We start from the raw sequence: 57671 nt of genomic DNA, 5'->3' as shown, positions 1-57671 counted from the left end.
CTGCAGCCTGCGCGGCGCAACGCGGCCGTCCACATCGATGAAGCCGCGGCTGGAAATGGTGAACCGGCCGCCCTCGCGCGCATAGGTGCCGGGACGTTCGCCGGCGCCGTCGTCGCGGTACGACGCGGCATCGAGTTCGGTTTTCAGCGTCTGCGCATCCATCGCCAGGCCCGGCGCGACCTGCAACGGACGTGCGTAGACGCGGGTGGGGATCTGCCAGCGGAGTTCACCGAAACGCTCGGTGACCTGATGGTTCAGGTACAGCGTGTAAGGGATCAGGAATCCCAGGCCCAGGCCTACCGCGGCCAGGCCCCACGTCAGCAGCCGTTGCCGCCAGCCGGGACCGTCGCCGTCGTCGATGTCGTCTTCGTCCAGTGCTTCGTCGTCGTAGTCGTTGCGGGCCACAGGGGATGCGACAATGGGAATTCGGGCGAGTCTAGCGCAGCCGCCAAGGGTGCGCCCGGCCCGTTTCCCCCTCGCTCAGCTGGAGTTGCAACGGAATGTCGATGTCGTGGGCTGAAATGCGCTTTGTGCTGGAGCGCGCTCGTGGCATGGTCAGGCGGGGCCTAGCCAGCCTTCGCACGCGTGGACTGGGACCCACCTTGGCCCGGGTGCGCAAACAGCTGGCGCACGCGCCGCTGCCTGCGTCAGCGCCACTCTATTTTCCGGCAACCGGACACTTCGTCCCTTTCGAGGTACCAACAAGCGCAACGCCAATTGCCAGCATCGTGATCCCGGTCTACAACCAGGCGGCATATACGCTCGCGTGCCTGCGCGCGCTCGCGGAACATCCGCCGGCAGTGGAGTGCGAGATCATCGTGGTTGACGATGGTTCTACCGATGAAACCTGCGGCTGGATGCTGCAGATCGCTGGCCTGCGCTACCACCGTCGCATCGTAAACGGTGGTTTCATCGCGGCCTGCAACGATGGCGCGGCGCTGGCGAAGGGCCGTCACTTGGTATTCCTCAACAACGACACAATTCCTCAACCTGGCTGGCTCGATGCGCTGCTGACCACGTTCGAGCATCAGCCACGGGTGGGCTTGGCAGGAGCTCAGCTGCTTTATCCGGATGGTCGTTTGCAGGAAGCCGGGGGCGTGGTATTCAACGATGGCTCTGCCTGGAACTACGGCCGTTTCGGATCCCCTGACGACCCACCTTTCGCTTTCCTGCGTGACGCGGACTATTGCTCAGGAGCCGCTATCGCGGTATCGAAAGAGATCTTCCACGCCGCGGGAGGCTTCGACACCCGTTATGCGCCAGCATATTACGAAGACACCGACCTAGGATTCGCCGTGCGCGCGCTGGGCTACAGAGTGATCTACCAACCAGCCTCGCGCGTGGTTCATTTAGAGGGCGTTACATCCGGAACAGACGTTGGCAGTGGAGCAAAGGCCTACCAAGCACGGAATCGACGGATTTTCCACGAAAAATGGGAGCGCGAACTCGCATCGCACCCCAGCCCGAAGACCCTGCCAGCAGCCACCAACGTGGCAAAGCATTTACGACACGTACTTGTCATCGATGCGCTCACGCCCGAGCCTGACAAGGATTCGGGCTCATTGAGAATGGTCAATCTCATCAGATTACTCCAGACCGAAGGGAACCATGTCGTCTTTATGCCCGCAAACTCCATGCACGCCGGCGGCTATACGCTCGACTTGCAGCGGTCCGGCGTTGAAGCTTGGCATGCCCCGCACCTAACCTCCATTCCAGCTTGGCTGCGCGAACACGGCCCCCGCTTCGACGTGGTGCTGCTGTCGCGACACTACGTTGCCGCCGAGTTCCTCCCGCTGGTCCGCCGTTTCGCGCCGCGGGCGCGTGTGGTTTTCGATACGGTCGATCTGCACTTCTTACGTGAGATGCGCGGCGCCGAGCTATCTGGTGACGCCAGCCTGCGCCGCGCCGCCGAACGCACCCGAGATCGCGAGCTTGCATTGATTCAACAGGCGGATACCGCGCTGGTGGTGAGCCCGTTGGAGCGAGACATGCTGGCGACACTGCTACCGGATGCCCGCGTGGAGGTCCTGTCGAACTTGCATGAAGTCGCCACCACGGGCCTTCCGTTCGAAGAGCGGCACGACCTGGTGTTCGTCGGCGGTTTCCGCCATCCACCCAATGTGGACGCGGTGCGCTGGTTCGGCAGCGAGGTCTTCCCACTGATCCGCGCGCGGCAGCCCGGCATCCGTTTCCACTGCATCGGGATGGCGCCGCCCGCCGAGGTGCTGGCGCTGCAGTCGCAGCCGGGCATCGTCGTGCACGGGCACGTCGCGGACCTGGACCCGTACATGGATGGCGCGCGCATCGCCCTGGCGCCGCTGCGATTCGGTGCCGGCGTGAAGGGCAAGGTCAACCTGAGCATGGCGCACGGTCAGCCGGTGGTGGCCACGACGTGCGCCGTGGAGGGCATGCACCTGAGCGACGGACACGACGTCCTGGTCGCCGATGATGCCGCCGCCTTCGCCGAGGCGGTGCTGCGGCTGTATGGCGATGCGGCGCTGTGGCAGCGGCTCTCCGACAACGGCCTGGCGAACATCGCGCGCCACTTCTCGATGGATGCCGCACGCGACACGGTCCGCCGCGTCTTCCTGCGCTAGGGCGCCGAGGCCGCTTGCGCCACGCGGACACGCGACGCGAAATCGTCCAGCCCGGTCACCGTGCCATCCAACCGCCGCGCTTCCTGCAAGGCCTGTGCGGCGAATCCGAGGTCGCCCGCGCCCAGCCGCTCCGTTCCCACCGCGATCCATTTTTCCGCCAGCCGCCGCCGCGCATCCTGCAGCGCGGGGTCGCGCGGCTGCAGGGTCTGCCACGCCTGCTGGCAGGCCTGCGCACGGCGGATGCGGTTCGCGCGCAGTTCGTCTTCGTAGCAGTTGCGGACGGCAGGCAGCAGGCGGGTCGCAGCCTGTCTCACCGCCACGCTGTCGGGCGAGAGCGCCTGCGCTGCGCGGAGCGTGTCGTAGGCGCTCTCGCCCGGCGGCGTCAGCCACTGGCCCTGCGCCTCGGCTTGCGCCATCCGTGCAAGCAGCACGCCGACGCGCCGGTCGCGCTCGCGGGCGGTCATGGACGGCGTCGCGTCCTGGCGCACTTGCGCCTGGCGCGCCCGCGAGACCGCCTGTTCGGCCTGTAGCACGCCCGCGGACTGCGCCGCCAGCTCACGCGCCTGTTCCAACGCCTGTTGCGCCTGCGCGAAGTTGAAATCACCGGCCTCATGCTCGGCCTGCCGCGCGTACGCGATACCCACCTGCTCCAGACCCTGCCGTGCTGCGGCGTCGTCGGGCAAGGCCGACACGACCGCTTCATAGGCCGATCGCGCGGCGGCCAACCGGCCTCGCGCCAGGTCACGCGCGCCCATGCGACGCCGCGCATCCACCGTGGCCGCCAGCGCGGCCTCCGCCTGCGGAAGATCGACGTGGCCGGCGTCGAACGTGCGTGCGGCCGTGATCCGGGCCGCCGCCTCGCCGAGTTCGCCGCGACGCAGCCGCTGTGTGGCGTCCTGCAGCAGGTCGGACAACGCATCTTCCCTGCCTTCCAGCGCTTCGATGCGCGTCGGCTGCAGTGCCAGTACGCGCCGGTACAAGGGAAGTGCCGTGTCCTCGCCGCCCCACAGGCGTTCGTCCGCGTGCGCCCGCGCCGCCGCCGCCAGCAGGCCGTCGATACCCGCATGCTCGGCCTCGCGTGCCCGCAGGCGCGCCGCCAGCGCATCGGCCTGCGGCCGCGGCACCTGCAGGTCGCGCGCGAGCGCGAGCCGCGTGCGTGCATCGTCGAATCTGTTCTGTTCCAGCGCGATGCCTGCCGACCGCAATGCAGCCTGCGCCACGCGGCGCAACCCGTCGGCGGCCTCGGTGCGGTCGTTGTCCAGCGCTTGTGCCGCTTCGTACAGCTGGCGCGCGCCGCTGCCGTCGGCGGCATCCAACCGTCCTGCCTGCAGGGCCTCGTCGGCCTGGCCGAGCAGCGACTGGATGCGGGTCTGCGGCCACAGCATGTCCGCCAAAGGCCCGCGCAGGACCACGAGCAACAGGACGAAGGCGATGCCGGCCGCCAGCACCCAACGCCAGCGGGGCCGGTCTCGCCATCCGAGAACCCGGGGGTGGCGCGCGCCGACCTCCGTCGCGGTGGCGCGCGTCCAGTCGATGCGCGGTTCGATGCGTCGGCCCCGTCCGGCGTCGTGGTGGTCTTCGCGGGTCACGCCCGCAGCATAACCAGTCAGCCTGAACGTCGTGCGTCTTCGACCCCGGGCAGCGCATCGAGCTTGCCCAGCAGCGTCGACAGCTGGCCGAAGTCGGCCACCTTCAGGCGCAGGCGCAGGTGCACGCGGCCGCTGGCGCGGTTGCTCTGGCTGTTGATGTCCAGCACGTTGGCTTCTTCCTGCGCGATCAGGGTGGTGATGTCCTTGAGCAGCCACTTGCGGTCGAGCGCGGTGACCTGCACGTCCACCTCGTAGCCACCGCCAGCCTGCCCCCACTCCACTGGCAGTACGCGTTGCGGGCTGGTGGCGGCCAGCCGTGCGAACGCCACGCAGTCGGTGCGGTGCACGGTCACGCCGCGCACCCGCGTCAGGTAGCCGGCGATGGGCTCGCCCGGCACCGGCTGGCAGCAGCGGGCGAGCTGCACCAGCAGGTTGCCCACGCCCTGCACGGTGAACTTCGATTTGCCCGGCTTGGCGACCTTGCGTGGCGGACGCCGCACCGGCAGCGTCGATGCCTCCGGCTCCGCCGCCGCGCGCTGCTCTTCGTGCAGCGCGCGCCCCACCTGGTGCGGCCCCACGTCGCCCAAGGCGACCTGGATGTACAGCTCGTCCACGTTGTCGGCATGGAACTTCTTCGCCGCGCCCGTCAGGTCGGCGTGATGCAACCCCAGCCGCTTCAGCTCCTTTTCCAGCAGCTCGCGTCCGGCCTGCAGGTTGCGTGCGCGGTCCAGCTTGTGGAACCACGCGCGCACCTTGTCGCGCGAGCGGCCGCTGGCGAGGAAGCCATTGGCCTGCAGCAACCAGTCGCGGCGCGGCTCCGGCTCCTTCGACGTCATGATCTCGACGCGGTCGCCGCTGCGCAGCACGTGGTTCAGCGGCACGATGCGGCCGTTGACCTTCGCGCCGCGCGTCCGATGCCCCACCATGGTGTGCACGTGGTAGGCGAAGTCGAGCACCGTGCCACCCCGCGGCAGGTCGACCACTTCGCCCTTCGGCGTCAGCGCGTAGACCCGGTCCTCGACCAGTTCCGCATCCAGTTCGCCGGCCAGCGCGCCATCGCCGCCGGTTCCGTCGGAGGTACCGTCCAGCAATCGGCGCATCCAGGCGATCTTGCGGTCGAAGGCATCGCCGCCCGCCTTGCCTTCCTTGTACTTCCAGTGCGCGGCCACGCCCAGCTCGGCCTGCGCATGCATTTCGTGCGTGCGGATCTGCACCTCCAGCGTGCGGCCTTCCGGACCCACCACGGCGGTATGCAGCGAGCGATAGTCGTTGGCCTTCGGGCGCGCGATGTAGTCGTCGAACTCGCTGGGGATCGGTACCCACAGCGCATGCACGATGCCCAGTGCGGCGTAGCAGACGGCGACGTCGTCCACCGCGATGCGTACCGCACGCAGGTCGTACAGTTCGTCGAAGCCGACCTGCTTGCGCTGCATCTTCCGCCAGATGCTGTAGATATGTTTCGGCCGCCCGCTGACCTCGGCCGGGATGCCGTTTTCGGCGAGTGCCGCACGCAGGGCGTCGGTGACGGCGCCAATGTAGCGCTCGCGGCCGATGCGCTTCTCGTCCAGCTGCGTGGCGATCTGCTTGTAGACCTGAGGCTGCAGATAACGGAACGCCAGGTCCTCCAGCTCCCATTTCAGTTGCCAGATGCCCAGCCGGTTCGCCAGCGGCGCATGGATGTCGCGGGTGAGCCGCGCCAATGCCTGGCGCTCGGACTCGGGCAGGACGCCCGCGGCGCGCATGCGGGCAAGCTGTCGGGCCAGCAGGATGGTGACCACGCGCAGGTCGCGCACGATCGCCAGCAACAACCGGCGCAGACCTTCCGTATTGACGCCGCGCGCCTGCTCGGCATGCAGCGCCCAGACCTGGGCCGCGGCTACCTGGCCTTCCAGCAGGTCGGCCAGACCGGGCACCTGCCGGCCGGCCGCGGCAGCTAAGGCCGGCTGCAGCGCCGGCAATCCATGCAGGACGGCGGCGAGGACGACGTCGCCATCCGCACCGAGGGTCGCCAGCGTATCGAGCGTGTCGGCCAGCACATCGACGGCGTCGGGCATGCCCTCCTGCGCCCCCGCCGCCGTCGCCGCATCGGCCAGCGTACGGCGCAGCGGTGCCGGCAGCGCCTGCAGGGCGGGCCGTTGCAGCAGCGTGGCGATGTCGTGGACGGGGGAAACCATGGGCCGTGCGGGTGGGCGACCAACGGTCGCCGGAATGACTACACTACCGGCCAGTCGACCGCAGGAACAACCATGAAGATGAGCCGCTTGTTTCTATCCATCGCCTTGTCGGTCGCATCCACGTGCGCCTTCGCGCAGGAACGCCCGCTCGAGCCGCTGCGCGATGCGATGAGCGAAGGCGAATTCAAGGCCGCTGGCCTGGACAAGCTGAGCCCGGCCGAACTGGCCGCGCTGGATGCGTGGCTGCAGAAGCGCGTCGGCCAGCAGACCGCGCAGGCGGTGGCGCAGGCCAAGCAGGAAGGCCGCAAGGAAGTCGAACAGGAAACCCGCGGATTCTTCGATTTCGGCACGTCCGAACCGATCGCGAGCACCATCGTCGGCGCATTCAACGGATTCGCCAAGGGACGCCAGTACACGCTCGCCAACGGCCAAGTGTGGGAACAGGTCGAGCCCGCATCGCTCGCGGGCGTGCGCCGCACGGATCCCGCGGTGAAGATCACGCCATCCCGCTTCGGCAATACCTGGTTCATGAAGATCGACGGTTACAACACCGCCGCGCCCGTCCGCCGCATCAAGTGACGTCATCCCGAGGATACCCATGCGCCTGAAGATCCACCTTCTGCTGCTTGCCCTGCTGTCGGCGAGCGCATTCCCCCTCCAAGCCGCCGACTACGTCGCAATCGAGAAGCGACTGTCCGCCGAGCAGATGAAAGCCACCGGCCTTGACCAACTGAGCAGCGAACAGCTCGCCCTGCTCAACAGCCTGCTCAACGAAGACCAGCAGGCGATAGTAAAGGCCACGCGCGAAGACAGCGCCACCAAGGTACGCGGCGCTTCATTCAAGGGCGATGGCGTCAATGCTATCGCCAGCACACTGGTCGGCGACCTGCGCGGCTGGTCGCGCGGCACCGAGATCACCCTGGCCAACGGCCAGCGCTGGCGCGTCACCGAAGGCGAGTACACCTCGATGAAGCGGATATCCAATGCCAACGTGGTGATCACGCCGGGGCTCGTGGGCGCTTGGTACCTGAGCGTCGAGGGCCACATCCCGAAGCCCAAGGTCACCCGGGTCGAGTGACGGATCGCCTCACCCGCGCAGCGCCTGCAGGCGCTGCGCGAGCTTCTTCGGCGACACGCCGCTCTTCGCGCCCAGTTCCTGCGCGAACACCGAGACCCTCAGTTCTTCCAGGTCCCAGCGCAGCGCCTGCCAGTCCGGCGCCTGCGCAATGCCATCCTCGTTCGCCTGCGCCAGCGCGTCGGCGAACGGCTTGAGTTCCAGCATGCGGGCCTGGTCCTTGGCCGGGTCGCGCTTGGCGCGCTCGGCGCGCAGGGTCATCGCCTTCAGGTAGCGCGGCAGCTGCGCCAGCGCATCGGCCGGCGTGTCGCGCAGGAACCCGGGATGCACCAGCGCCGCCAGCTGCGCGCGCAGGTCGTCGAGGTTGCCGCGCGCCCACCCCATCAGCGGCGCCTCCAGTTGCGGCTTCAACTCCGCGACCGCCGACAGGATGGCCTCGGCCAGCTTCAGCCGCTCCATCGCTTCACCGAACAGCCGCTTGCCGGCATCGTCCCGCCGCTGCTCGAACGCCGCACGGTCGCGGATCGCGTCCAGCCCGTCGGCCAGCACCGCATTCATCGCCGCATCGATGATGTCGCCGCGCAGCCGCTCCTGCGATTCGATCGCCGCGTAGAGCAGGCCCGTCTTCGGCGATACCGGCAGCTGCTTGCGCGCCTGCTTCACCTTGTCGGCGAGCGCGATCTCCAGCAGGCGGCGTACGCCGCCCGGATGTGCGGCAGCAGCTTCCGAACGGTCGGCGAATACCTGCAACGCCACAGTCTCGCCGTCATCGCGCAGCGCGGGATACGCGGGCACGCCGGCTTCGCCGGGCACCTCGCGCGGAATCGGCTGCGCGGGGAAGTCGCGCAGCCCGGTCGCCGCCATCGCACGACCGGCGCGCGCGGCGAACGCCTGTCCCGCCTTCGCGCCGAAACGGGCGCGCAGTTCGTCGAGGTCGCGCGACTCGGCCAGCACCTTGCCTTCTCCCGCGCCACGCGGGTCTTCACGCAGCCGCAGGTTCATCCGCAAGTGCGGCTCCAGCGCAGCTTCGTCGAAGTCGAGCGCACTGACCGTTACGCCGGTGGCACGCGACAGGAAGCGTGCCAGTTCGCCACGGATGTCGTCGGCGGTCGGTTTGGCGAACGCTTCGAAGAACGCACGGCCGAAATCCGGCGCCGGCACGTAGTTGCGCCGCATCGCCTTGGGCAGGCTGCGGATCAGCCCGGCCGCCTTGTCGGCGACGAAGCCGGGGGCCAGCCATGACAGCCGCGCGGGGTCGAGCGCATTGAGCAGGTGCAGCGGCACCTCCAGCGTCACGCCGTCGTCGGAAGCGCCCGGTTCGAACTTGTAGTGCAGCGGCAATCGCGCATCGCCCAGCGCGAAGTACTTCGGGTACCGGTCTTCCTCGCTGCTTTCACCCGGCAGCAGGTCGGCCAGCGACCAGTGCAGCGCGCGGCGCTTGTCGGCCGGCAGGCCTTTCCACCACGCATCCAGCCCGGCAGCGGAATGGAGGTCGGCCGGCACGCGGTCCAGGTACCAGCGCGCCTGCCAGTCCTCGTCGGCGACCAGGCCGGCGCGACGCAGCTTGGCTTCTTCTTCGCGCGCCTGTTCCAGCGTCTTGAGGTTGTCGGCGACGAACGACGCGCGCGTGTTGATCTCGCCGGTCACCAGGCCCTGGCGGACGAAGAAGTCGTGCGCTTCCGCCGGCGCGATGCGGCCGTAATGCACCGGCTTCTTCGGCGCCAGTACCAGCCCGAACAGGCTGATCTGCTCCGACGCCAGCACCTGGCCCTGCGCGCGCGACCAGTGCGGATCGAAATGCTTGCGCAGCAGCAGGTGCGGCAGTTCGGCGATCACCCAGTCCGGCTCGATCGCGGCCAGCGTCATGCCCCACACCTTCTGCGTGTCGAGCAGGTTGGCGACCAGCAGCCACGGCGGCGGGCGCTTGGACAGCGGTGAGCCCGGGAACGGCAGGAAGCGGCGCTGCCGTGGCGCCTGGAAATCGCCCTTGTCGGTGCGGTGGCCGATCTGCGTCGGCAGTCCGGCAACCAGCGCGCGATGAAGCGTCTGGTAGGCGCTGGCGCGCACGCGCTCGCTGAAGCCACCGGCGGCCGACACCTGCTCCTTGTGCGTGCTGGCCGCGACCGGCGCAGGTGCGGCGTTGGCCTTGCCCTCGCGGGCCAGCCGCGCGGCGCGATGCAGTTGGCCTCGCGTCGCCTTGACGGCCGCGGCGTCATCGCGCGCGGGAGGTAGTGCGCTGCTGCCGGCCAGCAATGGCGCCATCGACGCCTCGTGGGCTTCTTCCTTCCAGCCCAGCTCCTCGCACAGCAGGCGCAACTGGCGATGCAGTTCGCGCCATTCGCGCATGCGGAGGAAGCCGAGGAAATGGCGGCCGCACCAGTCGCGCAACTTCGATTGGGTCAGGTCTTCGTGGGCTTGGCGATAGGCATCCCACAGGCGCAGCACGCCGACGAACTCGGAGCGCCCGTCGGCGAACTGCGCGTGCGCCGTGTCGGCCGCGCCGCGCGCGTCGGCAGGACGTTCGCGCGGATCCTGGATGCCGAGGAACGAGGCGATCACCAGCATCGGTCGCAGGCAGCCGACGGCCTGCGCGGCCACCAGCATGCGCGCCAGCTTCACGTCGACCGGCAGCCGCGCCATCTGTCGGCCGATGGCGGTCATGCGCCGCGCGTTGTCGACCGCGCCCAGTTCGGCCAGTTGATGCCAGCCATCGGCCACGGCGCGTTCATCCGGCGCCTCCAGGAACGGGAAGTCCTCGATGCGACCCAGGCCCAGCTGCAGCATGCGCAGGATCACCCCGGCTAGGCTGGAACGGCGGATCTCCGGATCGGTGAACTCCGCGCGCGCCTGGAAATCGGCTTCCGCGTACAGGCGGTAGCAGATGCCTTCGGCGATGCGGCCGCAGCGGCCCTTGCGCTGGTTGGCGCTGGCCTGCGAGATCGGTTCGATATGCAGGCGATCCAGCTTGTTGCGCGGGCTGTAGCGTTTGACGCGGGCGAAGCCGGGGTCGACCACGTACCGGATGCGCGGCACCGTCAGCGACGTCTCGGCGACATTGGTAGCCAGCACGATGCGCCGGTTCGCGCCGGGATTGAACACTCGGTCCTGATCCTGGTTGGACAGGCGCGCGTACAGCGGCAACACCTCGGTATTGCGGTACTTGCGGCGCTCCAGCGCCAGGTGCGCGTCGCGGATCTCGCGCTCGCCCGGCAGGAAGACCAGCACGTCGCCGCGCGCGTCCTGCCGGGTGATCTCGTCCACCGCCGCTACGATGCCGTCGTTGACCGTGCGTTCGCCTTCCTGCTCGCCCTCGCCTTCCAGCGCGCGGTAGCGCACCTCGACGGGATAGGTGCGGCCCTCCACGCTGATCACCGGCGCGTCGTCGAAGTGCTTGGCGAAGCGTCCGGTGTCGATGGTCGCCGAGGTGACGATGACCTTCAGGTCGCGGCGCTTTCGCAACAATTGCTTCAGGTAGCCGAGCAGGAAGTCGATGTTGAGGCTGCGCTCGTGCGCCTCGTCGACGATGATCGTGTCGTAGGCCGACAGCCAGCGGTCGCTGGCGATCTCCGCCAGCAGGATGCCGTCGGTCATGAACTTGATGTGGGTGTCTTCGCCGACCTGGTCGTTGAAGCGCACCTGGAAGCCGACGCCACGGCCAAGCTCGGTCTTCAGTTCCTCGGCCACGCGGCGCGCCACCGCGCGCGCGGCGATGCGGCGCGGCTGGGTGCAGCCGATCATGCCGGCCACGCCCCGGCCGGCGGCCAGACACAGCTTGGGCAGCTGGGTGGTCTTGCCGGAGCCGGTCTCACCGGCGATCACCACTACCTGGTGCTGGCGGATCAGCTCGACGATACGCTCGCCCTCGCGGGCGATCGGCAGGGATTCGTCCAGCGTCACCGCGGGCACGGCCGATAGACGGCGCTCGCGGGTGGCGATCGACACCGCCAATGCCTGCTCGAAGGCCTGGCGCGCGCCGGCATCGGCGGGCTTGCCCTGCCAGCGCGACCACAGCCCGTGCAGCCGGCCGCGGTCCCGGCTCAGGGCACGGTCGAGCGCACCCCGCCCCTGGTCCAGGGCGGTGCGGTCGGGGGCGGCATGGGAGGGGTCACGAGGGGTTTTCATTCTTCAGCACGACGTTGAAACTTTTCGCTCACGCCACATGTTCTAGTGTGTCCATTGTGCCGCCTCAACCCACCTACAGGAGAATCCGCATGGCCAAGCCGAAGACCAAGCTCGCCAAGACCAAGGCCACCTCGGTAGCCGCCCCGCTCGCGGCGGCCCCGTCGGCACCGAACATCGATATCGGCATCAGCACGGGCGAACGCAAGAAGATCGCCGACGGTCTGTCGCGCTTCCTGGCCGACAGCTACACCCTCTACCTGAAGACCCACAACTTCCACTGGAACATCACCGGCGCGATGTTCAATTCGCTGCATACGATGTTCGAAACCCAGTACACGGAGCAGTGGACCGCGCTGGACGAGATCGCCGAGCGCATCCGCGCGCTGGGCTTCAATGCGCCCGGCTCGTACCGGGAGTTCGTCAGCCTGACCTCGATTCCCGAGGAGCCCGGCCTGACCGACAGCGCCGACTGGCGCGAAATGGTCCGCCAGCTGGTGGTCGGCAACGAGGCCGTCTGCCGTACGGCCCGCAAGGTGCTGGACATCGCCGACGACGCCGACGATGCGCCGACCGAGGACCTGCTGACCCAGCGGCTGCAGACGCACGAGAAGTACGCCTGGATGCTGCGCTCGCTGCTGCAGTAAGCGCGCCGCGCCCGCGTTACCTGGACGCCCGGCCTTGGCCGGGCGTCCCGTTTTCCAGCCAGTGTCGGATTTCCCCCACCCTTCTCCGGGGCGTCAGCCCAGGGAGCGGATCGACCCTCGGGTTATCCTGTGCCCATGTCGTCCCCCGCACTCGAAACCCTCCAGCGCGTCTTCGGTTACAGCGCCTTCCGCGGCCACCAGCAGGCCATCGTCGAACATCTCGCCGCCGGCCATGACGCCCTCGTCCTCATGCCGACCGGCGCCGGCAAATCCCTCTGCTACCAGGTGCCCGCGCTGCTGCGCGACGGTACCGGCATCGTCGTCTCGCCGCTGATCGCGCTGATGCAGGACCAGGTCGACGCGCTGCGCCAGCTGGGCGTGCGCGCGGCCTTCCTGAATTCCTCGCTGGCGGCGGACGAGGCCAACCAGGTCGAGCAGGCGCTGCTGGCCGGCGAACTCGACCTGTTGTACGTCGCGCCCGAGCGGCTGCTGACCGGGCGCTTCCTGTCCTTGCTGGACCGAAGCCGGATCGCGCTGTTCGCCATCGACGAAGCGCACTGCGTCTCGGCGTGGGGCCATGACTTCCGCCGCGAGTACCTGGAACTGACCCTGCTGCACGAGCGCTGGCCGGAGGTACCGCGCATCGCGCTGACCGCCACCGCCGACCCGCCGACGCAGCGCGAGATCGCCGAGCGGCTGAACCTGGTCGACGCGGAGAAGTTCGTCAGCTCGTTCGACCGCCCGAACATCCGCTACACCGTCGTGCAGAAGGACAACGCGCGCCACCAGTTGCGCGACATGCTGCGCAAGCACCAGGGCGAGGCCGGCATCGTCTACTGCCTGTCGCGCAAGCGGGTGGAGCAGTTCGCCGACTACCTCGCCGAGCAGGGCTTCAACGCCCTGCCGTACCACGCCGGGCTCGATGCGAGCGTACGCGCGCACCACCAGCGGCGCTTCCTGCGGGAGGACGGCATCGTCATGGTGGCGACCATCGCCTTCGGCATGGGCATCGACAAGCCGGACGTGCGCTTCGTGGCGCATGTGGACCTGCCCAAGTCGATGGAAGGCTATTACCAGGAAACCGGCCGTGCCGGCCGCGACGGCGACGCGGCCGAGGCGTGGCTCTGCTATGGACTGGGCGACGTGGTGCTGCTGAAGCAGATGATCGAACAGGGCGAGGCCGGCGAGGAACGCAAGCGGCTGGAGCGACGGAAGCTGGACCAGTTGCTGGGCTACTGCGAATCCACCCAATGCCGGCGGCAGGTGTTGCTGGCGGGTTTCGGCGAGATCTACCCGCACGACTGCGGCAACTGCGACAACTGCCTGAGTCCGGCCGAGACCTGGGACGCCACCGAGGCCGCACAGAAGGCGCTGAGCTGCGTGTACCGCAGCGGCCAGCGTTTCGGCGTGAATCACGTGATCGACGTCCTGCGTGGCAGCGAGAGCGAGCGGATCCGCCAGTGCGGACACGACCACCTGACCACCTATGGCATCGGCAAGGACCTGGACGCCACCGCGTGGCGCAGCGTGTTCCGGCAACTGGTCGCCTGCGGCCTGCTGGAAGTCGAGGCCGAGTTCGGCAGCCTGCGCCTGACCGAGGGCAGCCGCGCGGTGTTGCGGGGCGAGCGCCGCCTGCAGCTGCGCAAGGAACAGCGCGAGCGGCGCGAACGCGACCGCGGTGCGCGCAGCGGCGTGCCGGTGCAGCCCGCCGATCTGCCGCGCTTCCAGGTGCTGCGCGACCTGCGCGCGCAACTGGCGCGCGAACAGAATGTTCCCGCCTACGTCATCTTCCACGACAGCACGCTGCGCAACATCGCCGAACAGCAGCCGGCGACGCTGGCCGACCTGGCGAGGGTCGGCGGCATCGGTGGCGCCAAGCTCGAGCGCTACGGGCAGCGCGTACTGGATGTGCTCGGCGCGGCGGGATGAAGTTCCGCGGCCACGGGGCTCCGCATCAGCGGGCATTCAATCCCCGGCTGTTAGCTTGCCTTCAGGCCTGCCGTCCGGTGGGCCGCCGCCCCGGGATTCCCATGAAGACCCTGCCCGTCGCCCTGCTGGTCCTGTTGATTGCCCGCCCCGCCTGGGCGCAGTCCGATGCCGAAGCGCTCGACCTCAGCCTGCCGCCGTCGGCTGCGTACGCCAAGGATCCTCCGGGCACCTGGTACGGCGACACGCGACCGGCACGTCCCAGGAAGGACGCCACACCGGCCGCTGCGGTCGATCCTTGTGTCTACTACGGCGACGATGACGGGGACGGCGTGTCGGGCAGCGTCACCACGGGCATCGGCTACAGCAAGGGCCATGGCCGCAGTACCTACAACGCGGCCAACCTCAATCTCTGCAAGACCACGTACGACGACGAAGGCAAGCCGCGCACGTTCAATCTCAACATCAACGTGGACCGTTACGACGGCCCCGGCGTGTACTACGGCCCGTATGGCGGGTATCCCGCTGGCCCGGTGATGCGCGGCGCTCCGCGCCCGTGAGTGATCAGTCGCGCGTGGCGACGCGCGCGACCGCCGCCACCGCGACCAGCAGCGCGACCAGCAAGCCCAGCGCCGCCGCCAGCGAGGTGAGCTTGGCGATGAAGCCCAGCGCCGCCGGACCCAGCAGCACGCCCGCATAACCCATCGTCGTGACCGCCGCGACGGCCAGATGCGTGGGCACGGCACGCTGGCGACCCGCCGCGGAAAACATCACCGGCACCACGTTGGCAGCGCCGGCCCCGACCAGGGCGAAACCTGCCAACCCGGCCAGCGGCGACGGCACCAGGATCGCCAGCAGGAAGCCGGCGGCCGCGATCAACGCGCCGCAGACCACGACACGGAATGCACCCAGTGCCTGCACGATGCGGTCGCCAGTCAGGCGGCCGATCGTCATCGTCACTGCGAAGGCGACGTAACCGAAACCTGCCGTGGCCGGATCGGCATTGCGCACCGACGTGAGGAAGACCGCGCTCCAGTCCAGCACCGCGCCTTCGGACAGGAACATCGCGAAGCACACCGCGCCGACCAGCAGCACACGCCCGCGCGGCAGTACGAACGCGGGATGGTCGCCCTCGCCGCCTTCGACCAGCAGACCGCGACGGGATGACGCCAACAGCAACGCGGCGACGATCGCCATGCCGCCGATCGCCAGCAACGGCGACGCCCCAAGCGCCAGTGCGCCCGCGACGCCGCCCGCGCCGGCGATGCCGCCGACGCTGTACATGCCGTGGAAGCCGGACATCATCGCGCGCCCGCTGTCGCGCTCGACGATCACCGCCTGCACGTTCATTACCACGTCGAGCACGCCCATGCTGGCGCCGAAGATGGCCAATACCAGCGCGAGCACCGGGATACTCGGCGCCAGCATCAGGGCCGGCATGCACAGGCAGATCACCGTCCCCGCCGCGAGGATCACGCGACGGCAGCCGAAGCGTGCGGCCAGCCCGCCGGCCAGCGGCATCATCAGCACCGAGCCTACGCCCAGGCAAAGCAACAGCAGTCCGAGCTGACCGTCGTCCAGCGCGAGCTTGCGCTTGGCGAAGGGAATCAGCGGCGCCCACGCCGAGATCGCGAATCCCCCGATGAAGAACGCGATACGGGTGGCGACGCGCTCGCGCGCGCCCAGGACCGGCGTCGCCGCTTCACCCGCGGCCATGCCGTTCAGGGCGCCAGCAGTTCGAACGGCACCGCGTCGCCGACGGCGCTGGACGGCGCGACCCACAGGTCGAACAGGCCGGGTTCGGCGATCGGGCGGTTGTCGACGCCGTGGAACTCGAGATCGGCGCGCGTCAGCGTGAACACGACCTCCTGCGACTCGCCGGCGGCCAGCGCGACCTTGCGGAAGCGCTTCAGTTCACGCACGGGGCGCACGCGGCTGGCGACACGGTCGCGCAGGTACAGCTGCACCACTTCTTCGCCGCCGCAAGCGCCGGTGTTGCTGATGCGCGTGCGGATGGTCAGCGTGTCGTCCCAGCCGAGCGTCTGCGTGTCGAGCTGCGGCACGCCGTAATCGAAGCGCGTGTAGGTCAGCCCATGGCCGAACGGATACAGCGCGGCATGCGTGACCTCGCGCCAGCGCGTCTGGAAGAAGCGCGGCGTGCCCGGCACGTTGGGACGGCCGGTGGCGGGATGGTTGTAGAAGTACGGCTGCTGCCCGGCATCCTGCGGGAAGCTCACCGGCAGGCGCGCGGACGGGTTGTAGTCGCCGAACACGACGTCGGCGATGGCCGGACCGGTCTGCGTGCCGAGGAACCAGCCCACCAGGATCGCCTGTGCCTCGCGCACCGCGCCTTCGAGCGCCAGCGCGCGGCCGTTGCGCAACACCACGACGATGGGCGTCCCGGTCGCGGCGACCGCCTCGGCCAGCGCCTGCTGCGCGGCGGGCAGCACGATCTGCGTGCGCGACTGCGCCTCGCCGGAGAACTCGTGCGGTTCGCCGACGGCCAGCAGCACGACGTCGGCGTCGCGCGCGGCGGCGACGGCGGCGTCGATGCCACCGTCGATCGCGTCCTCGATGCCGCTGCCCGGCACGACGACCAGCGCGGACGGGGCGTCCAGCGCGGCCCGCACGCCGGTTTCCACGTCCACCATGCGCGCGGCGTCGCCGAAGATGTTCCAGCAGCCGCCGAGGTTGGCGGTGTCCTGCGCGAACGGACCGATCAGCGCGATGCGCTGGCCGGCCTTCTTCAGCGGCAGCAGGTCGGCCTCGTTCTTCAGCAGCACGATGGAACGGCGTGCGCAGTCGCGCGCCAATGCGTCGTGCGCGGCGATGTGCGACTGGTCGGCTTCGCGTCCGGCGTCGAGACAGCGGTAGGGATCGTCGAACAGGCCGATCGCGGCCTTGACGTACAGCACGCGACGCACGGCTTCGTCGACCTCGTCCATCGTCAGCCGGCCTTCCGCGACCAGTGTGGCGACATGGCCGGCATACAGGCCGCTCTGCAGGCTCATGTCCAGGCCGGCCGACAGCGCCTTCTGCGCCGCGTCGGCTTCGTCGCTGGCGTAGCCGTGCGCGATCAGCTCCAGGTCGGACGTGTAGTCGGAAACGACGAAGCCGTCGAACTTCCATTCGCCGCGCAGGATGTCGGTCAGCAGCTCGCGGTTGGCCGAGGCCGGCACGCCGTTGATGTCGTTGAACGAACTCATCAGCGTCAGCGCGCCCGCGTCGATCGCGGCCTTGAACGGCGGCAGGTGCACGTCGCGCAGCGTCTGCGGCGCCATGTCGACGAAGTTGTAGTCCAGGCCGGCGGAGATCGCGCCATAGGCGGCGAAGTGCTTCGGCGTGGTCAGCAGCGAATCGGCGGCGGTCAGGTCGTCGCCTTGGAAGCCGCGCACGCGGGCAGCGGCGAATTCGCAGGACAGGTACACGTCCTCGCCCGAGGTTTCCGCCACGCGGCCCCAGCGCTGGTCGCGGGCGACATCGACCATCGGCGCGAAAGTCCAGTGGATGCCTGCGGCGGTGGCTTCCTTCGCGGTCGCGCGCGCGGTGCGCTCGGCCAGGTCGGGTTCGAAGCTGGCCGCTTCGCCCAGCGGAATCGGGAACACCGTGCGCATGCCGTGGATGACGTCGGCGCCCAGCAGCAGCGGAATGCCCAAGCGACTCTCCTCCACCGCGATGCGCTGCGCCTCGCGGCCTTCCGCCGCGCCCACACCGTTGAACAGCGCGCCGACGCGACCGCTGCGGATCTGCTCGCGCACCTGCTCGGCATCGCGCGCGAAGGTCTCCGGATTGACATCGAAGGCGAACGGCCGCAGCGCGTCGGCGAAGGCGCCGAGCTGGCCGATCTTCTCCCCCAGCGTCATCTCGGCGATCAGGCCTTCGATCCTTCGCTGATGCGGCATGTACGCGGTCCTCCCGGGAACGCCGGTGTTACGGGGAAGCCATTATGAAAACGTTTACAGACAGGGTCAAACCCTCTGGAAACGGCTTCCGCCGGGCGATTTCCGGATACATCGCGACGACGGTCATCCGGCCATGCCGGAATGACGCAGCAGTGCATCGATCCTGGGCGCGCGGCCGCGGAAGGCCCGGAAGTTCTCCGCCGCCGGCCGGCTCCCGCCGCGCGCCAGCACCTCGCGGCGGAAGCGCGCGCCGGTATCCGCGACCTGCGCAGGCGCCTCCTCGAACGCGGCGTAGGCGTCGGCGCTGAGCACTTCGGCCCACTTGTAGCTGTAGTATCCCGCCCCGTAACCGCCGGCGAAGATGTGGCTGAACTGATGCGGGAAGCGATTCCACGCGGGCGGAATGTTCACCGCCACTTCGTCGCGCACCCGGTCCAGCAGGGCCAGCACACTGTCTGCGGCGGCATCGAAGCCACTGTGCAGCTGCATGTCGAACAGGCCGAACTCCAGCTGCCGCACCGTCGCCATGCCGCTCTGGTAGTTCTTCGCCGCGACCATCCTGTCGAACAGCGCGCGCGGCAGCGGCTCGCCGGTGTCGACGTGCGCGGTCATCGCCTGCACGCGCTCCCATTCCCAGCAGAAGTTCTCCATGAACTGGCTGGGCAGCTCCACCGCGTCCCACTCCACGCCATTGATGCCGGCCACGCCCAGCTCGCCGACCTGCGTCAGCAACTGGTGCAGACCATGGCCCATCTCGTGGAACAGGGTGATCACGTCGTGGTGGCTGAAGGTCGCCGGCTTGCCGTCCATCCCCTTGCCGAAGTTGCACACCAGGTAGACCAGGGGCGTCTGCACGCCACGCGCCGTCTCGCGACGGTTGCGGCAGTCGTCCATCCAGGCCCCACCGCGCTTGCCTTCGCGGGCATACAGGTCGAGGTAGAACTGGCCTGCAAGCACGCCATCGCTATCCACCAGCCGATAGAAGCGCACATCCGGATGCCAGGTCGGTGCCGTGTCCTGTTCGACGCGCAGGCCGTAGAGATCACCGATCACGCCGAAGAGGCCTTTCAGCACCGCCGGCTCGGTGAAGTACTGCTTCACTTCCTGCGCGGAGAAGCTGTAGCGCGCCTGCTTGAGCTTTTCGCTGGCGTAGGCCAGGTCCCAGGCTTCGAGCGTCTCCAGGCCGAGGTGCTCGCGGGCGAAGGCTTCCAGTTCCGTGCGGTCGCGCTGCGCATGCGGCTTCGCGCGCGCGGCGAGATCGCGCAGGAACGTCAGGACCTCGTCCGGCGTGTCGGCCATCTTGGTCGCCAGCGAATACTCGGCGTAGCTGGCGAATCCGAGCAATCCGGCGAGTTCGGCGCGCAATGCGAGGATGCGGTCGATCAACGCGGAGTTGTCCAGCGCCTCGTTGTCGGCGAGTTCGGACGCGCGCACCGCGTTGGCGTGATACAGCGTCTCGCGCAGTGCGCGATCGTCCGCGTACGCCTGCACCGGCAGATAGCACGGCATCTGCAGGGTGAACTTCCAGCCCGGCTCGTCATCGGCCTTGGCCGCCGCACGCGCCGCCGCAACCACGTCGGGCGGCAGGCCGCCCAGATGCTGCTTGTCCTTGATCCAGAATTCGTACTCGTCGGTCGCGTCCAGCACGTTCTGCGAGAACTTGGCCGACAGGCTGGCGAGTTCCTCCTTCACCGCCGCGAAGCGCGCCTTCTGTTCGTCCGGCAACTCGGCGCCACCGAGGCGGAAGTCGCGCAGCGCATTGTCCAGCACCTTGCGGCGCGCCTCGTCGTACTCAGCCGCTTCCGGCGCGTCGGCCAGGGCGCGGTACTGGCGGTACAGCGCCAGGTTCTGGCCGAGCGCGCTCCAGAACCGCGTCACTTTCGGCAGCTGCGCGTTGTAGGCGCCGCGCAACGCCGGGGTGTTCACCACGGCTTCCAGATGCGTCACCTGGTTCCAGCCGCGCGCCAGATGCTCGGTGGCATCGTCCAGCGGCACGATGAAGGCATCCCAGGTCACGGGTGTCACGGCTTCCGCCGCTTTCACGGCGGCCTCGGCCTCGGCCAGCAACTGGTCGATCGCGGGCGCGATGTGCTCGGGGCGGATCGCGTCGAACTGCGGCAGGCCGGAGAAGTCGAGCAGGGGATTGGTCATGGGAGCACCTGGAGGAGAAGTCGTTCGTGGCAGAGGACGCAGGAGCGCGTCGCGGCGTGCGCCAGCATGCGCATGAAAAGAGATATGGGGGTGCCGGCAACACCCGCAAAGCCCGCTGCTGATTTTACCGGGGCGATCGAGGCTCGGGCCGACGGCACGTGTTCCTCCCCCCTCGTGCCGCGGATCTGGCGTATAACCGGCTTCCGGTACTCCGCCGTCAGGCCACGAGGCATCATGGAGATCGCACGCGCAACCTCTTCCGACCTGGTCCAGGCCGTGGATCGGCTGACCCATGCCTTCGCCAGGGATCCGATTACGTGCTTCCTGCTTCAGGACGGCCCGGCGTACCGGGAACGCCTCACACGATTCTTTTCGCTGTTGATACGCGCGCGTCTCGCGCTCGGGATGCCCGTCCTGGTGACGCGCGACGGCGACGAGATCCACGGCATCGTGATGGGCAACACCCCCTCGCCTCCCGCATGGCCCTCCGACATTGCCCAGGAGTGGGAGGACTTCGAGAGGGCAGTCCCCGGCATGGTCGATCGGCTGGCGATCTACGAAGGGCTCGCGGCGCAGTTCGCGCCCACCGTGCCGCACTACTATCTTGGCGTCATCGGCGTCGATCCTGCCCTGCATGGCCAAGGCATCGGCATGCGCCTGATGTCATCGTTCTGCGATCTGTCCACCGCCGATGGCCTCTCCCATGGTGTGTACCTGGAGACCGGAGAACCGTCGAACGTGCGGTTCTACGAACGCGCAGGCTTCGTCGAGACCGGTCGCGGAACGATGGGAGACGCAACGCTGTGGTGCATGTACCGACCGCACGAACGCGACAGCGATTGAATCGCCGCGAGCGCTGTTCGTCAGTGACGGAAGTTTGGTGGGCCGTGAAGGATTCGAACCTTCGACCAAAAGATTAAAAGTCTTCTGCTCTACCGACTGAGCTAACGGCCCGGAAACGCATCCCGGCGTTGCGCCGGGACGCGCATTCTAGCGCATCGTCCGCGACGGGGCGAAATCCGCCCGGTTCACGCGTAGTGCGTGGGGTCCGGCACGCCCGCATCGGCGAAGCCGGCGGCGCGCAGGCGGCAGGCATCGCAGTGCCCGCAGGCACGGCCCTGCGCATCGGCCTGGTAGCAGGAAACCGTCTGGGCGAAATCGACGCCCAGGCGCACGCCCTCGCGCACGATGTCGGCCTTGCTCATGCGCAGTAGCGGTGCCTGGATACGCAGCCCCGCGCCTTCGACGCCGGCCTTGGTCGCCACATTGGCGAGCTTCTCGAACGCCTCGATGAACTCGGGACGGCAATCCGGATAGCCCGAATAGTCCACTGCGTTGACGCCGCAGAAGATGTCGCTGGCGCCGAGCACTTCGGCCCAACCCAGCGCGACCGACAGCATGATGGTGTTGCGCGCCGGCACATAGGTCACCGGGATGCCCGGGCCGCCGGCTTCGGGCACGTCGATATCGTCGGTCAGCGCCGAGCCGCCGATGCTGCGCAGGTCCACGTGCACGGTCTTGTGCGCGGCAGCGCCAAGCGTCGTGGCGACACGGGCAGCCGCGTCGAGTTCAGAGGTGTGCCGCTGGCCGTAGCGCACGCTCAACGCGTGCACGGCGAAGCCCTGTTCGCGGGCGATGGCGACGACGACGGCGGAGTCCATGCCTCCGGACAGGAGGACGACGGCATTCTTCATGGGGCGTTGATGTATGGGGTAAGGGGTAGGCTACCGCAGGCGCGGGATCAGCGCCCCGGCTCGTCGTTCCACAGCAGCTTGTGCAGCTGCATCTGGAAGCGCACCGGCAGGCGGTCCTCGACGATCCAGTCCGCCAGGTCGCGCGGCGACAGTTCGGACTTGCTGGGCGAGAACAGCACGTCGCAGCGCTCGGCCAGCCGGTGCTCGGCGAGCATGCCGCGCGCCCACTCGTAGTCGGCGCGCCCGCACAGCACGAACTTGACTTGGTCGCGCGCGGTGAGCAGCGGAAGGTTCTCCAGCCTGTTGCGCGCCATCTCCTTTGAGCCGGGCGTCTTCAGGTCGACCACGCGCGACACGCGCGGGTCGACGTCGGCAACATCGAGCGCGCCCGAGGTTTCCAGCGATACGTCGAAACCGGCGTCGCAGAGCTTCCTCAGCAGCAGCAGGCAGCGCTTCTGCGACAGCGGTTCACCACCGGTGACGCAGACGTGCCGCACGCCGTACCCCCCCACGTCCGCCACGATGTCGTCGATCTCGCGCCATTCGCCGCCATGGAAGGCATAGGCGGTGTCGCAGTACTGGCAGCGCAGCGGGCAGCCGGTCAAGCGAACGAAGACGGTGGGCCAGCCGACCGCATTCGCCTCGCCCTGCAGGGACAGGAAGATCTCGGTGATCTTGAGGCGTTCCAGCGGGGACTGGACGATCTCGCTGGGGCGGGCGGCGTCATTCATGGGGTGCGCATGATACGCCCTGGCGGCCCGTCATCCGGCTCCGAGGGCCGGACGATCGCGGCTCAGCGGAGACGGCCGAGCTGGATGGCGCGCAGGCGGTCGTCGGCGGTGCGCGCGACGTCGGTGCCCGGGTACTTGGCGATGACCTCGCCAAGGGTGCGCTCGGCCTCGGGCAGCTTGCCCAGCCCGTAGTCGCACAGGCCGATCTTCAGCAGGGCGCCGGACGCCTTGTCGTGGGTCGGGTACTGCGCCAGCAGCGCGCGGAACTGCTCCGCGGCCAGCGCGTAGTTCTGGGTGACGTAGTAGCTCTCGCCCAGCCAGTACAGCGCGTTGGGGGCGTAGACCCCACTGGGGTAAAGCTGCAGGAAACTGGTGAACAGCTGCGCGGCGTCGGCGTATTCGCCAGCCTTGAGACGATCGAAGGCGACGTTGTAGGCCGTCCGTTCGTCGCCGGTCGCGGACAGCGCCCCCATGTCACCGTGGACACTGGGTGGACGCTCGGACGTCGCCGCTACAACGGGCGCCGGCACGGTGGCCGGCGCGGCGACAGGGGCGTTGCCAAGGGGCGGCGCGGCGGCGGCCGGAGCCGGAGTGCCACCGCCTTCCAGACGGTTGAGGCGACCGTCCAAATCGAGGTACTGGTCGCGGCTGCGCTGCTTGAGCTGCTCGTTCTCGTTCTGCAGCTGCTCCAGTTGGGCGCGCAACTCGCGCAGCTCCTGCTCCTGTTGGGTGACCCTGTTGAGGAGGTCCAGGTTCTGCTGCGGATTGTTGGCCTTCGCTTCCAGCGCGGCCACGCGGTCGGCCAGGCTGACCCGCTGCGCGTGCGCGGGAGCGGCGGCCACGAGGGCCGCCGCCAGGACCAGCAGGTACGTCTTCTTCGCGATCATCGTGACGATGACGGCTTACTTCGCCGTGTAGACGATCTCGACGCGGCGGTTCTGCGACCAGCAGGACTCGCTCGAATCGGTGCAGACCGGACGCTCTTCGCCGTAGCTGACCACGGTCAGCTGGCTGGCCGAACCGCCATTCGCCTGCAGGGCCGAATTCACGGCGTTGCCGCGGCGCTCGCCCAGGCCCAGGTTGTACTCGCGGCTGCCGCGCTCGTCGGCGTGGCCTTCCAGCGTGATGCGCGAGGACGGACGGTCGCGCAGGTACTTGGCGTGGCAACCCATGATGGCCTGGAATTCCGGCTTCAGGGCGTCCTGGTCGAGGTCGAAGTACACCACGCGCTGACGCAGGCAGCTGTCACGATCCAGATCGTCCGGACCGAAGGCGCCGGTGGTGGTCGGACCGGTCGGCGTGGTGGGTACCGTCGAAGTGTCGGTCGGGGCTTCCGGCTTGGTGCTCTTGGTCTTGCAACCAGCCAGCACGGCGACGGACATCATGGACAGCAGCAGAACACGGGTGGTCTTGTTCATGGTCATTCCTTGCGTCGTTTGAACGGGGGAGATCGGTTACACCGGGGCACATTGTAGACAGAAAATTAACGCTGAGTGCGGTAGGGCGACCAGGCCGGCTCGCGCACATCCGCATTGGCCACGACCAGACGCTGGCGTACGCGCGCGTCGGCGGAGACCGCATACAGCACGCCCCGCCCGCCTTCGCGCGCGGCGTACAGCACCATGCTGGCGTTAGGGGCGAAGCTCGGGGATTCGTCCAGCGACCCGGGCGACAGCGACGTCCAGCGGGCACCGCCCAGACTGGTGTCCATCAGAGCGATCCGGTAGTTGTTGCCGCTACCCTGCACCACGGCGATCTTCTTGCCGTCGAAGCCGATACTGGCGGTGGCGTTGTAGTTGCCTTCGAACGTCACCCGGCTGGCGCTGCCGCCGACGGCCGGCACGCGGTAGATCTGCGGGCGACCACCCCGGTCGGAAGTGAAGTAGATGCTGCCGCCATCCGGGCTCCAGACCGGCTCGGTGTCGATCGCGGCAGTAGTGGTGAGCTGGCGCAGCGAACGGCTGCCCAGGTCCATCACGTAGATCTCGGGATTGCCGCTGCGCGACAGCGTCAGCGCGAGTTGGCGGCCATCCGGCGAGAACGACGGCGCGCCGTTGATGCCGCGGAAGCTGGCGATCTTCTCGCGTGCGCCGGTGGAGATGTCCTGGATGTAGATGGCCGAATTGCCGCTCTCGAAGCTGACGTAGGCCAGCTTGCGCCCATCCGGGCTCCACGACGGCGACAGCAGCGGCTCGGCCGAGCGCACCACGGTCTGCGGATTGAAACCGTCGGAGTCGGCGACCATCAGCGCGTAGCGCGTCGCCTTGCCGGTCCCGGCGGCCGTGATATAGGCGATGCGGGTCCAGAAGGCGCCGCGCACGCCGAGGATCTTCTCGTAGATCGCGTCGGCCATCTGGTGGGCGACATCGCGCAGGGCGTTCGCGCGTGCGGTCTTGACCTCGCCAAGCAGCCGCTCCTGCTTGGCCACGTCGAACAGTTCGTACTCCACGCGGTAGCTGCCGTCACCGGCATCGGCGACGCGGCCGACCACCAAATAGTCCTGCCTCAACGCGCGCCAGGTCGGATACTGGACCTCGCTGCCGCGGGTCGGACGCTCGGTGATGCGGGCCTCGGGGAGGGTGCGGAACGCGCCCGAGCGCTCCAGATCGGCCCGGACCACGGCCGACACGTCGGTCGGCGGTGCGGCGCCGCCCTGGTAGGGCATCGGCACCACGGCGATCGGCAGGGCGGAGGCGTTGCCGCCGATGATGTCGATCTCGAGCCCCTGCTGCTGGGCGGACGCCAGTGCCGGGACGAAAGCGAACAGGAACAGGGCAAACCAGCGCAGCGGTTTCTTCATGGGCAACGACTCTGCGGTTGAACGGGGCGGCAAAGGGATACCAGCCCACGCGTGAACGTTTTAACAATTGTGAACGGAGTGCGGCGAAACGCCGCGTGAAGTCAGCGATCCCGGGCTTCGAAGTTCAGGGTCAACGTCCGGGCGAACACCGATTCGTAGCCGCGATACGGCAGCGGCTGGGCCTTCAGCACGGCGCGCTCGACCGAATCCTGACCCGCCGCGTCCATCGCACAGCCCGGCTGGACCTCGGCGCTGACCACCTCGCCACCCGGCAGCTGGCGGATCACGACCTTGCAGCGCGTCCCCACCGGAATGGATTCGGGCCGGGTCCACTGGCGCAACACCGCCTCCTGGATGGCAGCGGCGTAGCGGCCGCGCAGATCCTCATCGGTACCGCCGTTGCCGGCCGGGCCCGCGGCCGGCGCCGCCGTGGACGCCGCCGTGCTGGCGGCCTGCCGCGCACGGGCATCCGCCAGCTGGCGAAGCTTCTGTTCGGCCAGTTGCTGCTCGCGCTGGGCCTGCGCCCGCTGGCGACGGATTTCTTCCAGCCGTTTCTTGTCGGCCTCGGCCTTCTGCGCCGCCTCGGCGGCGATGCGCTTCTGCCGGTCCTCTTCCTGCTGCGCGGCCAAGCGGCGCTGCTGTTCCGCCTGCTCCTGGCGATTGCGCTCGGTCAGGTCGATCTGTTCCTGGCGGCGCTTGGCCTCCTGCTCCTGGCGCGCCTTCTCCTGCGAGATCGCATCATGGCTCGCTTCGTCCTGGTCCACGTCGTCAGGCACCGGGATGCGTTCCTGCGCCTGCGCCTGGCGCTGGACCGGCGCGTCCTGTGGCGCCGGCTCGGGGATCGGCTGCGGCGGCGGGATGGTGTCCTCCGGCGCCGGGTCCTGCACGGGCTCGGGCAGCGGCACCGGCTGGAAGTCGAGCGCGCGCTCGACCGCGCGCTGGTCGGCGGCGGACACGTCGAGCGTGGCTTCCATCGATTGCGAGCCCGCCGCGTTCAGCCGCTCACGGTCCCACTTGAAGTAAGGCGACAGCACCAGCAGCGCGAGCAGCAGCAGGTGCAGGCCGACGGCCCACGCCACCGACCGGCCCAGCCCCTCGTCCTGCGGGGGGCGCTGGCGCTGGAGCACCTCAGCGTGCATTGCCACCCGCGTTGGTCATCAGGCTGACATTGCCGACCTTGGCCCGCCGCAGCACGTCCATGGCGTCCAGCACCTTCTGATACGGCGCCGAACCCTCGGCCGCCACCATGATGCGCAACTCATCGCCCTGCTCGGCGCGGATCGCGGCCACCCTGGCCTCGAGCGTCGTCGCGTCGAGTACTTCGGGCTGTTTGGCTTCCGGCAGCTTCAGGCCGAAACGGCCATCCGGATACGCGACCACGATGACCGGTTCGTTGCGCGTTTCCACCGCCTTGGCGTTGGACGACGGCAACTTCACGTCCACGCTCAGCGTGAGCAGCGGCGCGGTCACCATAAAGATGATCAGCAGCACCAGCATCACGTCGATGTAGGGCACGACGTTGATCTCGGACTTCAGCTTGCGCCGCTTGCGATGGAAGATGCTTCCGGCCATGGCGTGCCCCGCTTACTCGCCCGAGCTCTGGCGCTGGAGGATCGAACTGAATTCTTCGGCGAAGCTCTCGTAGCGCACCGCCAGCCGCTCGACGCGGGTGGTGAAGCGGTTGTAGGCCCACACGGCGGGGATCGCGACGAACAGGCCGATGGCGGTGGCGAACAAGGCTTCCGAGATGCCCGGCGCGACGGCGGCGATGCCCGCCTGCTCGCCGCTGTTGAGCATGTCGTGCATCGTCACCATGATGCCGAACACGGTGCCGACCAGGCCCACGTAAGGCGCGGTGGAACCGATGTTCGCCAGCAGTTCCAGGTTGCGCTCCAACTGGTCGACTTCGCGCGTATAGGTCACGCGCATGGCGCGTTGCGCGCCCTCGAGCTGGGCGCGCCCATCCAGGCCGCGCTTGTCGCGCAGGCGGGTGAACTCGCGGAAGCCCGCTTCGAAGATCGCCTCCAGGCCGGTGACCACGCGGTTGCGGTCGGCGGCGCCGGCATACAGCTTGTGCAGTTCGGCACCGGACCAGAAGCGGCCTTCGAATTCGTCGGCGTCGCGGTTGGCGGTCTTGAACACGCGACCCTTGCGGAAAATGATCACCCAGCTGATCACCGAGCCGACCAGCAGCAGCAGCACGATCAGCTGCACCGGCAGGCTCGCCTTGAGCATCAGGTCGATGTAGTTGATCCCGCTGTGCGTGGTGGCGGCGGCCGCCCCGGCCGCAGCCGCCGTCGCTTCGGGCGGCAGCGCCTCGGTCACGACTTCCTGGAAAGCCAGCAGCGTTGCGATCATCCGTCGTTCCTCGTGTCTCGGTTCGTGTTGCGTATCGGGTTACTACAGCGGCCGGCCCGGAGTCTCGAGCCGGCGGAATGCGTCGTACAACGCTTCAGGCAGCGCGACGGGTCTGAACCCGGACGCGCTGAGCGCAGCGACCTTCACCTCGGCCGTGAGTAGTACCTCGCCGTCCCGTTCGATGGACTGGGCGAAGACCACACTGGCCCGCCTGCACTGGTGGATGCGCGCACTGACCTGCAGCAGATCGTCGAGCCGGGCGGGGCGCAGGAAATCCAGACGCATCGCGCGGACGGCGAACACCAGGTCGTGGGTCTGGCGCAGTCGTTCCTGGGCGTAACCGCGGGCCCGCAACCATTCGGTACGGGTCCGTTCCAGGAAAGCGACATATTGCGCGTGGTACACCACGCCACCGGCGTCGGTATCTTCCCAATAGACGCGTGTCGGAAAGATGAACGGAGCCGTATCCCCGGCGATCATCGTCGAATCAGTCGTCAATGCCTGCGCTCCCGCACGATGTGGTGCATACCAACCTGTAACCAGTGACGCTCAGAACAGCTCGCCCGACGCGTCGCCCGACTCCGGCACCCTGCCCTTCGGGGTCAGGCCCAGATGCAGGTAGGCCTTGCGGGTCGCCATGCGGCCACGCGCGGTGCGGATCAGGAAACCCTGCTGGATGAGGTAGGGCTCGATGACATCCTCCAGCGTGCCGCGCTCTTCGCTGAGCGCCGCGGCCAGCGACTCCACGCCGACCGGACCACCATCGAAACTGTCGATGATGGTGCGCAGCATGCGGCGGTCGAGTTCGTCGAAGCCTTCGGGATCCACCTTCAGCATCTGCATCGCGGCGCGCGCGACGTCCACGTCGATATGCCCGTTTGCCTTGACCTGCGCGTAATCGCGCACGCGGCGCAGCAGCCGATTGGCGATGCGCGGCGTACCTCGCGCGCGGCGGGCGACTTCGGCGGCGCCTTCCGGCACGCAGTCCATGCCGAGGATGCGCGCCGAGCGCTGCACGATGCGGGTGAGTTCCTCGGGCGAGTAGAACTCCAGCCGCTGCACGATGCCGAAGCGGTCGCGCAGCGGCGCGGTCAGCAGGCCAGCGCGCGTGGTGGCGCCGATCAGGGTGAACGGCGGCAGGTCCAGCTTGATCGAGCGCGCAGCCGGGCCTTCGCCGATCATGATGTCGATCTGGAAGTCCTCCATCGCCGGATACAGCACTTCCTCGACCACCGGCGACAGGCGGTGGATCTCGTCGACGAACAGCACGTCGTGCGGCTGCAGGTTGGTCAGCAACGCGGCCAGGTCCCCGGCTTTCTCGATCACCGGACCGGAGGTCACGCGCAGGTTCACGCCCAGTTCGTTGGCGATGACATGGCTCAGCGTGGTCTTGCCCAGGCCGGGCGGCCCGAAGATCAGCACGTGGTCCAGCGCCTCGCCACGCCCCTTCGCCGCCCGGATATAGATGTCCAGCTGCTCGCGGACGGGCTTCTGGCCCAGGTACTCGTCCAGACGCTTGGGGCGGATGCTGGCCTCGATGGCGTCGTCTTCGCGCGTGGCGGTGGAATCGATGATGCGGTCGGCGGTCATGGCGGGATTATGGCCGAAATGCCGGCCGGTTCCCCGTCAGATCTCCACTTGCGCGCCCAGTTCCACCAGCCGGTTGCCGGGGATGCGGAAGAAGCCGGTCGCCGGCGCGGCGTTGCGGTGCATGACCGCGAACAGCTTGTCGCGCCAAATCGGCATGCCGCGGCGGCGGATCGCCACCACGCTCTCGCGGCTGGCGAAGTAAGTGGTGTCCATCGGATCGAAGTAGATGCCGCCCTTGTCGCACGAGCGCATCAGTGCGGCCGGTACGTCCGGCGTCTCCATGAAACCGTAGCGCACGATCACGCGATAGAAGTCGTCGCCGATCGACTCGATCTTCAGTTTCTTCGCCGACGGCGCATAGGGCACCGTCAGCGTCTCCACGGTCAGGAACACGTTGCGCTCGTGCAGCACCTTGTTGTGCTTGAGGTTGTGCAGCAGGGCGTGGGGCACCATGCCGGTCTGCGCGGTCAGGAACACCGCCGTGCCCGGCACGCGCACCGGCGGCGCCAGCATCAGGCCCGGCAGGAAGGTATCGAGCTGGATGCCGTCCTTGCGGATCTCGGCAGTCAGCAGTTCGCGGCCGCGCCGCCACGTCCGCAGCAGGGTGAACAGGATCGTGCCCAGCACGACCGGGAACCAGCCGCCCTGCAGGATCTTCGCGCCGTTGGCGATGACGAAGGCGATATCGGCGACTAGGAACACCACGCACAGCGGCAGCACCCAGCGGCGCCACTTCGGCCACAGCGCGCGCGCCACGATGGCCAGCAGCAGCGTGTCGATCAGCATGGTGGCCGACACCGAGATGCCGTACGCCGTGGCCAGCGCCGACGAACTGCGGAACGCCAGCACCAGCCCGATGACGATGATCATCATCATCCAGTTGATGCCGGGGATGTAGATCTGGCCGATGGTGTCGTGCGAGGTGTGCTTGATGTGCATGCGCGGGATGTAGCCCAGCTGCATGGCCTGTCGCGCGATGGAGAAACCGCCGGTGATGACCGCCTGCGACGCGATGACGGTGGCGGCGGTCGCCAGCACGATCATCGGTATGCGCCCCCACTGCGGCACGCCGATGTAGAACGGGTTCTTGACCGCGGCGGGATTCTCGAGGATCAGCGCGCCCTGTCCCAGGTAGTTCAGCATCAGCGCCGGCAGCACGAACCAGTACCACGCCAGCCGGATCGGGCGCGCGCCGAAGTGGCCCATGTCGGTGTAGATGGCTTCGCCGCCGGTCACCGCCAGCACCACCGCACCCAGGATGAAGATGCCGTGCCAATGGTGGGTGAGGAAGAAATTGACCGCCCACGCGGGATTGATCGCGTGCAGCACTTCGGTTTCGTGGGTGATGTTGATCACCCCCAGCACCGCCAGCACCAGGAACCAGGTCACCGTGATCGGACCGAATACCTTGCCCACCTTGGCCGTGCCGAAACGCTGCGTGGCGAACAGGCTGACCAGCACGACCAGCGTGATGGGCACGATCCAGCTGTGCATTTGCGGCGCGACCACTTCCAGGCCTTCCACCGCCGACAGCACGGAGATCGCCGGCGTGATGACGCCGTCGCCGAAGAACAGCGAGGCGCCGAAGATGCCGAGGATGCCGACCAGATAGGCCGAGCGCGATCCCTTCGCGAGGCTGCGCTGGGCCAGCGCCATCAGCGCCATGATGCCGCCCTCGCCCTCGTTGTCGGCGCGCATGATGATGGTCACGTACTTCACCGTGACCACCATCGTCAGCGCCCAGAACACCAGCGACAGAACGCCCAGCACGGTGTCGTGGTCGGGCACCAGTCCGTAATGCCCGGAGAACGCTTCCTTCAGGGTGTACAGCGGGCTGGTGCCGATGTCGCCGAACACCACGCCGATGGCACCGATGACCAGGGTGGCGAGGCTGGCATTGCCGTGCCCGTGATGACTTCCATGGGGGGCGGACGACGCGGAATGCGAAGGGGTGGACATGGCGGCCGGCAGGGTAGCGCTGTGGAAGTGAAGGGATGCTCTAGAACAACGATCAGCGCAACGCGGCCTGCAAGGCCTTGCGGATGATCGTCGCGGCATCGTCGCCGGCGGCGGTGGCGTCGCGCGCCATCCGCGTGGCTTCGGCCGGTTTGTAGCCCAACTGCTGCAGGGCGATGGTCGCCTCGGACTGCGGATCGACCGGCAACGCAGTGATGCCGCCGACGCCCGTGCCCATCAGGTCCGCGGCGCGGTCGCGCAGTTCCACCACCATGCGTTCGGCGGTCTTCTTGCCGATGCCCGGGATGCGCGTCAACGCGGTGATGTCGCCGGCCTGCACCATGCGCGCGAACTCGTCCACGCTGGCGCCGGACAGCACCGCCAGCGCGATCTTCGCGCCGATCCCGGTGACCTTCTGCACGTCGCGGAACAGACGTCGCTCGCCCTCGCGCAGGAAGCCGTACAGCGACACGCTGTCTTCCTTCTGCGCATAGTGGGTGAACAGCAGCACCTCGCGGCCGACGTCCGGCAGGTCGTAGAAGGTGCTCATCGGCGCTTCCAGCTCGTAGCCCACGCCCCCCACATCGATCACCAGCCAGGGCGGCGACTTGTACGCGAGGATGCCGCGAAGACGTCCGATCATTTCCTGCTCCAGGCCAGTTGCGAACTCACGCCCAGGCGCTTGGCCGTGGCGCGCACGTGCGCGTGGGTGATGGCGACGGCCAGCGCATCGGCGGCATCGGCCTGCAGCTTGCCATGCAGGTTCAACATGATGCCGACCATGTGCTGGATCTGGGTCTTCTCGGCGCTGCCGCGGCCGACGACGGCCAGCTTCACTTCCTTGGCCGCGTATTCGTGCACCGGCAGGTCGCGCAGCACGACCGCGCTGATGGCCGCGCCGCGTGCCTGTCCCAGCTTCAACGCCGAATCGGGATTGCGCGCCATGAACACCTTCTCGATCGCCACTTCATCCGGCTGCCAGGTGGCGATGGCCTCGCCCAGCCCATCCAGCAGGCGGCGCAGGCGCTGCGGGAAATCGTCCGCGCCCAGCAGCACCAGCGGCGCATGGTGGACGTGGCTCACTTTGCCCGCCGCGTCGACATCGATGATGCCGATGCCGGTGCGCTGGGAACCGGGGTCGATGCCGAGGATGCGGGTCACGGGGTCGGCTTACGCGTACGCGTCGGCGCCCAGATCGGCATTGGAATAGACGTCCTGCACGTCGTCCAGGTCTTCCAGCATGTCGAGCAGCTTCTTCACCTGCACGGCGGTCTCGCCCTCGACGCTGATGTCGTTGTCGGCGCGGTACGTGGTTTCGGCATGGTCGGGCGCCAGGCCGGCGGCCGTCATCGCGTCCTTCACCGCCTGGAAGGCATCGGGCGTGGTGACGACATCGATCGATCCGTCGTCCGGATAGACCACGATGTCGTCGGCGCCCGCCTCGATGGCGGCTTCGGTGATCCTCTCTTCGTCCGCACCGGGCGCGTAGCTCAGTACGCCCAGGCGCTTGAACATGAAGGCGACCGAGCCTTCGGTGCCCATGTTGCCGCCGTGCTTGCCGAAGGCGTGGCGCACTTCGGCCACGGTACGCACCCGGTTGTCGGTCAGGCAGTCGACGATCACCGCGACGCCGCCCGGCGCGTAGCCTTCGTAGCGGATCTCCTCGAACACCACGCCTTCCAGCTCACCGGTCGCCTTCTTGATCGCGCGCTCGATGACGTCCTTCGACATGTTGGCCGACAGGCCCTTGTCGACGGCCGCGCGCAGGCGCGGGTTGTGGGCGGGGTCGCCGCCGCCGGCGCGTGCGGCCACGCCGATCTCGCGGATGATCTTGGTGAAGATCTTCCCCCGCTTGGCGTCGGTGGCGTTCTTGCGGGCTTCGATCGACGGGCCTCTGCCCATGGGGGATTCCGGAGTGCGCTGACAAGGGCGCGGATTATACGCGCCCCCGCCCAGCCGTCAGTCCTGGCCGTCGAACCGGCCCTCGCGCAGGAAACGGACCGCTTGGCGCGCGGCATCGGCGGAAAACACCAGGCCGGTGTGGCTGGCGGGCACGATGCAGTGCGCGGCCAGTCCCGGCAGGCGGGTTTCGGCCAGGCCGACCGTCCCGTCGGACTCGTCGTCGAAGCGTGCGAACAGGCGACCGAGGCCCCGGGCCACGTTGCCGGCCACCATGCCCACCGGCACCGTTCCCGTCCAAGGCGGGCATCCCGACTGCAGCAGCGCGCCACTGCGGCCCAGCACGGGTGCCGTCCAGCGACGCTGTCCCAGGCTGCGTGCCGCGCCGCTGCCGCACAGGGGCGAGCCCAGGCACACCATCCTGTGCACCGGAAGAACCGGCGCGCGTCGCAGCGCCTCCAGGCCGATCAACCCACCCAGGCTGTGCCCGACCAGGTGGACGGGCGGGCCGTTCTGCAGCGTCTCGATGAGCGCGGCGATGGCGGGCTCGGGACCACCCAGGATGCTGGGATAGCCGAAAACCTCCACCTCGAACCCTTCCCCACGCAGGCGCCGCGCCAGCGGGGTCAGCCAGGATTTCGCATTCCAGATGCCATGCACCAGCACGACGCGCGTCGTGGACGCCGGGGAGTCTTCCATGCCGCCAGTGTCGGCCAAGTCGTGCGGGCTGACCAGCGACCCCGCCGAAACGGAAACGGCGCCGGGTTTCCCCGGCGCCGCCTGTTCCAGCCGTCCATGGCACGTGATCTCAGCGGAACGCGTACTCGAACTGCACCGCGACCTCGCGGCCGACCGGGTTGTAGACGTCGTAGAAGTACGGGAAGCTGCTGTTGGTTTCGTCCTGCGGATGCAGGTTGTTGAACAGATTGTTGACGTAGACCTTCACCTGCGCCTTGTCGGTGATCTGCTTGCCGACATTGGCGTTCCACAGGTAATGCACGCCGGTGCGTCCCTCGCCGCCGTACTTCGGCAGGCTGCCGTAGCGCGTGGTGAACAGGCTGGCCGTCCAGTCGCCGCCCTTCCAATCCACGCCCGCGGTGGCGCGGCTGCGGAAATCGAGGTTTTCCGCATCGTCGCGCCAGTCGGTTTCCACTGCGTCGGTCGCCACGATCTGGCGTTCGGAGGTCAGCGTGTGCGACCAGTTGAGCCGCATGGTGTAGCGGCCGAAGCGTTCGGTGTTGACGCGCCAGTTGAGGCCGGCATCGATGCCGGCGACGCGGCGGTACGCCTGGTTGATCGGCAGCGAGCGCACCTCCACCACGCGGTCGATCGCCTGCCCGTCCTCCGCCCGGCGCGTGACCAGGCCGGTGACCAGCTGACAGTAGGCAGAGTCGCCTGCGAAACCGAACGGCTGCCCGTTGAGGCTGCGACCGGTACGGCACCCGGCTTCGTCGGCCAGGATATCGGCAGTGGCGAGGCGTTCGAGCGCACCGTTCAGCTCGATGTTCCAGTAGTCGGCGTTGATCGAGAGACCGTCGACGATGTCCCACACGAAGCCCGCGCTCCACGACTTGCCGGTTTCCTCTTCCAGGTTCGGGTCGCCGCGCGTCACCGAGAACATGGAATAGCTGTAGCCCGAGCAGCCGGGGTTCGCGCCGGCGGCGACGCAGCGCCACGCGTCGGTGGCGTTGCCGAAGCTGCCGCTGCCTTCACTGAAGACCCAGTGCAGGTCCGGCGCCTTGAAGCTGGTCGCATACGCGCCGCGGATCAGCAGGGAGTCGATCGGCCGCCATTCCAGGCCCGCATTCCAGGTCTTGGCATCGTCCACGGCGGTGATGTCGTCGTACTTGTCGAAGCGGCCGGCCAGGCTGGCCTTCAGCGTCTCGGTGATCGGAATGCTGAATTCGATGCCGGCGGCGTAGCGGTCGCGTTCGCCGCCACCATTGGTACCGGTCAGGTTGTACAGCTGGACCACGCCGGGCTGCACGCGCGGATCGCTGTTCAATTCATAGCCCTGCTGGCTGGCTTCCAGCACCACCGCCATGCCTACCGGACCGGCCGGCAGGTCGAACAGATCGCCGGTCACCACGAAGCTGCCCGTGGTGACCCACGATTCGGCTTCGTACTTGGCCAGCGTCGAGATGGACGCGTACTCGGCCGGGGTCAACGGCCGCAGCCAGCGATCCAGGTTCATGCGGTAGATCGGCACGCCGTTCGGGCGCGTGCCCTGCTGGGCGCCGAAGAAAAAGTCGTTCACCAGGTTGCCCACCATGCGGCGGCGGGTGCGCTGGAAGTCGTACTCGGCACGGCTCAGCGTGGCTTCCCAGTCGAACCGGTCGCCGAGCTTGCCCCGCAGCCCCACGGCGAGATCGAACGAGCGCTCCTTGTAGTGCTGGTTCATGCTTTCGACGCCGCCCAGGTCGACCGGCGTCAGCAGTCGCGTCGGCCCGATCACCGCGCCGAACTGCGGATCGTAGAAATCGCCGCGCCGGCCCACGCCGTCGGTGTGCGGGCCGGTGATGCTTTCGAATCCGCCCAGCGATTCGGCCTTGGAATCCCACAGCTGCGCGGACGCCCAGCCTTCCAGCCTGTCGCTGAAGTTGTAGGTGCCGAACACGTAGGCGGCGGCCTCGTTCTTGCCCTTGCTCAGGTGCACGTAGCGCTCGTCGTTCCAGCTGCCGCAGGCGTCGCCGAGCGTCTGCACGTTGCCGCTGCTGATGCGGCGGTAGGTCCAGTCGACCAGCTCATCGCCCCAGCGCTGGCAGGTACCGGCCGGCAATGCAATCAACGGATTGCTGCTGCTCGTGCCGCCACGGCGGATGCGTAGCGCGGCGGTGGGTTCCGAACCGATGCGCGGATTGGCCGCCGGATTCCGGCGCAGGTCCCAGTCGTCGCGCTGGAACCCGTACAGCATCTCCTGGTAGTAGTACTGGAACGCGTAGGTGACGCTCCAGTTCTCACCCGTCCTGCCGCCGGTCCATTGCGCGTCGATGCGGTCGCGGCCTCCCATCGTGCTGGTGCCGCCGCGCAGCTTGAAGACGTCGCCCTCATAGCCGCGTTTCATCACCACATTGACCACGCCGGATACCGCATCGGCACCGTAGATCGCCGACGCGCCGCCGGCCAGGATCTCGATGCGCTCGACAGCTCCGGACGGGATGTTGCCGAAGTTCTGGAAATTGCTGCGCCCCTCGTAGGGAAACGGATAGTCCGCCGCGCGGCGACCGTCGATCAGCAACAGCGAACGGCCCGGGCCGAGACCGCGCAGGTTCAGCGGGTGCGCATTGGCCGAGAAGCCGCCCGACAGTTCGGTCTCCACGGCACCGCCCGCCATCACCAGCGTTTCCAGTGCTTCGAAGACGGTCGCGTGCCCCTCGTTTTCCATCTGCTGGGCCGTGATGACCGTCACCGGCGACGGGCCTTCTATCTCGGATCGCTTGATGCGCGAGCCGGTGACCTGCACGGCGGCCAGGTCCTGTGTCTCGGGCGTCGCTTCGGCGGTCGTGGCGGGCACGGGCTTCGGCGGCGGCGCGGGTTTTGCCGGCGTGGTCGCCTCCTGTGCGCGCGCCACGGTAATGACGCCGCTGCGCGTGCTGCGATGGGTCAGGCCACTCCCGCTCAGCACCTTGTCCAGCGCCTGGTTGACCGTGTACTGCCCCGTCAGCGTGGGTGCGGTGTGCCCGCGCACCAGCTCGGGCGGCACCATGATCTGCACTCCCGCCGTCTGCGCGACGCGGTTGAGCGCGTCGCCGAGCGGCTGGCTGCCCACCGCGAACTGGTGCGTGGAAGACGACTGTGCCGCCGACACGGGCGCCGCCGCCATCAGCGATGCGCCCAGGGCCGTGGCCAGGGCCAGTGAAATGACGGTGCGGTGGTGGCGCGATGCCCCTCGCGTGGTGGCTTTCATCGAGTCGTCCCCCTAGGACGTGCTGGGAAATGTGAGATATCGGATGGCGCTCCCCTTCCGAGGCAGACGCAGCACGGCGGCGATCCCTCACTGCACGTCACGCGGTTGCGTCGGGCGATTCCTCCGCTTAGTTTCTCGGCGCATTGCCCCACTCCGGACATCCGCCGCGTGAATCCAGATCCCGAACGCCACGCCGACGACGACAGCCGCCCGGACCCCAGCCAGGACCCGGCACGATCCGACGTCCAGCGCTTCCGTCCCATGCTGGTGCGGTATTTCCGCCGCCACCTCCGGCACGAGGCGGACGCCGAGGACCTGGCGCAGGAGGCGCTGGTGCGCCTGGTGCGCTCGCCCGCGCAGGTGGAGCACGCCGAGGCCTATGTGCTGCGCATCGCCTCCAACCTGTTGCGCGACCGGTTCCGGCGCGACCGCAGCCACCACACCGGTCTGCACGACCCGTTCGACGACGCCCTGCACGAACTGCCGAGTGAGGAACCCGGCACCGACGACGTCTACGCAAGCAGGGAGCGGCTGGAACGCCTGCTGTCGGCGCTGGACGAATTGTCGCCGCGCTGCCGGCAGGTCTTCCTGCTGCAACGCTACGAAGGCATGACCTACACCGCCATCGCGCGGCAGTTGCAGGTCAGCGTGAGTGCGGTGGAAAAACACATGATGCGCGCCCTGCTGCACCTGCAGGCGCGCCTGGCGGAGCCATGAGCAGACCGGACCTCACCCTCATCGATGGCGGCGACGGCATCGACCAGCAGGCGACCCGCTGGTTCGTACGGCTGCGCGCGGACGATGTCAGCGAAGGCGACCGCCAGGCATGGCGGCACTGGCTGCACGCCCGTCCCGAGCATCGCGCGGCCTATGCGCGGGTCGAGGCCCTGTGGTCGTCGTTCGGCGAGTTCGCGACGGCGCCCGAGATCGGGCAGTGTCTCGTCGAGGCGGCCAGGGCGGTCGCGACGCCGGCGCCGACGCCAGAGCCGGCGCCCGCCCGCAGCGTGCGCCGCCGCTGGCCCGCCGCCGTCGCCGCGACGCTGGCGCTGCTGGGCATCGGCGCCTTCTCCGCGCTGCGCTTTGCCGCTCCGGAGGAGATGGCCTACCGGACCGCCGTCGGCGAGCGTCGATCGCTGCAGCTCGATGACGGCACCCGCATCGACCTGGACGCAGGCACGCAGCTCCGCGTGCGCTACGACCGTGGCAGCCGCCATGTCGCGCTCGACCACGGACGCGCCTTCTTCCAGGTCGCCAAGGACGCGGCACGCCCGTTCGACGTGGTGACCGATGCCGGCGCCGTGCGCGCACTGGGTACGCAATTCGAAGTCTCGCAGGTGGCCGGCGCCGCCGACGTGGCGCTGTACGAAGGACGCGTGGAACTGCGCGCGAATGCCGGGGCGCAGGCGCCGGCGCGACGGCTTGGCCTGCTGTCGCCCGGCCAGCAGGCGAGGCTGTCGGCCGGCCGCATGCGGATGCGCACGGCGACGGTCGCCGCCGGCGCGCAGCCGGCCTGGCTGAGCGGGCGCCTGGTCTTCAGCGACACGCCGTTGGCCGAGGCCGTGGCCGAGTTCAACCGCTACAGCACGAACCGCGTGGTACTGGCCGATCCCGCGCTGGGCGCGCAGCGCGTCAGCGGCGTCTTCCGCGGCGACGACGTGCACGGCTTCATCGGTGCGCTCGGCGAGGTCTACGGCATTCCGGAACACCACACCGCCAACGGCACGCATGTGCTGGGGAAATCGCCATGACGCCGCGCCGCCTGGCCGCGTGGTTGCTGCTGTGTGTTGCGTCGCCCGCGCTGGCGCAGGATCAGGCGCCGCGCGCAGACGCCGTGCTCGACGACGGTCCCTATGTGTTCCGGACAACGCCGCGCCACTACGACGCCTGGTGGGTCTGCGACGGCAAGGTCGAACACGAACGGCAGCGCAGGCAGCGCGGTTCGACCACGTTCGCGCCGCGCTGCGGCTACGACCGGCCCGCGGTGATCCCGCCCCGCATCGCCGATCCGGAAGCCGTGCCTTACGACGGTGGCCGCATCGTCGCGCTGTCCGACATCCACGGCCAGTACGACCTGATGGTGCGCCTGCTGCGCGCGCACCGCGTCATCGATGACAACGACGACTGGGCGCTGGGGCGCGACCACCTGGTCATCACCGGCGACGTGTTCGACCGTGGCGGCAAGGTCAACGAGGTGTTCTGGCTGCTGTTCCAGCTGCAGCGGCAGGCGCATGCCGCCGGCGGCACCGTGCACTTCCTGCTCGGCAACCACGAGACGATGGTGCTGTACGACGACCTTCGCTACATCCATGCGAAATACGTCGACATCGCGCGCCTGCTCGGCCGCCCGTACTCCGCGCTCTACGGCAAGGACACGGTGATCGGCGGCTGGCTGCGCACGCGGCCGGTGATGCTGAAGCTCGGCGACACCTTGTTCCTGCATGGCGGCATCGCGCCCGAGAACCTCGACCTGGTCGCCGGCATCGACGCGACCAACAAGGCGTACCGGGGTTCGCTGGGCATTGCCAAGGACACGGTGAAAGCCGATCCGGCGACCGCCCGGCTGTACGACGGCAAACGCAGTCCGATCTGGTATCGCGGCTATTTCAACGGCGAACTCGCCACGCCCGAGGTGCAGACGCTGGTCGACCGGCTGGGACTGGCGCGGATCGTGGTCGGGCACACGACGATGGACGACGTGGTGAGCTTCCACGGCGGCCGCGTGATCGCCATCGACAGCGGGATCAAGCGGGGCGAATCCGGCCAACTGCTCTTCATCGAGAACGGACGGCTGAGCCGCGGCCTGCTGGATGGCACGCGCGAGGCGCTGCCCGAGCGCCAGGCCGCCCCGGCCGACAAGGACTGAGCGGCGTCAGGGCGCCTTCGCCGGCGGCGGCGCCTTCACCGCGACGCGCGTCCCCGCCTGCAGCAGCGCGTTCGGCGCCAGGACGACGCGATCGCCGACGGCCAGGCCATCCAGCACTTCCACCTCGCCGCCCAGGTCGCGACCCAGCAGCACGGGCCTGAACTCCAGCGTCGAGTCGGCGCCGACGCGGACCACGCGCGAGCGTCCCGCCGGGCCGGAGATCGCCGACAACGGGACGACCACCGCCGGCGCCGCGCGCGGCACCTGCAGGCTGACCTGCCCGACCATGCCGGCGGGAATACGGTGGCCGGGATTGGGCAGGCGCAGTTCCACGCGCATGCCGCCCGTCTCGTCGGAAATGCTCTGCGCGCTGCGCACGATCTCGGCATCGAAGCGTTGGCCCGGCAGCTCCGGGAAGCTGACTTCCGCTTTCAGGCCGGGACGCACCTGCAGGGCCGCGCCCTGCGGCACGTCGACGAGGATCCGCAGCGGGTCCAGCGCATTGAGTTCGAACAATGGCGTCGCACTGGCGGCGTCGCCGACCACGCGATCGCCGCGATCGACATTGCGGGCCGCGATCACGCCGGCGAACGGCGCGCGCACCTGCTGGAAGCCCTGGCGCTCGCGCGCGCTGTCCAGCCGCGCCTGCGTCGCCGCCAGCGCCGCCTGTGCGGCGTCGCGATTGGCGCTGCGGTCGCTGTACAACTCGCGTGAGATGGCGCCGGATTCCACCAGCGCGGCCGCGCGGTCGTAGTTCACCCGCGCCAGTTCCATCGAGGCGCGTGCGCGCACGACCTCGGCCTGCGTCTCGCGGACGCTCTGGTCGGCTTCCGGATTGGCGATCACCGCCAGCACCTGGCCGGCCTGCACCGCATCGCCCAGGTCCACCCGCCGCTCGGTGACGAAGCCGGTCGCGCGCGGATAGATCTGCGCGCGCTCGCCGGCCAGCGCACGCGCGGGCAGCGTCATCGTGAAGTCCGTCTCGGCCGCGCGGGCCTGCGCGGTGAGTACCTCGGGCACCGCCTGCACGGCCGGCGCTTCGGCTTCGCCGCGGCTGCAGGCGGACAGCGCGAGCGCCATCGCCGTGAGGATCAGGGCCGGCGTCCGCCGGTGCAGGACAGGCATCGCGGTCATATCGCAACTCCATCGGCGGCATCCGCGCCGGATTCAGTACGGGATTCTGGCTGCCGGCGCTGGCGGCGGCCGAGCACGGCAAGGATCGACGGCACGATGACCAGCGTGGCGGGCGTGCCGAACAGCAGGCCGCCGATGACGGCACGGCCGAGCGGTGCGTTCTGCTCGCCGCCCTCGCCCATGCCCAGCGCCATCGGGATGATGCCCAGCACCATCGCGCTGGCGGTCATCAGCACCGGGCGAAGACGTACAGCGGCGGCCTCATACGCGGCCTGCTCCGGATCGTGGCCGTCGGCGATCAGGCCGCGGGCGAAACTGGTGACCAGCACGCTGTTGGCGGTGGACACGCCGATCACCATCATCACGCCCATCAGCGCGGGCACGCTGAGCGGCGTGCCGGTGACCAGCAGGCCGACCGCGGCGCCGGCGATGGCGATAGGCAGGCCGGACATCGCCACCAGTGGCTGGATCCACGACTGGAAGTTGACCACCAGCACCAGGAACACCAGCACCGCCGACATCAGCAGGCCGGCGGCCAGCTCCCCGTAGGCGTTCTGCATCTCGCCGGCCTGGCCGACGATCTCGATGCGGTTGCCCGGCTTCAGCCGCGGCTCCAGTTCTTTCACGATGCCGCCCAGCGCGGTGTAGACCGCACCGAGGTCGGTGCCCTGCACGTTCGCCATCACGCTGACCGTCGGCGCCATCATCGTGCGCCCCACGCTCGCCGGCACGGTGCGCGGCGAGACCTGCGCGATGTTCCGCAACAGCACCGCCTGGCCGTCTTCGCCGATGCGCAGCGGGGTATTGAGCAGGGTCTCGATGCCCGAGAGGCTGGCCGGTGGCGCCTGCACCTGCACCGTGTACGACGTCGCGTTCGCCTGGTCCACCCAGTACACCGGACTGACCGTGCCGGCCGAGCCGAGCACCGCCAGCACCGCACGGCTCGCGTCCTGCGCCGTGATGCCGAGCTGCGCAGCGCGCGTGCGATCGATGGCGACGAAGTATTCGGGCAGGTCCAGCACCTGGCGCAGCATCACGTCGACCGCACCGGGCACGTCGCGCAGGCGCGCTTCCAGTTCGCGCGCCAGCACGAGGTTGCCGGCGGCGTCGCGACCGTTGACGCGCACTTCCAGCGCTCCGACGGCGGAGCCGGCCAGCGTGCGGCTGGTGGCGTCCGGCGGACGCTCGAACACCTTCACGTCCGGATACTTCTGCGCGACGCGCTCGCGGATCTTCGCCAGGTAGTCCGCACTGGGCCCGTGGGGGCTGCGGAGCTGCAGCATCACCTCGGCCTCGAACGAACCGACCACGGCGCTGTCCACCCAGGCCAGGTTGACCGCGTCGGGGATACCGATCTGTTCGTAGACGGTCTGCAGCTCGCCTGCGGGCACGATGTCACGGATCTCGCGCTGGATCTCGGCCAGCCGCTGCGCGGTTTCCTCGAGCCGCAGCCCGGTCGGCAGGCGCACCTGCAGGCGTACCTGGCCGGCGTCGACATGCGGGAAGTACTCGCGCCCCAGCGACAGGGCCGATACCGCACCCGCGCCGATCATCAGCAACGCGACCACCAGCAGCACGCCCCCGTGATGGCCGAGCCGCACCAGCAGCGCATGGTGGCGGTCGCGCAGACCGTCGAGCGCATGCTCGACCTTGTGGTTGACCGCCAGCAGGCGGCGCTCGGCGGCCCAGCGCGGCGCCTGCCGGCTGCGGATGTCGGCCGGCAGCAGCAGGTAGCAGAGCACCGGAATCAGCGTGCGCGACAGCAGGAACGAGGCCATCATCGCGAAGATCACCGCCAGCGCCAGCGGCGTGAACACCCACGCCGACAGGCCGGTCATCAGCAGGATGGGCGTCAACACGATGCAGATCGACACGGTGGAAACGAATTCGGGGAACACGACTTCCTTCGCGCTGGCCAGGATCGCGCTGCGCACGTCCTTGCCTTCGGCGATGTGGCGGTTGGTGTTCTCCACGTCCACCACCGCGTTGTCGACCAGGATGCCGATGGCGAGCGCCAGTCCGCCCAGCGTCATCACATTGAAGGTGTAGCCGAGCAGGTAGAGCAGCGTGACCGAGGCCAGCAGCGCGAGCGGAATGGCCGACAGCACGATCAGGCTGGATCGCCACGAACCGATGAACACCAGCACCACCAGCGCCACCAGCAGGCCGACCAGGATGGCTTCGTGCCGGATCGAACCGATCGCGTTGTCGACGAACACGGACTGGTCGAAGATCGGCACGATGCGCATGCCGGGCGGCGCCGAAGCCTCGATCTCCGGCAGGCGCTCGCGCACCGAGCGGACGATCTCCACCGCGCTGGCGCCGCCCATCTTGATCAGCGCCACCGACACCGCGCTGGCGCCGTCCATGCGGGCGATGTTGGTCTGCAGGGCGCCGCCGTCGCGCACCGACGCGACGTCGCGTACGTAGATGACGTTGCCGCCGCGCGTGGCGATCGGCAGGTCGAGGAAGCCACCCGCATCGGCCGGGCTGGTCTCCAGGGCGATCTGCAGCTCGCGAGCGCCTTCGCGGATGGTGCCGGATGGCAACGTGGGACTGCCGCGCTCCAGTGCGCCGGTGACTTGCGCGGGCGTCAGGCCGTAGGTCTGCAGCGCACGCGGATCCAGGTCCACCATGATCTGCCGCGCGGCACCGCCGTAGGGCAGCGTCATGCGGATGCCCGGGATGGACTGGATCTGCGAGCGCAGCTGCAGGCGCGCGTAATCGAACAGCTGCGCTTCGCCCAGGCTGTCCGACGACAGCACCAGCTGCAGCACCGGCGTGCTGGAAACGTTGTTGCGCACCACCAGCGGCGGCGACGTGCCGGGCGGCATGCGCCGCAGGATCGTCTGCGATACCGCGGTGATCTGCGCCAGCGCGCGTTCCAGATTCACGCCGGGCTGGAAGTCCACCCGTACGATGCCGATGCCGCTCAGGCTCTCCGAGCGGACTTCCTTGATGTCGTCGACGTTGTTGAGGACGGCGATCTCGGAGAACGAGGTCAGCTTGGCCGCCATCTCCGCCGCGGGCAGGCCGCTGTACGTCCAGATGACGTTGACCGAAGGAATGCCGACCTCCGGCAGGATGTCGGTGGGCATGCGGCGCGCGGACTGCACGCCGAACAACAGGATCAGGATGGCCAGCACGCCGATGGTGTACCGGCGCGACAGCGCGTATTCGACGATCCACATCGGGATGTTTTCCGTCAGCCTTGGGGGAGGTGGCGCCGCCGCATCGCGCAGCGCGGCGGCACGGATGCACGATAGGGCAGTGCGCGGGCTGGCGGTTAGTGCATTGCTGCGCGAAACTTGCCTGATTCTGCAAATCCTGCGGACGCGGCACTGCGTATCCACGCTTCATCGCGCTAAAGTCACGTTTCGCCGCATGGACCCCCACGCCATGAAAGCCAACGGTTTCACCGAAAGCATCGCGCACCTGCCCAACCACGCGCCGCAGGCCGAGCTGGCCGACCGGATTGCCCGATTGGCGACCGACGACGGCGTGCATGCCACCGCCATCCCGTCCCTGTTCCTGATGCGCTTCAGCGAACCGCGCCCCTGCGCGGCGGTGCTGTACGAGCCGCGCCTGTGCATCGTGGCCCAAGGCCGCAAGATCGCCATCCTCGCCGGGGAGACCTACCACTACGACCCGCTGCACTACCTGGTGGTGTCGATGACGCTGCCGGCGCTGGGGCAGATCATCGAGGCCACGCCGGAACATCCGTACCTCAGCCTGCGCCTGGACATCGACATGGAGCAGCTGGGCGACCTGATGCTGGAGACGCCGGCCTCGCGCAGCCCCGAGCCGGTCGACCGCGGCCTGTACTCGGCACGCGCCAGCGGCGCGCTGCTGGATGCGGTACTGCGCATGATGCGCCTGCTGGAGGAACCGGACGACCTGCCCGCGCTGGCGCCCCTGGTCCAGCGCGAGATCTACTACCGGGCACTGACCGGCGACCTCGGCCATCGCCTGCGCGAACTGGTCACCGCCGGCAGCCGTTCGCACCGCATCGCGCGCGCCGTGCAGTCGCTGCGCGACCGCTTCCACGAACCGCTGAGCATCGACGCGATGGCGGAGTCGCTGCACATGAGTGCGTCGTCGCTGCACCACCAGTTCAAGGCGGCGACGTCGATGTCGCCGTTGCAGTTCCAGAAGCACCTGCGCCTGCACGAGGCGCGCCGGCTGATGCTGGGCGAAGGACTGGAAGCGAATGCGGCCGCACGCCGCGTCGGCTACGAAAGCGCGTCGCAGTTCAGCCGCGAGTACAAACGCCTGTTCGGCGCACCGCCGCGGTCGGAGATCGTGCAGTTGCGCGCCACGCCGCCGGCCGGTCGCCAGCAGGACGCCTGATCCGGCTCAGGCGGTCGCGGCCAGCCGCTTCCACTCCCGCGGCGACACGCCGCTGTGCGCCTTGAACGCGCGCGACAGCGCGGCTTCGCTGCCATAGCCGACGTCGGACGCCACCACCTTCAGCGGCTTGCCGTGCCGCAGCGCCTGCTGCGCCAGGCCCACGCGCCAGCCCTGCAGGTACTGGCCGGGCGTGATGCCGAGCGCCCCGCGGAAGGTCGAGGCGAACACCGTGCGCGACATCCCCGCCGCACGCGCCAGATCCTCCAGCGACCAGTCCTTCGCCGGCGCCTCGTGCATTGCGACGATGGCGTTGCGCAGGCGCGGATGCCCCAGCCCGGCGAGCATGCCGCCCTTCACGTCGCCGCTTTCCATCAGTTGGCGCAGCACCTGGATCATCACCACTTCGAACAGCCGGTTGACCAGCGCCGTGCGCCCGCAGCGCTGGGTGAACGCCTCCTCGAACAGCAGCGCCAGCACATCCTCGGCGCCATGGATGCCCGACAAGGGCAGGCAGACCACGTCAGGCAAGGCCGCGCAGATCGGGTTCTGGTCGCCGCCCTCGAAGCGCAACGTCGCGCAGGCCATGTCGACGCCGCGCACCGTGTCGCTGACGAAGCGGTGCGTCAGCGCGCGCGGGAAAAGCAGCAGGCTGGGCTCGTCGATGCGCAGCGAGGTCGTGCCGTAGACCACCTCCAGCGGCCCCTGCCGGATCAGATGCAGCTGACCCACGCCTGTTTCCGCCTCCAGCGTGTTGATGCCGCACAGCGCGCCGGCATTGAACACCTGTGCGCTCACCGAGAAGCGGTCCAGCAGGACGGCCAGTCGATCGACCATGTCGGAACTCCTGATCAAATTTTCAGGATTTTATATCACCTTTCGTACCAGCATGGCGCGCAAAGTACACCTCACCGGACGGCCACCCGCCTACCGCTCTCCCAACCACCCAAGGAAACCGCCATGTCCATCGAAAAGATCCTCTATACCGCCACCGCCACTGCCACCGGCGGCCGTGAAGGCCAGGCCACGTCGTCCGACGGCGTGCTCGACGTCAAGCTGACCACCCCCCGCGAGCTGGGCGGCGCAGGCGGCGACGGCACCAACCCGGAGCAGCTGTTCGCCGCGGGTTACTCGGCCTTCTTCCTGGGCGCGCTGAAGTTCGTCGCCGGCAAGCAGAAGGTCGCCCTGCCTGGCACCACGACCGTCACCGGCAAGGTCGGCATCGGCCAGATCCCCACCGGTTTCGGCATCCAGGCCGAACTGACCATCGCCGCCCCGGGCGTTGCCCGCGAGCAGCTGCAGGCCCTGGTCGACGCCGCCCACATCGTCTGCCCGTACTCCAATGCCACGCGCGGCAACATCGACGTGACGCTGGTGCTCGCCGACTGATCCCTCTCCTTCCTGACCCCCTTTCGCAGGAACCACCACCATGAACGTCTTCACCCGCACCCTCGCCGTCACCCTGCTGGCCGTTGCCACCCAGGTCAGCCTCTCCGCCCACGCGGCACCGGTCACCGCGCCGGTCGCCGTCGAGCGCACCGCCAGCACCCTCACCACCGCCGACGGCGTGCAGCTGTACTACAAGGACTGGGGCCCGAAGAACGGCCCGGTCGTCACCTTCAGCCACGGCTGGCCGCTGTCCTCGGACAGCTGGGAATCGCAGATGATCTTCCTGGCCTCGAAGGGCTACCGCGTGGTCGCGCACGATCGCCGCGGCCATGGCCGCTCCAGCCAGCCGTGGGACGGCAACGACATGGACCACTACGCCGACGACCTGGCCACCGTGATCAACACGCTGGACCTGAAGGACGTGACCCTGGTGGGCTTCTCCACCGGCGGCGGCGAAGTGGCGCGCTACATCGGTCGCCACGGCACCGGCCGGGTCAAGAAGGCCGTGCTGATCAGCGCGGTACCGCCGCTGATGCTGAAGACCGCCGACAACCCGGGCGGCCTGCCGATCGACGTGTTCGACGGCCTCCGCAAGGGCTCGCTGGACAACCGCGCGCAGCTCTACAAGGACATCGCCTCGGGCCCGTTCTACGGCTTCAACCGCCCCGGCGCGAAGGTCTCGCAGGGCCTGATCGACAGCTGGTGGGCCCAGGGCATGCAGGCCGGCCACAAGAACACGTACGACTCGATCGCCGCGTTCTCGGCCACCGACTTCCGCGCCGACCTGAAGAAGTTCGACATCCCCACCCTGATCATCCACGGCGACGACGACCAGATCGTCCCCATCGACGCCGCCGGCAAGGCCTCCGCAGCACAGATCAAGAACGCCAAGCTGCTGATCTACCCCGGCGCTCCCCACGGCCTGACGGATACCCACAAGGACCGCGTCAACCAGGACCTGCTCGACTTCCTGCAGAAGTAAAAAAGACGCACGAACAGCAACGGCCGCTCACGCGGCCGTTTGCTTTTAGTGTCGTTCCATCCCGATGCGCCAGCGAGCCCGCGAGACCCGAAGGGCGGCGGACAAGGATGTCCGCCGTTTTCCGCCTCGCCAGGAAGGCGAGTCGGAAAATCCCGACAGCACCCGAGTCATGGGATTGCTTCGTCGGGGAGTGGCCTTTCTTTTGGTGACTTTTCTTTGGCCACACAAAGAAAAGTTACCGCTAGCCCGAAGGGCTAGCGGAACCCGTGTCATCGCGACCATCACCGCCCATGCGCGAAAGGTCAGCAAGGCAACACGGTCAGCGTGCTACCGGCAGCGTTCAACACCGTGTTGAGCATGCGCGTCGTCACCCGCGCCCGATTGGCCAGGATGTCGGTGAGCAAGGCGAGCAGAATGCCGAGCCAGACCGCGTAGCCATACCCAACGTAGTCGCTGAAGACGACGGTCTGCACCCAGTCCTGATTGAACAGATAGAACCACGTAGAGGCCGCGACGGATCCCAACAGCACGACGGCGGGCACCATCAGGTGCAGGACAGCGCCCCGCTTCCGCCACGCGACCACGCCCAGTGCAAGGAAGATCAACGCATTGGCGCCCGCGACGATCCGGACCTCGCGCTGCAGTCGAGTGGCCGTGTGTGCATAAGCGCTACTCACCAGCGCTTCGAGCCTCGCATCCCGATCATCGAGCTGCGCGAGTCGCGCATCGATCCCAACGCGGACCGGATCCCGCAAGGCGGCACGACAGACGCAGGCCGGATCCGCCATGGCGTCGACCGTGGACGCCACCCGGTTCGACAGCGCCTCCTTCATACGACGCAGCTGCGCGGTTTCCTGGGCATGCGTGACCATCGCCTTGCGCGCCAGTCCGGCCACCGCGCTATCGGATATCGCATCCAAGCGTTCGTGGGTACGGCGCTCGATCTCAGCCACCAGCAAGATACGGGCGGAGGCCTCGATCACGTGCGGGCGTACCATCGACAACGTCCAGAGCGCCGCAAACACGACGAACCCGCACACCGCTACGGCAAGCAGACAACGTCTCACGACGACGCCTGCCGGCGGCCTCACGCAGGGCGCCTCAGGATGAACTCATCATCCAGCGTCTTCCCCACCGCGAACTTGTACCCGCCAACCCGCACGAACCCCTGCCGCTCATAGAACCGCTGCGCGCCGAAATTCTCCGACCACACCCCTATCCATAGCGTCCGCGGCCCGTCCTTCAACAACCACCGCTCGACCTCGGAGAACAACTTCCCGCCCCACCCACCGTTCTGGTGCGAGGCCAGCACGTACAGCCGCTTCAACTCGCCATCGCCGGCCCGCACCTCGGGATGCGGCAGCCCGCACGGCCCGGCCGCGGCATGACCGACGGCGACGCCATCGTCTTCCAGCAACCACACCGCATAGTCCGGATGCGCCAGGATCGTCCGCTGCTTGCCGACGTCGTAGGCATCGGCCAGGAAGGCGGACAGGTCCTCGGCCGGATACAGATGGCCGAAGGTCTCGGTGAACGTGCGCGACGCCAGGTCCGCCAGGACTGCGGCGTCATCGACGGTGGCGCGACGGATTCGCACGCTTACGCGTCCTCTTCTTCGTCCTCGTCCTCTTCGTCCGACTCGTCTTCCTCGTCGGCGTCCTCGTCTTCTTCCTCTTCGTACTCTTCTTCGTAATCGTCTTCGCCGAAATCCTCTCCGTCCCAACGGCCCTGGCCATCCGGCACGAACGTCACCGCCATCGCCGCCGGCGACGTGCCGACGCGCACCAGCCAGCCCCCGAACACGCGCGCACGCTCGGTCACCAGCGCCGCATCGGCGCCTTCATTGCCCAGGCGTTCCCACTCCAGCGAAAAAGCAACTTCCGTCATTTCTTGGTTCTCTCGATCAGTCTTTCTTCGGGCGGACCTGGATGTGCACTTCGGCCAGCTGCTCATCCGGGATCGGCGACGGCGCGCCGGTCATCAGGCATTGTGCGGTGGTGGTCTTCGGGAACGGAATGACGTCGCGAATCGACTCCGTGCCGGCCATCAGCGCGGCGATGCGGTCGATGCCGAACGCGATGCCGCCGTGCGGCGGCGCGCCGAAACGCAGCGCGTCCAGCAGGAAGCCGAACTTGGCTTCCGCCTCTTCCGCGCCGATGCCGAGCAGTTCGAACACCGCGCTCTGCATCTCGGGACGATGGATACGGATCGAACCGCCGCCGATCTCGTTGCCGTTCAGCACCATGTCGTAACCGCGCGACACGGCCGTCTTCGCGTTCGCACGCAGGTCAGCGATGTCGTCGACCGCCGGCGCGGTGAAGGGATGATGCAGGGCGACATAGCGCTCCGCTTCGTCGTCGTACTCGAACATCGGGAAGTCGGTGACCCACAGCGGCCTCCAGCCGTCCTGCACCAGGCCGAAGTCCTTGCCGGCCTTCAGGCGCAGCGCGCCCATGAAGTCGGAGACCTTGTTGTAGCCACCGGCACCGAAGAACACGATGTCGCCGTTGCCCGCGCCGACGTGCTCCACCAGCGCGGCGAACGCGTCTTCCGCAAAGAACTTCCGGATCGGCGAGGAAATCTCGCCGGCCTCGTCGATCTTGATGTAGGCCAGGCCCTTGGCGCCGTACTTGGCGGCATGCGCGGCGTACTCGTCGATCTGCTTGCGGCTCAGCGACGCACCGCCGGGGATGCGCAGCGCGGCGACGCGGCCGTCCGGATCGTTGGCGGCACCGGTGAACACGGCGAACTCGCTGGTTTTCACCAGCTCGGCCACGTCGATCAGTTCCAGCGGGATGCGCAGGTCCGGCTTGTCCGACCCGTAGCGGCGCATCGCCTCGGCCCAGGTCATGCGCGGGAACGGGTTGGCCAGTTCCACGTCCATCACTTCCTTGAAGATGTCGCGGATCATGCCTTCCACCGCGTCCTGCACGTCGCGCTCGCGCACGAAGGCGAACTCCATGTCGAGCTGGGTGAACTCGAGCTGGCGGTCGGCGCGCAGCGCTTCGTCGCGGAAGCAGCGCGCGATCTGGTAGTAGCGGTCGAAGCCGGCCACCATCAGGATCTGCTTGAACAGCTGCGGGGACTGCGGCAGCGCGTAGAACTCGCCCGGGTGCATGCGCGCCGGCACCAGGAAGTCGCGCGCGCCTTCGGGCGTGGCCTTGGTCAGGATCGGCGTCTCGATGTCCTGGAAGCCGCGCGCGTCCAGCCAGCGGCGCAGCGCCTGCACCAGGCGGATGCGGGTGCGCTGCTTGCGCTGCATGTCGGGGCTGCGCAGGTCCAGGTAGCGGTACTTCAGGCGGACGTCTTCGCCCGGGTTCTCGTGGTGGTGGAACGGCAGGGGCTCGGCCTTGTTGAGCACGGTGATGTTCGTCGCGATCACCTCCACCTTGCCGGTGCGGATCTTGGTGTTGACGGCCTCGCGCGCACGCACGACGCCCTCGACCTGCAGCACGTACTCATAGCCCAGCGACGCGGCCACCTTGAACACGTCGGCGCTGGACGGATCCACCGTCACCTGCACGATGCCCTCGTGGTCGCGCAGGTCGATGAAGCAGACACCGCCGAGGTTGCGGGCGACGTCGGTCCAGCCGCACAGGGTCACGGTCTGGCCGATCATGGCCTCGTCAACGAGGCCGCAGAAATGGGTACGCATGGGAACTCCAGAGGGTCGTCCGGACAGCGCCGGAAGGGGTGCGACGGCCACGGGCCGTCCTAGCCGGCTAGTTTACCCGGTCCCCGGCGGGCCTCTGCCTACAATTAACATTCCCGGCGTATGCTGGCGCCTCCCCAGGAGGGCGCCGCCATGAAGAAGCCGCTGTTGCAGTCCGTTCTCGTACTGTTGCTGGCCCTGGCGGCCGGCAGCGCCGCCGCCCAGATTACGCCCAAGGCCTACGCCCCGGAGAACCTGCGCACGCTGTCCGTGCAGGACCAGACCCGGGTCATCAGCCTCGAGTATTCGGAACAGTCCCGCGGCCGCCGGATCCCGGACGACCAGTTGCGGTTCTACCTGGACCAGGTCAACCGCTCCAACTGGACCTTCAGCCGCATCAAGCAGGACATCGCCCAGTCGCTCGGCGGCAACAACGGCGGCTGGAACCCCAACCCGCCGCCCTCCGGCGGGCAGGTCACCTGCGAGAGCAAGGACAACCGTCGGCGCGAGTGCCAGACCGGCTTCCGCCGCAATGCCGTGCTGGTGCAGAACCTGTCGGGCACGCGCTGCATCGAGGGTCAGAACTGGGGCAGCGGCAATGGCACGGTGTGGGTGGACCGCGGCTGCCGCGGCCGCTTCGCCGAAGGCAACGCCGGCGGCGGCTGGGGTGGCGGCAACGGTGGCGTGGTGACCTGCGAGAGTGCGAACGGCGCTTACCGCGAGTGCCGCACCAGCTTCCGCGGTCGCGCGGTGGTGCAACGCAATCTGTCCTCCACCCGCTGCAACGAGAACCAGAACTGGGGCCAGCGCCAGGGCATGGTGTGGGTGCGCGGCGGCTGCCGCGCCGAGTTCCGCGACTCGGGCACCGGCTGGGGCGGCGGGAATGGTGGCGGCAACGATTACAGCGTCACCTGCAGCAGCGACGACAACCGCCGCAAGACCTGCGCGTACGACGCCCGCCAGGGCCGGCCGATCCTGTTGCAGCAGCTGTCCAACACCAGCTGCCGCGAGGGCTACAGCTGGGGCTTTGCGGGCAACCAGGTGTGGGTGGACCGGGGCTGCCGCGGCCGTTTCGGGCCGCGCTGAGCCCGCGACTCAGCCTTCGTCGTCGGCGCCCCACGGCGCCGGCGGCAGCGCGACCGGCGTGGCGAGGTCGAACTCCACCCGGAACAGCCGCCCGTTCGGTCGACTGAGTTCGTAGACGAAGGTCTCCGCCGGGATCAGCTCCATCGCCCAAGTATTGGTCACCGAGGCCGACAGGCCTTCGCGCTGGAACATCGCCACCGAATCGGCATCCACCGGAAACGCCTGCCGCTGCGCCGTACCCGCGTCGGCCGTGTCGCCACCGTACAGGGTCACCGGATCCGGGCTGCCGTCTTCATGCCGATGATCGTGCTTGAGCCGCAGGCCGCCCTCGGTGCGCGTGATGACCCAGGTGCGCGAGTGGTCGTCGCCGACATGGAACGGCACGCGGACTTCCTGCGTCGGCGCATCGCAGCCGCGGACATGCATGACCAAGGCCTTGCCTTCGAAGGGATCGGGCGTGGTCGATGCGGGCTGGTTCGCGGTGATGCGGCCGGCGTAGGCCTTGCCGCAATGCTGGGCCAGCGAGGCGAGAAACGCATCCGCGGGCGCCGGCGACGATGCCTGTGCGGGCGATGCGATGCCGCTGGCGGCGTACAGCGCGGCGAGTGCGATCCAAGTCTTCTTCATGGCATCCCTTCGTGGCAGGAAGGGATGCACCTTACACCGTCGCTCTCAGGACGAGGACGTCGAGGACGGCGATGCCGGCTTGGATTCGGTCTTCGCCGGCGCGCTTTCGGTCTTCGCAGGCGCCGTTTCCGCCGGCTTGGATTCGCTGGACGGCTTCGCGCCTTCGCCGCCGTCAGCGAGGTTGCGTTTCTTGTCGCCGTCCTTCTTGAAGTCGGTCTCGTACCAGCCGCTGCCGGCCAGGCGGAACGACGGCGCCGTCAGCTGCCGCTTCACCGCATGCGCGCTGCACGCGGGGCAGGTATCGGGATCGGGATCGGACAGCTTCTGCAAGCGGTCGAAACTGTGGCCGCACTGGGTGCATTCGAAGGCGTAGATGGGCATGGCGGTCGATCAGGCAACGGGTCGGATGTGGGTGGGGATCGGCGGCAAGGGAATCAAGCCTCGTCGTACAGCGCCGACCAGGCCTCTTCGGCCTTGGCGAGCTGCTGTTGCAGGGCTTCGCGGTCGCGGCCCAAGCGCGCGGCGAGGTCGGCATCGGCATAGGTCTGCGAATCCGCCAACTGCGCATCCACCTCGGCCAGCTTGCCTTCCAGCTCCGCGACCTTGGCTTCGGCGGCGGCCAGCTTGACCGGATTGACCTTGCGCGCGGGCGCCGGCGCGGTCTTCGGCGCGGGTGCGGGTTCGGCGCGCAGCGGCTTGCTGCCTTGGGCCGAGGCGCGCGTGCGCAGCCAGGCGGCGTATTCGTCGAGATCGCCGGCGAACGGTTCGACCACGCCATCGGCCACGCGCCAGAAGGTATCGCAGACCAGGCCGATCAGATGGCGGTCGTGCGACACCATCACGATGGCCCCGTCGAAATCGCTGAGCGCTTCGGCCAGCGCTTCGCGCATCTCGAGATCGAGATGGTTCGTCGGTTCGTCGAGCAGCAGCACGTTCGGTTGCTGCCACGCGATCAGCGCCAGCGCCAGGCGTGCACGCTCGCCGCCGGAGAACCCGTCGACCGGCTCGAACGCGCGGTCGCCGGGGAAATTCCACTTGCCCAGGAAATCGCGGAACGACTGGTTGCTGGCATCGGGCGACAGGTCGCGGAAGTGGTCCATCGGCGACTGGCCTTCGTGCAGCGATTCCACGGTGTGCTGCGCGAAGTAGCCGATACGCAGGTCCGGGTGCGCCATGCGGTCGCCGGCCATCGGCGGCAGCTCGCCCACCAGCGTCTTCACCAGCGTGGTCTTGCCGGCGCCGTTCGGGCCGAGCAGGCCGATGCGATGGCCGGCTTCCAGGCCGAAGCCGACATCGTGGAGGATCACCGCGCCGGGACCGTAGCCGGCCTCGACATGGTTCAACCGGATCAGCGAGAACGGCAGCTTGGCCGGCTCGGCGAATTCGATGCGGAACTCGCGCTCGGCGCGCACGGCCTCGGTGCCGGCCAGCTTGGCCAGGCGCTTCATGCGGCTCTGCGCCTGCGCCGCCTTCGAGGCCTTGGCCTTGAAGCGGTCGATGAAGCTCTGCAGGTGGGCGCGTTCGGCCTGTTCCTTCTCGTGTGCGATCTGCTGCTGGCGCAACTGTTCGGCGCGCTGGCGCTCGAAGTCGGTGTAGCCGCCGGTGTACAGCTTCGCGCCGCCGCCGTGCAGGTGCAGGGTGTGGGTGGCGACGTTGTCGAGGAACTCGCGGTCATGCGAGATCAGCAGCAGCGTGCCGGGATACTTCAGCAGCCACTGCTCCAGCCAGAGCACCGCGTCCATGTCGAGGTGGTTGGTGGGTTCGTCGAGCAGCAGCAGGTCGCTGGGCATCATCAGTGCGCGCGCCAGGTTCAGGCGCACGCGCCAGCCGCCGGAGAACGACGACACCGGCCGCGAATGCGTATCCGCCGGAAAACCCAGGCCATGCAGCAGCTTTCCGGCGCGCGCCTCGGCGTCGTACGCATTGAGCTCGGCCATTTTCTGGTGCGCGTTGGCGACCGCCTCCCAATCCTCGCGCGCGCTGGCATCGGCCTCGGCCTGCAGCACGGCGGCCACTTCGGTGTCGCCGCCGAGTACGAACGACAGCGCCGGGTCCGGCAGCGAGGGGGTTTCCTGGGCGACGCTGGCGATGCGCACCTTGCCGGGCAGGTCGAGGTCGCCCTTGTCGGCTTCCAGCTCGCCCTGTACGGCGGCGAACAGGCTGGACTTGCCGGCGCCGTTGCGGCCGACCACGCCCACGCGGTAGCCGGCGTGCAGGGTCAGGTCGACGTTGGACAGCAGCAGGCGCTCGCCACGGCGGAGCGCGAAATTACGAAGGGCGATCAAGAAACAACCTACGGGGATTTGGGGGACGCGGCCGCGTAGTTTATCGATAGCGCACCCGCTCACACTTGTTAACAAAGCATTGACACACCCACCGTACCCCTGTAACCAGAGCACGTAGCACCTAAGTCCATGGTTTCAAAGGCAACTTTGCAAGCCCTGATCCACTTGAAGCCGTACTTCGCCGTCCTTCGGAGTTCCCCCATGAGCCGCACACTGTCTCCCCTGACCCTCGCCATCAGCCTGGCCCTGGTCGCCCCCGCCACGTTCGCACAGGACGCGGCCCCTGCCGACACCCGTACGCTGGACACCCTGATCGTCACCGGCACCCGCGTTTCCGACCGCACGGTGGCCGAGTCGCAATCCCCCATCGACATCATCACGCCGGAGGCTCTGCAGGCCACCGGCACCACCGAACTGGCGACCGCCCTCGCGCGTGCCCTGCCCTCGCTGAACTTCCCGCGCCCGGCGGTCACCGATGGCACCAGCGGCGTGCGCCCGGCGCAGCTGCGTGGCCTGTCGCCGGACCAGGTGCTGGTCCTGGTCAACGGCAAGCGCCGCCACATCTCCGCGCTGGTCAACGTCAACGGCAGCATCGGCCGCGGTTCGTCGGCGGTGGACCTCAATGCGATTCCCGTGTCGGCGATCGAGCGCGTGGAAGTGCTGCGCGACGGCGCCTCCGCGCAGTACGGATCCGACGCCATCGCCGGCGTGGTCAACATCGTGCTGAAGGGATCCGGCAAGGGCGGCAGCCTGGTCGTCGATGTCGGCGGCTATTCCGCCGGCGACGGCCGCAGCACGCAGCTGTCGGGCGACACGGGCGTGTCGTTCGGCGACGGCCGTGGCTTCGTCCATGTGGCCGGCCAGCTGACCCAGCAGGACGAAACCGACCGCGCCGGTCCGTACCAGGGCACCGCGCCGAACACCGGCAACAATCCGGCGATCGGCCGCGTGGCCTTCGTCTACGGCGATCCGAAGGTGGACGCCGGCGCGGTGTCGGCCAACGCCGGCTTCGACTTCAGCGACAACGTCAGCGCGTACGCGACCGCCATCGCCAGCAACCGCGACATCGTCTCGTTCGCGTTCTACCGCTCGATCGGCCACAACGCGCTGGTACCGCAGGTGTATCCGGACGGTTACGTGCCGGAGATCAACCAGCTCTCGCAGGACCGCTCGCTGGTCGTCGGCGTCAAGGGCGACACCGAGAGCGGCTGGAAGTGGGACGTCAGCTACAACTACGGCTACAACCACCTGAAGTTCTACACCCAGAACACCATCAACTACAGCCTGGGCGCGACCAGCCCGCGCCGTTTCTACGACGGTGCGCTGGAGTACACCCAGAACGTGCTGAACGCCGACGTCAGCAAGCCGCTGGAGATCGGCCTGGCCTACCCGGCCACGCTGTCGTTCGGGGCCGAGTACCGCCAGGAGAAGTGGAACCAGTCGCCGGGCGAACTGAATTCGTACACCGGCAGCGGCGCGCAGGGCTTCGCCGGCTTCACCCCGGCCAATGCCGTGCATTCGGACCGCGACAGTTACGCCGCATACATCGGCCTGGAAGCCGACCTGACCGACAAATTCTCCGCCGGCATCGCCGGGCGCTACGAGGACTATTCGGACTTCGGCAGCGAAGTGTCGGGCAAGCTGTCCGCGCGCTACGCCTTCACCGATGCGGTGGCGCTGCGTGCCACCGTGGCCAGCGGCTTCCGCGCCCCGGCGCTGGCGCAGCAGTACTACCAGGTGGTGACGTCGCAGTACAACGCGTCGCTGGACCGCTTCTTCGAATCCGGCACGTTCCCGGCCACCGGCGCCGTGGCGCAGGCGCTGGGCGCCGATCCGCTGAGCGCCGAGACCTCGCTGTCGTATGGCCTGGGCCTGGTGCTGCAGCCGGTGGATCGCCTGTACGTCACCATCGACGCTTACCAGATCGACATCGACGACCGCATCGTGCTGTCGTCCAACCTGCTGCTGGGCGGCAACGCGGCGGCGCAGGCGCTGCTGGCCAGCCTGGGCGTCAACGGCGTCACCAGCGCGCGCTACTTCACCAACGCCGCCGACACCCGTACGCGTGGCGTGGACGTGATCGCGCAGTACACGGTGCCGTTCGAGAACAGCAGCCTGGCGCTGACCGCCGGCTACAACTACAACAAGACCGAGATCCAGCGCATCGCGCCCAATCCGCCCGAGCTGACCG

Annotated in this window: 48 protein-coding genes and 1 tRNA gene (2 of these 49 cut by a window edge); 15 read left to right on the top strand and 34 right to left on the bottom strand. The window is 68.4% G+C overall.

Translation table 11 applies throughout. The features are described from left to right. Positions 1-375: the start of a penicillin-binding protein 1B gene (gene mrcB, locus AC1Q5B_RS07635; RefSeq protein WP_492632060.1), read on the bottom strand. It extends 2004 nt beyond the left edge of the window; the window shows 375 of its 2379 coding nt (coding positions 1-375); it begins with the start codon at positions 373-375; its stop codon lies off the left edge, out of view. A gap of 125 nt (positions 376-500) precedes the next feature. Here mrcB and AC1Q5B_RS07630 point away from each other — a divergent pair, with 125 nt between their 5' ends. Next, positions 501-2597 carry a glycosyltransferase gene (locus tag AC1Q5B_RS07630; RefSeq protein WP_492631131.1) on the top strand — a complete coding sequence of 699 codons (2097 nt, stop codon included), beginning with the start codon at positions 501-503 and terminating at the stop codon, positions 2595-2597. Here the strand turns inward: AC1Q5B_RS07630 and AC1Q5B_RS07625 are convergent. Together AC1Q5B_RS07625 and AC1Q5B_RS07620 are read right to left on the bottom strand one after the other, a co-directional pair. Beyond that, the gene (locus AC1Q5B_RS07625; protein ID WP_492632059.1) at positions 2594-4045 is read right to left on the bottom strand and encodes a hypothetical protein; all 1452 of its coding nucleotides are present in this window, start codon (positions 4043-4045) and stop codon (positions 2594-2596) included. The genes AC1Q5B_RS07630 and AC1Q5B_RS07625 overlap by 4 nt on opposite strands. 158 nt (positions 4046-4203) lie before the next feature. Beyond that, positions 4204-6360 (bottom strand): RelA/SpoT family protein, encoded by a 2157-nt coding sequence (locus AC1Q5B_RS07620; RefSeq protein WP_492631130.1) that lies wholly within the window; start codon positions 6358-6360, stop codon positions 4204-4206. 72 nt (positions 6361-6432) lie between these two features. Between AC1Q5B_RS07620 and AC1Q5B_RS07615 the strand changes: the two genes are divergently transcribed. Further along, positions 6433-6939, top strand: coding sequence for a hypothetical protein (locus tag AC1Q5B_RS07615; RefSeq protein ID WP_492631129.1), 507 nt, complete (start codon positions 6433-6435; stop codon positions 6937-6939). 19 nt (positions 6940-6958) lie between these two features. Next, positions 6959-7438 carry a hypothetical protein gene (locus AC1Q5B_RS07610; protein ID WP_492631128.1) on the top strand — a complete coding sequence of 160 codons (480 nt, stop codon included), beginning with the start codon at positions 6959-6961 and terminating at the stop codon, positions 7436-7438. Positions 7439-7447: 9 nt separating this feature from the next. On the opposite strand, the gene hrpA is transcribed toward AC1Q5B_RS07610, so the two are convergent. Then, the gene (gene hrpA, locus AC1Q5B_RS07605) at positions 7448-11557 is read right to left on the bottom strand and encodes an ATP-dependent RNA helicase HrpA (RefSeq protein ID WP_492631127.1); all 4110 of its coding nucleotides are present in this window, start codon (positions 11555-11557) and stop codon (positions 7448-7450) included. 89 nt (positions 11558-11646) lie between these two features. Between hrpA and AC1Q5B_RS07600 the strand changes: the two genes are divergently transcribed. From AC1Q5B_RS07600 to AC1Q5B_RS07590, 3 genes are all read left to right on the top strand, one after another. Beyond that, positions 11647-12201 carry a Dps family protein gene (locus tag AC1Q5B_RS07600; protein ID WP_492631126.1) on the top strand — a complete coding sequence of 185 codons (555 nt, stop codon included), beginning with the start codon at positions 11647-11649 and terminating at the stop codon, positions 12199-12201. A gap of 135 nt (positions 12202-12336) precedes the next feature. Then, on the top strand, positions 12337-14130 hold the full coding sequence (gene recQ, locus AC1Q5B_RS07595; RefSeq protein WP_492631125.1) for a DNA helicase RecQ: 1794 nt from the start codon (positions 12337-12339) through the stop codon (positions 14128-14130). A 101-nt stretch (positions 14131-14231) separates the two neighbouring features. Continuing rightward, positions 14232-14687: a hypothetical protein gene (locus tag AC1Q5B_RS07590; protein WP_492631124.1), complete on the top strand. Its 456-nt coding sequence runs from the start codon at positions 14232-14234 to the stop codon at positions 14685-14687. Positions 14688-14691: 4 nt separating this feature from the next. Here the strand turns inward: AC1Q5B_RS07590 and AC1Q5B_RS07585 are convergent, their stop codons facing one another. From AC1Q5B_RS07585 to AC1Q5B_RS07575, 3 genes are all read right to left on the bottom strand, one after another. Further along, positions 14692-15843 (bottom strand): MFS transporter, encoded by a 1152-nt coding sequence (locus AC1Q5B_RS07585; RefSeq protein ID WP_492631123.1) that lies wholly within the window; start codon positions 15841-15843, stop codon positions 14692-14694. A 5-nt stretch (positions 15844-15848) separates the two neighbouring features. Continuing rightward, on the bottom strand, positions 15849-18029 hold the full coding sequence (locus AC1Q5B_RS07580; protein ID WP_492631122.1) for a glycoside hydrolase family 3 N-terminal domain-containing protein: 2181 nt from the start codon (positions 18027-18029) through the stop codon (positions 15849-15851). Positions 18030-18152: 123 nt separating this feature from the next. Continuing rightward, on the bottom strand, positions 18153-20180 hold the full coding sequence (locus AC1Q5B_RS07575; RefSeq protein ID WP_492631121.1) for a M3 family metallopeptidase: 2028 nt from the start codon (positions 20178-20180) through the stop codon (positions 18153-18155). A gap of 234 nt (positions 20181-20414) precedes the next feature. Between AC1Q5B_RS07575 and AC1Q5B_RS07570 the strand changes: the two genes are divergently transcribed. Beyond that, the gene (locus AC1Q5B_RS07570; RefSeq protein WP_492631120.1) at positions 20415-21023 is read left to right on the top strand and encodes a GNAT family N-acetyltransferase; all 609 of its coding nucleotides are present in this window, start codon (positions 20415-20417) and stop codon (positions 21021-21023) included. 35 nt (positions 21024-21058) lie between these two features. Here the strand turns inward: AC1Q5B_RS07570 and AC1Q5B_RS07565 are convergent. The 17 genes from AC1Q5B_RS07565 to AC1Q5B_RS07485 all read right to left on the bottom strand — a co-directional run bounded on the left by AC1Q5B_RS07565 (position 21059) and on the right by AC1Q5B_RS07485 (position 37115). Next, positions 21059-21134 (bottom strand) — tRNA-Lys (locus tag AC1Q5B_RS07565). 74 nt (positions 21135-21208) lie between these two features. Beyond that, complete coding sequence (queC, locus tag AC1Q5B_RS07560; protein ID WP_492631119.1) at positions 21209-21874, bottom strand: 7-cyano-7-deazaguanine synthase QueC; 666 nt, start codon at positions 21872-21874, stop codon at positions 21209-21211. Between the two features lie 47 nt (positions 21875-21921). Continuing rightward, on the bottom strand, positions 21922-22605 hold the full coding sequence (queE, locus tag AC1Q5B_RS07555; protein WP_492631118.1) for a 7-carboxy-7-deazaguanine synthase QueE: 684 nt from the start codon (positions 22603-22605) through the stop codon (positions 21922-21924). A 62-nt stretch (positions 22606-22667) separates the two neighbouring features. Next, the gene (gene ybgF / locus AC1Q5B_RS07550) at positions 22668-23492 is read right to left on the bottom strand and encodes a tol-pal system protein YbgF (RefSeq protein ID WP_492631117.1); all 825 of its coding nucleotides are present in this window, start codon (positions 23490-23492) and stop codon (positions 22668-22670) included. A 15-nt stretch (positions 23493-23507) separates the two neighbouring features. Further along, entirely contained in the window at positions 23508-24023 is a 516-nt protein-coding gene (gene pal / locus AC1Q5B_RS07545) for a peptidoglycan-associated lipoprotein Pal (protein WP_492631116.1), read from the bottom strand. Positions 24024-24088: 65 nt separating this feature from the next. After that, the gene (gene tolB / locus AC1Q5B_RS07540) at positions 24089-25405 is read right to left on the bottom strand and encodes a Tol-Pal system beta propeller repeat protein TolB (RefSeq protein WP_492631115.1); all 1317 of its coding nucleotides are present in this window, start codon (positions 25403-25405) and stop codon (positions 24089-24091) included. A gap of 101 nt (positions 25406-25506) precedes the next feature. After that, positions 25507-26544 (bottom strand): cell envelope integrity protein TolA, encoded by a 1038-nt coding sequence (tolA, locus tag AC1Q5B_RS07535; protein WP_492631114.1) that lies wholly within the window; start codon positions 26542-26544, stop codon positions 25507-25509. Next, positions 26534-26977, bottom strand: coding sequence for an ExbD/TolR family protein (locus tag AC1Q5B_RS07530; RefSeq protein ID WP_492631113.1), 444 nt, complete (start codon positions 26975-26977; stop codon positions 26534-26536). The genes tolA and AC1Q5B_RS07530 overlap by 11 nt, the downstream gene beginning before the upstream one ends. Before the next feature lie 12 nt (positions 26978-26989). Continuing rightward, positions 26990-27763 (bottom strand): protein TolQ, encoded by a 774-nt coding sequence (tolQ, locus tag AC1Q5B_RS07525; protein ID WP_492631112.1) that lies wholly within the window; start codon positions 27761-27763, stop codon positions 26990-26992. 42 nt (positions 27764-27805) lie between these two features. Then, positions 27806-28243 carry a tol-pal system-associated acyl-CoA thioesterase gene (gene ybgC / locus AC1Q5B_RS07520; protein WP_492632058.1) on the bottom strand — a complete coding sequence of 146 codons (438 nt, stop codon included), beginning with the start codon at positions 28241-28243 and terminating at the stop codon, positions 27806-27808. A 69-nt stretch (positions 28244-28312) separates the two neighbouring features. Continuing rightward, positions 28313-29353, bottom strand: a complete 1041-nt coding sequence (gene ruvB / locus AC1Q5B_RS07515; RefSeq protein WP_492631111.1) for a Holliday junction branch migration DNA helicase RuvB — start codon at positions 29351-29353, stop codon at positions 28313-28315. A 36-nt stretch (positions 29354-29389) separates the two neighbouring features. After that, a complete protein-coding gene (locus AC1Q5B_RS07510; protein WP_492631110.1) occupies positions 29390-31312 on the bottom strand; it encodes a potassium transporter Kup in 1923 nt (640 codons plus the stop codon). Positions 31313-31364: 52 nt separating this feature from the next. Then, on the bottom strand, positions 31365-31952 hold the full coding sequence (gene ruvA / locus AC1Q5B_RS07505; protein ID WP_162337756.1) for a Holliday junction branch migration protein RuvA: 588 nt from the start codon (positions 31950-31952) through the stop codon (positions 31365-31367). Then, a complete protein-coding gene (ruvC, locus tag AC1Q5B_RS07500; protein WP_492631109.1) occupies positions 31949-32470 on the bottom strand; it encodes a crossover junction endodeoxyribonuclease RuvC in 522 nt (173 codons plus the stop codon). The genes ruvA and ruvC overlap by 4 nt, the downstream gene beginning before the upstream one ends. A 9-nt stretch (positions 32471-32479) precedes the next feature. Then, the gene (locus AC1Q5B_RS07495; RefSeq protein ID WP_492631108.1) at positions 32480-33211 is read right to left on the bottom strand and encodes a YebC/PmpR family DNA-binding transcriptional regulator; all 732 of its coding nucleotides are present in this window, start codon (positions 33209-33211) and stop codon (positions 32480-32482) included. Between the two features lie 57 nt (positions 33212-33268). Further along, positions 33269-33907, bottom strand: a complete 639-nt coding sequence (locus tag AC1Q5B_RS07490; protein WP_492631107.1) for an alpha/beta hydrolase — start codon at positions 33905-33907, stop codon at positions 33269-33271. A 109-nt stretch (positions 33908-34016) separates the two neighbouring features. Next, the gene (locus AC1Q5B_RS07485) at positions 34017-37115 is read right to left on the bottom strand and encodes a TonB-dependent receptor domain-containing protein (RefSeq protein WP_492631106.1); all 3099 of its coding nucleotides are present in this window, start codon (positions 37113-37115) and stop codon (positions 34017-34019) included. 168 nt (positions 37116-37283) lie between these two features. Here AC1Q5B_RS07485 and AC1Q5B_RS07480 point away from each other — a divergent pair, with 168 nt between their 5' ends. The 3 genes from AC1Q5B_RS07480 to AC1Q5B_RS07470 are packed head-to-tail and all read left to right on the top strand — an operon-like array spanning position 37284 to position 39978. Beyond that, positions 37284-37832 (top strand): RNA polymerase sigma factor, encoded by a 549-nt coding sequence (locus tag AC1Q5B_RS07480; protein WP_492631105.1) that lies wholly within the window; start codon positions 37284-37286, stop codon positions 37830-37832. Further along, positions 37829-38863 (top strand): FecR family protein, encoded by a 1035-nt coding sequence (locus tag AC1Q5B_RS07475; RefSeq protein ID WP_492631104.1) that lies wholly within the window; start codon positions 37829-37831, stop codon positions 38861-38863. The genes AC1Q5B_RS07480 and AC1Q5B_RS07475 overlap by 4 nt, the downstream gene beginning before the upstream one ends. Beyond that, complete coding sequence (locus AC1Q5B_RS07470) at positions 38860-39978, top strand: metallophosphoesterase (protein ID WP_492631103.1); 1119 nt, start codon at positions 38860-38862, stop codon at positions 39976-39978. Before AC1Q5B_RS07475 ends, AC1Q5B_RS07470 begins: the two co-directional genes overlap by 4 nt. Positions 39979-39984: 6 nt before the next feature. On the opposite strand, the gene AC1Q5B_RS07465 is transcribed toward AC1Q5B_RS07470, so the two are convergent. After that, on the bottom strand, positions 39985-41112 hold the full coding sequence (locus tag AC1Q5B_RS07465) for an efflux RND transporter periplasmic adaptor subunit (protein ID WP_492631102.1): 1128 nt from the start codon (positions 41110-41112) through the stop codon (positions 39985-39987). After that, positions 41109-44303 (bottom strand): efflux RND transporter permease subunit, encoded by a 3195-nt coding sequence (locus AC1Q5B_RS07460; RefSeq protein WP_492631101.1) that lies wholly within the window; start codon positions 44301-44303, stop codon positions 41109-41111. Before AC1Q5B_RS07460 ends, AC1Q5B_RS07465 begins: the two co-directional genes overlap by 4 nt. Before the next feature lie 208 nt (positions 44304-44511). On the opposite strand from AC1Q5B_RS07460, the gene AC1Q5B_RS07455 reads away from it, so the two are divergent. Beyond that, positions 44512-45462, top strand: coding sequence for an AraC family transcriptional regulator (locus AC1Q5B_RS07455; RefSeq protein ID WP_492631100.1), 951 nt, complete (start codon positions 44512-44514; stop codon positions 45460-45462). 6 nt (positions 45463-45468) lie between these two features. Here the strand turns inward: AC1Q5B_RS07455 and AC1Q5B_RS07450 are convergent, their stop codons facing one another. Then, a complete protein-coding gene (locus AC1Q5B_RS07450; protein WP_492631099.1) occupies positions 45469-46296 on the bottom strand; it encodes a cupin domain-containing protein in 828 nt (275 codons plus the stop codon). 123 nt (positions 46297-46419) lie between these two features. On the opposite strand from AC1Q5B_RS07450, the gene AC1Q5B_RS07445 reads away from it, so the two are divergent. Further along, the gene (locus tag AC1Q5B_RS07445; protein ID WP_492631098.1) at positions 46420-46848 is read left to right on the top strand and encodes an organic hydroperoxide resistance protein; all 429 of its coding nucleotides are present in this window, start codon (positions 46420-46422) and stop codon (positions 46846-46848) included. Between the two features lie 40 nt (positions 46849-46888). Next, positions 46889-47830, top strand: coding sequence for an alpha/beta fold hydrolase (locus AC1Q5B_RS07440; protein WP_492631097.1), 942 nt, complete (start codon positions 46889-46891; stop codon positions 47828-47830). A 302-nt stretch (positions 47831-48132) separates the two neighbouring features. Here the strand turns inward: AC1Q5B_RS07440 and AC1Q5B_RS07435 are convergent, their stop codons facing one another. Genes AC1Q5B_RS07435 through aspS form a run of 4 tightly spaced genes read right to left on the bottom strand, consistent with a single transcriptional unit; the run spans position 48133 to position 51485 of the window. After that, complete coding sequence (locus AC1Q5B_RS07435) at positions 48133-48897, bottom strand: hypothetical protein (protein WP_492631096.1); 765 nt, start codon at positions 48895-48897, stop codon at positions 48133-48135. 20 nt (positions 48898-48917) lie between these two features. Continuing rightward, positions 48918-49427, bottom strand: coding sequence for a GNAT family N-acetyltransferase (locus AC1Q5B_RS07430; protein ID WP_492631095.1), 510 nt, complete (start codon positions 49425-49427; stop codon positions 48918-48920). 2 nt (positions 49428-49429) lie between these two features. Further along, a complete protein-coding gene (locus AC1Q5B_RS07425; protein ID WP_492631094.1) occupies positions 49430-49717 on the bottom strand; it encodes a DNA primase in 288 nt (95 codons plus the stop codon). 16 nt (positions 49718-49733) lie between these two features. Beyond that, entirely contained in the window at positions 49734-51485 is a 1752-nt protein-coding gene (gene aspS, locus AC1Q5B_RS07420; RefSeq protein WP_492631093.1) for an aspartate--tRNA ligase, read from the bottom strand. 150 nt (positions 51486-51635) lie between these two features. On the opposite strand from aspS, the gene AC1Q5B_RS07415 reads away from it, so the two are divergent. Next, positions 51636-52568: a DUF3011 domain-containing protein gene (locus tag AC1Q5B_RS07415; protein WP_492631092.1), complete on the top strand. Its 933-nt coding sequence runs from the start codon at positions 51636-51638 to the stop codon at positions 52566-52568. Between the two features lie 9 nt (positions 52569-52577). On the opposite strand, the gene AC1Q5B_RS07410 is transcribed toward AC1Q5B_RS07415, so the two are convergent. From AC1Q5B_RS07410 to AC1Q5B_RS07400, 3 genes are read right to left on the bottom strand one after another with little or no spacing between them, the layout of a single operon-like run. Further along, positions 52578-53195: a hypothetical protein gene (locus AC1Q5B_RS07410; RefSeq protein ID WP_492631091.1), complete on the bottom strand. Its 618-nt coding sequence runs from the start codon at positions 53193-53195 to the stop codon at positions 52578-52580. A 45-nt stretch (positions 53196-53240) separates the two neighbouring features. Next, entirely contained in the window at positions 53241-53576 is a 336-nt protein-coding gene (locus AC1Q5B_RS07405; RefSeq protein ID WP_492631090.1) for an FmdB family zinc ribbon protein, read from the bottom strand. 53 nt (positions 53577-53629) lie between these two features. Further along, complete coding sequence (locus AC1Q5B_RS07400) at positions 53630-55480, bottom strand: ABC-F family ATP-binding cassette domain-containing protein (RefSeq protein WP_492631089.1); 1851 nt, start codon at positions 55478-55480, stop codon at positions 53630-53632. A gap of 201 nt (positions 55481-55681) precedes the next feature. Here AC1Q5B_RS07400 and AC1Q5B_RS07395 point away from each other — a divergent pair, with 201 nt between their 5' ends. After that, positions 55682-57671: the 5' portion of a TonB-dependent receptor plug domain-containing protein gene (locus AC1Q5B_RS07395; protein ID WP_492631088.1), read on the top strand. The gene runs 401 nt beyond the window's last position; only the first 1990 of its 2391 coding nucleotides appear in the window; its start codon is at positions 55682-55684; the stop codon falls past the right edge of the window.

This window comes from Pseudoxanthomonas sp. GW835-FHT14C01 (genome assembly GCF_058793715.1).
The sequence above is the reverse complement of the archived record's forward strand: the minus strand, read 5'-3'. Positions and strand labels throughout refer to the sequence as shown.

Excerpts from the sequence above, each read along its gene's own strand:
- AC1Q5B_RS07630 (WP_492631131.1), top strand. The coding sequence starts at position 501 with ATGTCGATGTCGTGGGCTGAAATGCGCTTTGTGCTGGAGCGCGCTCGT.
- AC1Q5B_RS07620 (WP_492631130.1), bottom strand. The coding sequence starts at position 6,360 with ATGGTTTCCCCCGTCCACGACATCGCCACGCTGCTGCAACGGCCCGCC.
- AC1Q5B_RS07615 (WP_492631129.1), top strand. The coding sequence starts at position 6,433 with ATGAAGATGAGCCGCTTGTTTCTATCCATCGCCTTGTCGGTCGCATCC.
- AC1Q5B_RS07610 (WP_492631128.1), top strand. The coding sequence starts at position 6,959 with ATGCGCCTGAAGATCCACCTTCTGCTGCTTGCCCTGCTGTCGGCGAGC.
- hrpA (WP_492631127.1), bottom strand. The coding sequence starts at position 11,557 with ATGAAAACCCCTCGTGACCCCTCCCATGCCGCCCCCGACCGCACCGCC.
- AC1Q5B_RS07600 (WP_492631126.1), top strand. The coding sequence starts at position 11,647 with ATGGCCAAGCCGAAGACCAAGCTCGCCAAGACCAAGGCCACCTCGGTA.
- recQ (WP_492631125.1), top strand. The coding sequence starts at position 12,337 with ATGTCGTCCCCCGCACTCGAAACCCTCCAGCGCGTCTTCGGTTACAGC.
- AC1Q5B_RS07590 (WP_492631124.1), top strand. The coding sequence starts at position 14,232 with ATGAAGACCCTGCCCGTCGCCCTGCTGGTCCTGTTGATTGCCCGCCCC.
- AC1Q5B_RS07585 (WP_492631123.1), bottom strand. The coding sequence starts at position 15,843 with ATGGCCGCGGGTGAAGCGGCGACGCCGGTCCTGGGCGCGCGCGAGCGC.
- AC1Q5B_RS07580 (WP_492631122.1), bottom strand. The coding sequence starts at position 18,029 with ATGCCGCATCAGCGAAGGATCGAAGGCCTGATCGCCGAGATGACGCTG.
- AC1Q5B_RS07575 (WP_492631121.1), bottom strand. The coding sequence starts at position 20,180 with ATGACCAATCCCCTGCTCGACTTCTCCGGCCTGCCGCAGTTCGACGCG.
- AC1Q5B_RS07570 (WP_492631120.1), top strand. The coding sequence starts at position 20,415 with ATGGAGATCGCACGCGCAACCTCTTCCGACCTGGTCCAGGCCGTGGAT.
- queC (WP_492631119.1), bottom strand. The coding sequence starts at position 21,874 with ATGAAGAATGCCGTCGTCCTCCTGTCCGGAGGCATGGACTCCGCCGTC.
- queE (WP_492631118.1), bottom strand. The coding sequence starts at position 22,605 with ATGAATGACGCCGCCCGCCCCAGCGAGATCGTCCAGTCCCCGCTGGAA.
- ybgF (WP_492631117.1), bottom strand. The coding sequence starts at position 23,492 with ATGATCGCGAAGAAGACGTACCTGCTGGTCCTGGCGGCGGCCCTCGTG.
- pal (WP_492631116.1), bottom strand. The coding sequence starts at position 24,023 with ATGAACAAGACCACCCGTGTTCTGCTGCTGTCCATGATGTCCGTCGCC.
- tolB (WP_492631115.1), bottom strand. The coding sequence starts at position 25,405 with ATGAAGAAACCGCTGCGCTGGTTTGCCCTGTTCCTGTTCGCTTTCGTC.
- tolA (WP_492631114.1), bottom strand. The coding sequence starts at position 26,544 with ATGCACGCTGAGGTGCTCCAGCGCCAGCGCCCCCCGCAGGACGAGGGG.
- AC1Q5B_RS07530 (WP_492631113.1), bottom strand. The coding sequence starts at position 26,977 with ATGGCCGGAAGCATCTTCCATCGCAAGCGGCGCAAGCTGAAGTCCGAG.
- tolQ (WP_492631112.1), bottom strand. The coding sequence starts at position 27,763 with ATGATCGCAACGCTGCTGGCTTTCCAGGAAGTCGTGACCGAGGCGCTG.
- ybgC (WP_492632058.1), bottom strand. The coding sequence starts at position 28,243 with ATGATCGCCGGGGATACGGCTCCGTTCATCTTTCCGACACGCGTCTAT.
- ruvB (WP_492631111.1), bottom strand. The coding sequence starts at position 29,353 with ATGACCGCCGACCGCATCATCGATTCCACCGCCACGCGCGAAGACGAC.
- AC1Q5B_RS07510 (WP_492631110.1), bottom strand. The coding sequence starts at position 31,312 with ATGTCCACCCCTTCGCATTCCGCGTCGTCCGCCCCCCATGGAAGTCAT.
- ruvA (WP_162337756.1), bottom strand. The coding sequence starts at position 31,952 with ATGATCGGACGTCTTCGCGGCATCCTCGCGTACAAGTCGCCGCCCTGG.
- AC1Q5B_RS07495 (WP_492631108.1), bottom strand. The coding sequence starts at position 33,211 with ATGGGCAGAGGCCCGTCGATCGAAGCCCGCAAGAACGCCACCGACGCC.
- AC1Q5B_RS07490 (WP_492631107.1), bottom strand. The coding sequence starts at position 33,907 with ATGGAAGACTCCCCGGCGTCCACGACGCGCGTCGTGCTGGTGCATGGC.
- AC1Q5B_RS07485 (WP_492631106.1), bottom strand. The coding sequence starts at position 37,115 with ATGAAAGCCACCACGCGAGGGGCATCGCGCCACCACCGCACCGTCATT.
- AC1Q5B_RS07475 (WP_492631104.1), top strand. The coding sequence starts at position 37,829 with ATGAGCAGACCGGACCTCACCCTCATCGATGGCGGCGACGGCATCGAC.
- AC1Q5B_RS07470 (WP_492631103.1), top strand. The coding sequence starts at position 38,860 with ATGACGCCGCGCCGCCTGGCCGCGTGGTTGCTGCTGTGTGTTGCGTCG.
- AC1Q5B_RS07465 (WP_492631102.1), bottom strand. The coding sequence starts at position 41,112 with ATGACCGCGATGCCTGTCCTGCACCGGCGGACGCCGGCCCTGATCCTC.
- AC1Q5B_RS07460 (WP_492631101.1), bottom strand. The coding sequence starts at position 44,303 with ATGTGGATCGTCGAATACGCGCTGTCGCGCCGGTACACCATCGGCGTG.
- AC1Q5B_RS07455 (WP_492631100.1), top strand. The coding sequence starts at position 44,512 with ATGAAAGCCAACGGTTTCACCGAAAGCATCGCGCACCTGCCCAACCAC.
- AC1Q5B_RS07450 (WP_492631099.1), bottom strand. The coding sequence starts at position 46,296 with ATGGTCGATCGACTGGCCGTCCTGCTGGACCGCTTCTCGGTGAGCGCA.
- AC1Q5B_RS07445 (WP_492631098.1), top strand. The coding sequence starts at position 46,420 with ATGTCCATCGAAAAGATCCTCTATACCGCCACCGCCACTGCCACCGGC.
- AC1Q5B_RS07440 (WP_492631097.1), top strand. The coding sequence starts at position 46,889 with ATGAACGTCTTCACCCGCACCCTCGCCGTCACCCTGCTGGCCGTTGCC.
- AC1Q5B_RS07425 (WP_492631094.1), bottom strand. The coding sequence starts at position 49,717 with ATGACGGAAGTTGCTTTTTCGCTGGAGTGGGAACGCCTGGGCAATGAA.
- aspS (WP_492631093.1), bottom strand. The coding sequence starts at position 51,485 with ATGCGTACCCATTTCTGCGGCCTCGTTGACGAGGCCATGATCGGCCAG.
- AC1Q5B_RS07415 (WP_492631092.1), top strand. The coding sequence starts at position 51,636 with ATGAAGAAGCCGCTGTTGCAGTCCGTTCTCGTACTGTTGCTGGCCCTG.
- AC1Q5B_RS07410 (WP_492631091.1), bottom strand. The coding sequence starts at position 53,195 with ATGAAGAAGACTTGGATCGCACTCGCCGCGCTGTACGCCGCCAGCGGC.
- AC1Q5B_RS07405 (WP_492631090.1), bottom strand. The coding sequence starts at position 53,576 with ATGCCCATCTACGCCTTCGAATGCACCCAGTGCGGCCACAGTTTCGAC.